This window comes from Rhodanobacter terrae (assembly GCF_042657005.1).
Classification (GTDB): Bacteria; Pseudomonadota; Gammaproteobacteria; order Xanthomonadales; family Rhodanobacteraceae; genus Rhodanobacter; species Rhodanobacter terrae.
In genome coordinates, this window is the sequence record NZ_JBHSNG010000013.1 from 1 (window position 1) to 57,671 (window position 57,671).

Annotated in this window: 44 protein-coding genes and 2 pseudogenes (1 of these 46 running past the window's edge); 22 read left to right on the forward strand and 24 right to left on the reverse strand. The window is 65.7% G+C overall.

Annotation, left to right across the window (positions count from 1 at the left end; genetic code table 11):
* Positions 1-112 (forward strand): annotated as a pseudogene (locus tag ACFPPB_RS12680) (IS1595 family transposase); the annotation flags it as partial.
* Between the two features lie 174 nt (positions 113-286).
* Here the strand turns inward: ACFPPB_RS12680 and ACFPPB_RS12685 are convergent.
* Complete coding sequence (locus ACFPPB_RS12685) at positions 287-1,615, reverse strand: Fic family protein (protein ID WP_377327609.1); 1,329 nt, start codon at positions 1,613-1,615, stop codon at positions 287-289.
* Between the two features lie 99 nt (positions 1,616-1,714).
* On the opposite strand from ACFPPB_RS12685, the gene ACFPPB_RS12690 reads away from it, so the two are divergent.
* Positions 1,715-1,852, forward strand: a complete 138-nt coding sequence (locus tag ACFPPB_RS12690; RefSeq protein ID WP_377327611.1) for a hypothetical protein — start codon at positions 1,715-1,717, stop codon at positions 1,850-1,852.
* A gap of 114 nt (positions 1,853-1,966) precedes the next feature.
* Here ACFPPB_RS12690 and ACFPPB_RS12695 read toward each other — a convergent pair whose 3' ends face one another.
* From ACFPPB_RS12695 to ACFPPB_RS12725, 7 genes are all read right to left on the reverse strand, one after another.
* On the reverse strand, positions 1,967-2,389 hold the full coding sequence (locus tag ACFPPB_RS12695) for a YdeI/OmpD-associated family protein (protein WP_377327613.1): 423 nt from the start codon (positions 2,387-2,389) through the stop codon (positions 1,967-1,969).
* 641 nt (positions 2,390-3,030) lie between these two features.
* A complete protein-coding gene (locus tag ACFPPB_RS12700) occupies positions 3,031-3,873 on the reverse strand; it encodes a sulfotransferase family protein (protein WP_377327615.1) in 843 nt (280 codons plus the stop codon).
* Between the two features lie 82 nt (positions 3,874-3,955).
* The gene (locus ACFPPB_RS12705) at positions 3,956-4,963 is read right to left on the reverse strand and encodes a LacI family DNA-binding transcriptional regulator (protein ID WP_377327617.1); all 1,008 of its coding nucleotides are present in this window, start codon (positions 4,961-4,963) and stop codon (positions 3,956-3,958) included.
* A gap of 16 nt (positions 4,964-4,979) precedes the next feature.
* Positions 4,980-7,709 carry a glycosyl hydrolase 2 galactose-binding domain-containing protein gene (locus tag ACFPPB_RS12710; protein WP_377327619.1) on the reverse strand — a complete coding sequence of 910 codons (2,730 nt, stop codon included), beginning with the start codon at positions 7,707-7,709 and terminating at the stop codon, positions 4,980-4,982.
* A 4-nt stretch (positions 7,710-7,713) separates the two neighbouring features.
* Positions 7,714-9,099: an APC family permease gene (locus ACFPPB_RS12715; protein WP_377327621.1), complete on the reverse strand. Its 1,386-nt coding sequence runs from the start codon at positions 9,097-9,099 to the stop codon at positions 7,714-7,716.
* A 188-nt stretch (positions 9,100-9,287) separates the two neighbouring features.
* On the reverse strand, positions 9,288-12,503 hold the full coding sequence (locus ACFPPB_RS12720; protein WP_377327623.1) for a TonB-dependent receptor: 3,216 nt from the start codon (positions 12,501-12,503) through the stop codon (positions 9,288-9,290).
* Between the two features lie 12 nt (positions 12,504-12,515).
* Positions 12,516-13,511 carry a glucokinase gene (locus ACFPPB_RS12725; protein ID WP_377327625.1) on the reverse strand — a complete coding sequence of 332 codons (996 nt, stop codon included), beginning with the start codon at positions 13,509-13,511 and terminating at the stop codon, positions 12,516-12,518.
* Positions 13,512-14,009: 498 nt separating this feature from the next.
* Between ACFPPB_RS12725 and ACFPPB_RS12730 the strand changes: the two genes are divergently transcribed.
* Positions 14,010-15,035 (forward strand): NAD-dependent epimerase/dehydratase family protein, encoded by a 1,026-nt coding sequence (locus tag ACFPPB_RS12730; protein WP_377327627.1) that lies wholly within the window; start codon positions 14,010-14,012, stop codon positions 15,033-15,035.
* A gap of 56 nt (positions 15,036-15,091) precedes the next feature.
* On the opposite strand, the pseudogene ACFPPB_RS12735 reads toward ACFPPB_RS12730, so the two are convergent.
* Positions 15,092-15,768: pseudogene (locus tag ACFPPB_RS12735) on the reverse strand (hypothetical protein).
* A 60-nt stretch (positions 15,769-15,828) separates the two neighbouring features.
* Positions 15,829-16,416: a DNA-3-methyladenine glycosylase I gene (locus ACFPPB_RS12740; RefSeq protein WP_377327629.1), complete on the reverse strand. Its 588-nt coding sequence runs from the start codon at positions 16,414-16,416 to the stop codon at positions 15,829-15,831.
* A gap of 99 nt (positions 16,417-16,515) precedes the next feature.
* Between ACFPPB_RS12740 and ACFPPB_RS12745 the strand changes: the two genes are divergently transcribed.
* Positions 16,516-17,403, forward strand: a complete 888-nt coding sequence (locus ACFPPB_RS12745) for a DMT family transporter (protein WP_377327631.1) — start codon at positions 16,516-16,518, stop codon at positions 17,401-17,403.
* A gap of 68 nt (positions 17,404-17,471) precedes the next feature.
* Positions 17,472-18,590, forward strand: a complete 1,119-nt coding sequence (locus ACFPPB_RS12750; protein ID WP_377327633.1) for a sterol desaturase family protein — start codon at positions 17,472-17,474, stop codon at positions 18,588-18,590.
* On the opposite strand, the gene ACFPPB_RS12755 is transcribed toward ACFPPB_RS12750, so the two are convergent.
* Both ACFPPB_RS12755 and ACFPPB_RS12760 read right to left on the reverse strand, forming a co-directional pair.
* Complete coding sequence (locus ACFPPB_RS12755) at positions 18,587-19,573, reverse strand: pyridoxal-phosphate dependent enzyme (protein WP_377327635.1); 987 nt, start codon at positions 19,571-19,573, stop codon at positions 18,587-18,589. The two genes, ACFPPB_RS12750 and ACFPPB_RS12755, sit on opposite strands and share 4 nt — an antisense overlap.
* Positions 19,570-20,583 carry an aldose 1-epimerase gene (locus ACFPPB_RS12760; RefSeq protein WP_377327637.1) on the reverse strand — a complete coding sequence of 338 codons (1,014 nt, stop codon included), beginning with the start codon at positions 20,581-20,583 and terminating at the stop codon, positions 19,570-19,572. Before ACFPPB_RS12760 ends, ACFPPB_RS12755 begins: the two co-directional genes overlap by 4 nt.
* Positions 20,584-20,656: 73 nt before the next feature.
* On the opposite strand from ACFPPB_RS12760, the gene pepN reads away from it, so the two are divergent.
* Positions 20,657-23,299 (forward strand): aminopeptidase N, encoded by a 2,643-nt coding sequence (gene pepN, locus ACFPPB_RS12765; protein WP_377327639.1) that lies wholly within the window; start codon positions 20,657-20,659, stop codon positions 23,297-23,299.
* 108 nt (positions 23,300-23,407) lie between these two features.
* On the opposite strand, the gene ACFPPB_RS12770 is transcribed toward pepN, so the two are convergent.
* Positions 23,408-23,608, reverse strand: a complete 201-nt coding sequence (locus tag ACFPPB_RS12770; RefSeq protein ID WP_377327641.1) for a hypothetical protein — start codon at positions 23,606-23,608, stop codon at positions 23,408-23,410.
* Between the two features lie 563 nt (positions 23,609-24,171).
* Here ACFPPB_RS12770 and mnmG point away from each other — a divergent pair.
* From mnmG to ACFPPB_RS12790, 4 genes are all read left to right on the forward strand, one after another.
* Entirely contained in the window at positions 24,172-26,049 is a 1,878-nt protein-coding gene (gene mnmG, locus ACFPPB_RS12775) for a tRNA uridine-5-carboxymethylaminomethyl(34) synthesis enzyme MnmG (RefSeq protein WP_377327643.1), read from the forward strand.
* Positions 26,050-26,118: 69 nt separating this feature from the next.
* Complete coding sequence (locus ACFPPB_RS12780; protein ID WP_377327645.1) at positions 26,119-26,895, forward strand: RDD family protein; 777 nt, start codon at positions 26,119-26,121, stop codon at positions 26,893-26,895.
* 154 nt (positions 26,896-27,049) lie between these two features.
* Positions 27,050-29,380: a Tex family protein gene (locus ACFPPB_RS12785; protein WP_377327647.1), complete on the forward strand. Its 2,331-nt coding sequence runs from the start codon at positions 27,050-27,052 to the stop codon at positions 29,378-29,380.
* 108 nt (positions 29,381-29,488) lie between these two features.
* On the forward strand, positions 29,489-31,507 hold the full coding sequence (locus ACFPPB_RS12790) for an autotransporter outer membrane beta-barrel domain-containing protein (RefSeq protein ID WP_377327649.1): 2,019 nt from the start codon (positions 29,489-29,491) through the stop codon (positions 31,505-31,507).
* A gap of 72 nt (positions 31,508-31,579) precedes the next feature.
* On the opposite strand, the gene ACFPPB_RS12795 is transcribed toward ACFPPB_RS12790, so the two are convergent.
* The 7 genes from ACFPPB_RS12795 to ACFPPB_RS12825 all read right to left on the reverse strand — a co-directional run bounded on the left by ACFPPB_RS12795 (position 31,580) and on the right by ACFPPB_RS12825 (position 41,198).
* Entirely contained in the window at positions 31,580-32,461 is an 882-nt protein-coding gene (locus tag ACFPPB_RS12795; protein WP_377327651.1) for a YbaY family lipoprotein, read from the reverse strand.
* Between the two features lie 192 nt (positions 32,462-32,653).
* Complete coding sequence (gene purD, locus ACFPPB_RS12800) at positions 32,654-33,949, reverse strand: phosphoribosylamine--glycine ligase (protein WP_377327653.1); 1,296 nt, start codon at positions 33,947-33,949, stop codon at positions 32,654-32,656.
* Between the two features lie 79 nt (positions 33,950-34,028).
* Positions 34,029-35,417, reverse strand: coding sequence for an AMP-binding protein (locus ACFPPB_RS12805; protein WP_377327655.1), 1,389 nt, complete (start codon positions 35,415-35,417; stop codon positions 34,029-34,031).
* Positions 35,418-35,584: 167 nt separating this feature from the next.
* Positions 35,585-36,157 carry an L-threonylcarbamoyladenylate synthase type 1 TsaC gene (gene tsaC, locus ACFPPB_RS12810; protein ID WP_377327657.1) on the reverse strand — a complete coding sequence of 191 codons (573 nt, stop codon included), beginning with the start codon at positions 36,155-36,157 and terminating at the stop codon, positions 35,585-35,587.
* Positions 36,158-38,653 carry a DNA topoisomerase I gene (locus ACFPPB_RS12815; RefSeq protein WP_377327659.1) on the reverse strand — a complete coding sequence of 832 codons (2,496 nt, stop codon included), beginning with the start codon at positions 38,651-38,653 and terminating at the stop codon, positions 36,158-36,160. It abuts the gene before it with no gap.
* Between the two features lie 123 nt (positions 38,654-38,776).
* Positions 38,777-39,976 (reverse strand): DNA-processing protein DprA, encoded by a 1,200-nt coding sequence (dprA, locus tag ACFPPB_RS12820; protein ID WP_377327661.1) that lies wholly within the window; start codon positions 39,974-39,976, stop codon positions 38,777-38,779.
* 100 nt (positions 39,977-40,076) lie between these two features.
* Complete coding sequence (locus ACFPPB_RS12825; RefSeq protein ID WP_377327663.1) at positions 40,077-41,198, reverse strand: LysM peptidoglycan-binding domain-containing protein; 1,122 nt, start codon at positions 41,196-41,198, stop codon at positions 40,077-40,079.
* A gap of 188 nt (positions 41,199-41,386) precedes the next feature.
* Between ACFPPB_RS12825 and def the strand changes: the two genes are divergently transcribed.
* The 6 genes from def (at position 41,387) to ACFPPB_RS12855 (ending at position 48,433) form a co-directional block, all read left to right on the forward strand.
* Complete coding sequence (gene def / locus ACFPPB_RS12830; RefSeq protein ID WP_377327665.1) at positions 41,387-41,896, forward strand: peptide deformylase; 510 nt, start codon at positions 41,387-41,389, stop codon at positions 41,894-41,896.
* Positions 41,893-42,834 carry a methionyl-tRNA formyltransferase gene (gene fmt, locus ACFPPB_RS12835; RefSeq protein WP_377327667.1) on the forward strand — a complete coding sequence of 314 codons (942 nt, stop codon included), beginning with the start codon at positions 41,893-41,895 and terminating at the stop codon, positions 42,832-42,834. Before def ends, fmt begins: the two co-directional genes overlap by 4 nt.
* Before the next feature lie 11 nt (positions 42,835-42,845).
* Complete coding sequence (gene rsmB / locus ACFPPB_RS12840; protein WP_377327780.1) at positions 42,846-44,147, forward strand: 16S rRNA (cytosine(967)-C(5))-methyltransferase RsmB; 1,302 nt, start codon at positions 42,846-42,848, stop codon at positions 44,145-44,147.
* A gap of 118 nt (positions 44,148-44,265) precedes the next feature.
* Positions 44,266-45,969, forward strand: coding sequence for an ArnT family glycosyltransferase (locus ACFPPB_RS12845; RefSeq protein WP_377327669.1), 1,704 nt, complete (start codon positions 44,266-44,268; stop codon positions 45,967-45,969).
* Positions 45,970-46,079: 110 nt separating this feature from the next.
* Positions 46,080-47,366, forward strand: a complete 1,287-nt coding sequence (locus ACFPPB_RS12850; protein WP_377327671.1) for an O-antigen ligase family protein — start codon at positions 46,080-46,082, stop codon at positions 47,364-47,366.
* Positions 47,363-48,433 (forward strand): glycosyltransferase family 2 protein, encoded by a 1,071-nt coding sequence (locus ACFPPB_RS12855; protein ID WP_377327673.1) that lies wholly within the window; start codon positions 47,363-47,365, stop codon positions 48,431-48,433. The genes ACFPPB_RS12850 and ACFPPB_RS12855 overlap by 4 nt, the downstream gene beginning before the upstream one ends.
* Here the strand turns inward: ACFPPB_RS12855 and ACFPPB_RS12860 are convergent.
* Genes ACFPPB_RS12860 through ACFPPB_RS12870 form a run of 3 tightly spaced genes read right to left on the reverse strand, consistent with a single transcriptional unit; the run spans position 48,327 to position 51,065 of the window.
* Positions 48,327-49,166 (reverse strand): glycosyltransferase family 2 protein, encoded by an 840-nt coding sequence (locus ACFPPB_RS12860; RefSeq protein WP_377327675.1) that lies wholly within the window; start codon positions 49,164-49,166, stop codon positions 48,327-48,329. The genes ACFPPB_RS12855 and ACFPPB_RS12860 overlap by 107 nt on opposite strands.
* Before the next feature lie 13 nt (positions 49,167-49,179).
* Positions 49,180-50,118, reverse strand: a complete 939-nt coding sequence (locus tag ACFPPB_RS12865) for a glycosyltransferase family 2 protein (protein WP_377327677.1) — start codon at positions 50,116-50,118, stop codon at positions 49,180-49,182.
* The gene (locus tag ACFPPB_RS12870) at positions 50,115-51,065 is read right to left on the reverse strand and encodes a UDP-glucuronic acid decarboxylase family protein (protein WP_377327679.1); all 951 of its coding nucleotides are present in this window, start codon (positions 51,063-51,065) and stop codon (positions 50,115-50,117) included. Before ACFPPB_RS12870 ends, ACFPPB_RS12865 begins: the two co-directional genes overlap by 4 nt.
* A 195-nt stretch (positions 51,066-51,260) precedes the next feature.
* On the opposite strand from ACFPPB_RS12870, the gene ACFPPB_RS12875 reads away from it, so the two are divergent.
* From ACFPPB_RS12875 to ACFPPB_RS12890, 4 genes are all read left to right on the forward strand, one after another.
* On the forward strand, positions 51,261-52,076 hold the full coding sequence (locus ACFPPB_RS12875) for a glycosyltransferase family 2 protein (RefSeq protein ID WP_377327681.1): 816 nt from the start codon (positions 51,261-51,263) through the stop codon (positions 52,074-52,076).
* Between the two features lies 1 nt (position 52,077).
* On the forward strand, positions 52,078-53,118 hold the full coding sequence (locus tag ACFPPB_RS12880; protein ID WP_377327683.1) for a CDP-glycerol glycerophosphotransferase family protein: 1,041 nt from the start codon (positions 52,078-52,080) through the stop codon (positions 53,116-53,118).
* A gap of 84 nt (positions 53,119-53,202) precedes the next feature.
* A complete protein-coding gene (locus tag ACFPPB_RS12885) occupies positions 53,203-54,930 on the forward strand; it encodes a glycosyltransferase family 39 protein (protein WP_377327685.1) in 1,728 nt (575 codons plus the stop codon).
* The gene (locus tag ACFPPB_RS12890; protein ID WP_377327687.1) at positions 54,927-55,253 is read left to right on the forward strand and encodes a tetratricopeptide repeat protein; all 327 of its coding nucleotides are present in this window, start codon (positions 54,927-54,929) and stop codon (positions 55,251-55,253) included. Before ACFPPB_RS12885 ends, ACFPPB_RS12890 begins: the two co-directional genes overlap by 4 nt.
* Before the next feature lie 68 nt (positions 55,254-55,321).
* Here the strand turns inward: ACFPPB_RS12890 and ACFPPB_RS12895 are convergent, their stop codons facing one another.
* A complete protein-coding gene (locus ACFPPB_RS12895) occupies positions 55,322-56,215 on the reverse strand; it encodes an LpxL/LpxP family acyltransferase (RefSeq protein WP_377327689.1) in 894 nt (297 codons plus the stop codon).
* A gap of 114 nt (positions 56,216-56,329) precedes the next feature.
* On the opposite strand from ACFPPB_RS12895, the gene dtd reads away from it, so the two are divergent.
* Positions 56,330-56,770 (forward strand): D-aminoacyl-tRNA deacylase, encoded by a 441-nt coding sequence (dtd, locus tag ACFPPB_RS12900; RefSeq protein WP_377327691.1) that lies wholly within the window; start codon positions 56,330-56,332, stop codon positions 56,768-56,770.
* A 168-nt stretch (positions 56,771-56,938) separates the two neighbouring features.
* Positions 56,939-57,671 carry the 5' portion of an RNA polymerase sigma factor RpoD gene (rpoD, locus tag ACFPPB_RS12905; protein WP_377327693.1) on the forward strand. It continues 1,151 nt past the right edge of the window, so 733 of the gene's 1,884 nt are visible here — the first part of the coding sequence; the start codon lies at positions 56,939-56,941; its stop codon lies beyond the right edge, outside the window.

A 57,671-nucleotide genomic window follows, 5' to 3' on the forward strand; every position in this document is an offset into this window, starting at 1 on the left:
CTGTTACCGCTTCAATCGTCGCTTCGACTTGGCCGCCCTGGTGCCGCGGCTCATCGTCGCTGCCGCGCGGACGCCGCCGCTGAGTTATCGGCTCGCAACGTTGGATGCGTGATGTGGGGAATCAGGAATCGTTTTGACGACGGGTTTCGGCGCCAAGAGCGGACACTGGTAACTCCAGCCTGGCTCCGTTTCTTTCGTCAGCGGCCCGTTAAGGGGCGTTGCGCGTCGTGTCCCGAATGGGGACACACCTGAGGTCCGGCGGAGCGTCACTCGGGCAAGCGCTTTGCTAAACACGCAGTCGCTTTTCGAGATCCGGTGCCGAAGCAAACACGAAAGCCTTTCCCTCACGAAACTGGTGCAGGAATCCCCCCTCACTCAGCGAAAGCAAATCGGCTCTTGCCGTTTGATACGACGTGCCGTGGCTCCTCCGGTGCATTTCGATGGTAAAAACTTTCTTTGGATTTTTGAGGGCGTTCAACAGAAGCGCCCTTTGTCTGTGGTTGATCTGAAGAGCCAGTGGACTGCCAGGTTTCAGCAATGCCGCCGCTGCTGCCTGCTCCTTTTGCTTCCGCATGATGTACCGATGTACACCATCGATTGCTTCGAGAAGGACATCCAGCTGATGAGCCACAAAGTAGGTTGTGTCCGCATCGTCCGTCTCCGTGTACAAGTACGACCGCATATATTGGGCGGGAGCCCGCTTCAAAATGGTTGAGATCGACAAATACTCTGCCATCCAGAAGCCTGACCTCAGAAGAGACCAATAAAAGAGCGTTCTAGCCGTCCTGCCGTTCCCGTCCACAAAAGGATGGTCGTAGCCAATTTGAAAGTGAATCAAGATCGCTCGCACCACGGGATGCACGAAGTGCTCACCATCATCTGACTGATTCGCGAAATCGCACAAGGACCGCATTCGTTGTTGCAGCTCCCTGGCAGGCGGTGGCACATGAAGAACGCGGCCGGTCTCATCCTCGATTACGATGTCTTCCGAGGGCAAGCGGAATCTTCCCGCACACCCTTCGTCGTCAAGTGTTCCATCTGCCAGCGTGCGGTGAATTTCAAAAATGGCCTCGGGCGTCAGGGGCTGCTGCCGCCATTTTTTCAGCTCGCGCATGGCCATATAGTTGTTGAAGATCATGCGTTCGCCGTAATCACGTGGTTCTCTTCCACTTCGAAGCATGTCTTTTGCAACCTGGGTGGTCGTCGCCGCCCCTTCCAGCTGCGAGGAAGTCATTGCCTCCTCCATCAACGACCGAACGAGGTAGTGTTCCCGAGTGACCTCCGACTGGGTGGCATCCTGGCCACGAAGAGCACCAGCGGCATCGCGTCCAATCAAGAACAATTTCCGCTGTATGCTGTCGCTCAGGACCACGGCAAATGGATTGCCTGTCTTGTCTTTCACGGGCATTTCCTGGCGCAACCCGCGGCGGGCCATTTTGATGCCCAGCCACCACTCCTCGGACGTCAGGCCTTCAGGAGGCGTCAGATGGCGTAGCTGATCCCAATGCTCGTACCGTCCCTTTACCTCCGGACCCGGCTTGGCGCGAAGGATTTTGCGGATATCGAACCTGTCAAACAGGTCGCCAAATGCAGGGGGCGCCATCGGGAGTTTCATAGTTCACCTATCACTTTATTACTAAAACATAGTCTTTTTAGTAGTAAATTGACAGCGTCATCGCCGTTGCCCTCGCGAGTCACCTAGCTGATCCGCACCGTGCGCTTAGACGCCACCGCCGCGGTGACTGCCCGCTACCTGCGCGTCACCGCGCAGAACTACGGATTGCTTCCTGTCGGCCATGAGGGCGCGGGCAAGCCGGCCTTCCTGTTTACCGACGAGATTCTGGCGCAGTGAAACTCACGGATGATTTCGCTTGCACGCCCTGTCAGTGGGCGTCAGGGGAATTGGATGACGAGCGAAGCAGGCGCCAAGTCGTTTCGATGCAGCACCTTGTCAGGCCGGCTTGCGCTACGGATGGATTTTTTCGCCGCGACTCGGCATGTCGATGAATTGGAAAATCTTCCTTGCACGCGTTTCAGCGCGTTTCACGTTCTGGATCCTAAAAAGAATGGCGTACCGGTTCTGGCTATCGAGGGTCGCAAAGAACTGCTTGACCTTCGGATTCATGTCGAGAGCCTGCTGCAGATCGTCAGGCACCGTCGATGTGCTTGCAGATGAATAGGCAGCTTCCCAGCGCCCATCGTGCTTGGCACGATCGATTTCGCGAAGCCCGCTGGGCTGCATCCTTCCGGCCGAGATCAACGCCTCGGCCTTTGCCTTGTTGATCTTCGACCAGAGGCTTTTTGCAGTCCTTGGCGTGAACCGCTGAAGCCAGTAGTGCTCGCTTTCAGCTTGCTTCTGGCCATCTATCCAGCCGCGGGGCCATGACAAAGGGCGCCTTCAAGTGCCTGGGCATAAGTACGGGGGGAGTCCGCCGTAGTTGGCCCACTCTTCGCGCACACCGGGTTTCGTCACGTGCGATGGCTCCAGCCGCCGCCCATGTACATCGCTCATGATGTCGCGCAGCTTTTCCACGTCGCGGACGATGGCATCGCCCATGATCGACAGTGTGACGTCGGATATACGAGCAAAAAAAACCCACCAGTTTGACGGAGGTGGGGACCGCTGTTCGAGGAGTTTCTACGCTCCTTGTATTCGGGTCTGCTACTGCCTGGAGGGGTGTCAAGACAGGTTTGTGGCTATCGCCGTCGTCCATGACAAGGTGGAGAACCTCACCCCGTTTTTGATTGCCGTTGCTGTTGCTGTTGCCTTTGATCTTCAACCCCTTGTGAGGCAGTGATTCGTGGACGACAGGCCCGCAGGGGCGTCGGCATGGATGCCGGCGCCTTTTCGTCAGGACAGGAGTCCTGTCGAAAAGCCCGGCCGCGGCTCACGGCCTTGTCGGGCGAAGCCCGGCAAGCGCCGAGGAGGGTGGCCTCTCTTTTGGTGACTTTTCTCTGGCCACGCAGAGAAAAGTTACTCGCCCTCCGCAGGAGGACGAAACGCTCTTGCTCTACAAGCGGTAGTGCCGCCTAAACGATCGGCACCTGACTAACATTGTTCTTCGGATCCATCCAGAACGACTCGTTGACGAAGCGCGCAAAGATTTCGCGCGGCAGGATCGAGGTGCGCTCGACCGGTTCCACCTTCGGGCGCACGGTGTGCAGCCCGGGCATGCCGACGCGAGCGTCGAACTCGTCAGCCTGGAAGGCGATGTTTTCGAAGTCGTGTTCGAACCAGGGTTCGCCGATGAACTGGTAGACCGCGCGCATGGCGGCCGAGGGATTGCGCACCAGGCTTTCGTAGGTCAGCAGCAGCAGGTGGCCGGGGGCGTATTGGCCGTAGAACGCGTCCTTGGTCGCCTGGAAGGCGAAGCCCACCATGCCGCGCGGATCGGTCAGCGCCTCGACGCGGGAGTACACCGTGGTGTTGGTGTCGAAGCGGAACACCTTGCTGACGCCGACCGGTTGCCGGCGCACCAGCCGTTCCATGCTGTCCAGCACCCAGGACAACTGGCGCACGCACGCGATGACCTTCGCTTCGGGGAACAGCGTTTCCAGCAACGGCATCCGGCTGCACCACAGCCGGCTGGTATCGAACACGACGCCGGCATCGGCGTGCACCGCATGGAAGTTTTCGACCAGGCCGCGCAGCATCGCGACGCGCTGCTCGTCGGAGACGTCGAAGGAAAAATCGTTCTTGCTGCTGGCCTCGGCGATCACCATGCCCATGATGTCGGCCAACGGGCTGGTCATGCCGGCCCGGAACCGCGGGTTCTGGTTGAGGATGGCGGCCAGCAGCGTGCTGCCCGAGCGTGGCAGCCCGGAAATGAAGTGGAACTTCCGGGCCGGCGTGGCGGCGTCGTGGGCGGGCATGCGGGCACTCTCCTGTGGATCGGTGACGGGTACGGCCGAAGGACACCCTGCGGGGGCCTTTCCGGATGGTAAAGCGACCGGGCTACGAGATGGGCGCCGTCGAGGCCCGGATGCGCATCTTGTAGTCGACCTCGACCATCCTGGCCTCGCCCTTGTTCAGTACGCGCAGCAGCAGCTCCTGGGTCGCGCGACGGCCCATCTCGCGCACGGGCTGATGGACGGTGGTGAGCGGCGGCCACACCTGCGTCGCGATGGTCGTGTCGTCGAAGCCGCAGATGGAGATGTCGCGCGGGATCGACACCCCCGCCTCCGCGGCCGCCCAGATCGCACCGACGGCCATGTCGTCATCGCCGGCGAACACGGCGGTCGGCCGCAGCGGCAAGGCCAGCAGCTGGCGCATGGCCGCCACGCCGGACTCGAAGGAGAACCGGCCCTGCACCATGTAGGCGGGGTCTTCCTTCAATCCCGCGCGCTCGAGGCCGTCGCGGTAGCCGGCCAGGCGCCAGACGCCGGCGCCGTGTTCGGGGTCGCCGAGAATGTGCGCGATGCGTCGATGGCCCAGTGACACCAGGTGCTCCACCATCGCCGCGGCGGCTTCGCGCTCGCGCAGCATCACGCCGATGCAACCCTCGGGGTGGCGCGGCGCGATCGAGGCGAACGGCACGCCATTCCGGTGCAGGCAATCGAGCAACTGCGGGTGATCGGTGAGCGGCGGCGTGAGGATCAGCCCATCGGGCCGTTGCCGCGATAGGATGTCCTCGACGCGCTCGACGAAGTCCGCCGCGGTGGACACCAGCGGCTGCACCATCATGCTGTAGTGCTGCGCCTCGCACGCCTCCAGCACGCCGGCCTGCACTTCCATGATGTAGCTGGGCGAGCGGTTGTCGTACAGCAGGCCGATCATGAAGGAGCGATTGGTGGCCAGGCTGCGCGCCGAGGTGAGCGGCCGGTAGTTGAGCTCCGAGATCGCGGCCAGCACGCTCTGGCGCATGGAGGCGCTCACGTTCGGATCGTTGTTGAGCACCCGCGAGATGGTCTTCTTCGATGTGCCGACGGCACGGGCGACGTCGGTGATGGTCACGCGCGTCATGCGGGTCTGTCCTGGTTCAATGCTTCGTTCCTTGCGCAGCAGTCACGCCTTCTTCGACGACGATCGGGAAGCTGCGCGTGGGCGCGTTCCACCCACTGACCTCGACGACAGGCGCCGCGCCCCCCTGCCCTGCATGGCGCGCCGTCACGGTCAGCGATTCGCCCGGCCACAGCGTCACGTCGTTGTCGCTCCACAGGATAGGAAGCACCAGTTTGCCACCAGCGGCCTGGCGGATCGACAGGTGCTGGAACAACGCCACGCCCCTGGCCGACGCAGGCATCGTCAGGGTCACGCTGACCGTTTCTTCCGCTCCCACATGCCGCATCGACGCGCGCACCTCGCTGGTCACCGCCGGCAGGGACTGCAACGCGGTGAGGTCCGCGTAGTGCGTCACCGGCGTGAGGTACCAGTTCGAATGCGCCCAGTCGAGCGTGTCCGCTTGCGTGGAGAGCCAGTACACGTTGCGGCTGATCGGGCGGTCATCGGCGGAAGCAAGCTCGAGTTCGACGAAGTACGTCGGCGACAGCCCGGCCGGCGCCGGCAAGGTCGCCACTTGCCGCGTGCCGTTGCCGGCCAGGTCGATGTGCTGCACGCGCCGCTCGTAACGCACGCTGCCGTCCAGGTTGCGCACGCGGATGCGCGCCTGCAGGCCGTGCTCGTCGATGAGCGTCTGGTTGACCAGCACCACCGCGCGGGTGTCGTACGAGTACTGGATATGCTCCGGCTCGTTGGCCTTCCTGGCGCCGAAGTAGGCGCCGGCGGGATTCATGTAGTAGTCGTACAGATGCCAGTGCAGCGACGGCCAGGCGTTGTTGAGCATCCAGTAGATCACGCCGGTCGAGGGGTTGGCCGCGTCCCGGTGCGCGTTGTATGCCTCGAATTGCGCGCGGGTGTTGTCGTAGTTGTCGAGCTGGGCCTTGGCCACGTAGTCGGCGAGGCTCTTCGGCGCGCCATAGCGTTTGGCCAGCGCCGTGGCGAATGGGGCGATGCTGGCGAAGGTCGACCAGTCCGCGGCGGCGTGGTACTGCCGCAGCTCGGGGTGCTTCCACAGCGCTTCCTGTTCCTGCGGCGACAGCATGCGGGTGAGGTCTTCCAGCCGCGGGATGTCGGCGCCCGCACTGGTTTCGGAATTGAAGCCGAACGCACCGCCGAGCTTATCGGCGTACCAGTAGGAGGGCGGCACCCAGGCGTAGGGCCCGGTCATCTTCATGCCGGACGGCCCGGTCTCGGCGGTGGCCTGGGCCACCGCTGCCGCGATGATCGGCGCGGGCCAGTCCTCCGCTTTCAAGGTGTCGACGTACATCTTCGCGAGCGCCGGTGGCGGCGCATTGTCGCTGCCGATCAGGAAGCCGATCACCGACGGATGGTTGCGCAGCAGGCGCGCTTCGCTGGCCACCGAGGCCTGCGCCACTTTCATGTCCGTCGCATCCCACGGCGCGCCGCCGGTCTTCGCCGCCGACTCCCATTTGTCGCAGCATTCCCAGCCGGCCAGGATCATGATGCCGTCGCGGTCGGCGAGCTCGTAGAAGCGAGCGTTTTCCAGCTTGCCTTCGCTGCGGATGGTGTTGAGCCCGAGGTTGCGGACGTAGCTGAACTCGGCCTCCATCCGTGCCGGATCGTCGCGCAGGAACATGTCCGGCGCCCAGCCGCCGCCGCGGATCAGGATCGGCATGCCGTTGACGAGGAACTGGCGATAACCCTGCTTGGTCAGCCGGGAGCTGACGCTGCGGATGCCGAACATGGCGCCAGCTTTGTCGGAGGTCGCGCCATCGACGCTGGCGGCCAGCTGCAGCGAGTACAGCGGGTGGGCGCCCATGCCGATCGGCCACCAGACGTTGGGATGGCTGAGCTCGAGAGCCGGATCGGTGCTGGGCGTAAACGAGACGGTCTGCGTTTCGCCGGCGGCGAGGTGGATCGTCCGCTGCAGCGAAACGCCGGCCACCACGCCCGTGATGGTTGCCTCGTGCGCCACCGCATCGAGGTTGCGCGCTTCCACCTTCACGTTCAGCGCGGCATGCGCGAGATCGGGCAGCGACAGCGCCGGCATCACGTGCGCAAAGCGCAGCTGTACCGGTCCGCTCTGCACGATGTCCACGCCGCGCCACGGGCCCATGTTGTTGTCCGGCGGCGTGGGGTTCCAGTCGACCCAGCCGATCGACAGGCTCCGCCGCGGATCGGCCGGATGCACGCGCAGTGCGAGGATGTTGGAGCCGGCATGCACCCATGGCGTCACGTCGAGCTCGTGCACGGGATAGGCGCCTGCGACGCTGGCCTGGTCCGCGACCAAGTGCCCGTTCACCCACACATCGGCGCTGGCGATCATGCCGTTGGTGCGCAGTAGGGTGTGCCGTCCATGCTTCGCCGCGGGCAGGCTGAACTCGGTGCGATACCACCAGGCGTTCACGAACAGGCTGCCGCTGGCATCGGGCGCCTGCACGGCGCGCAGGTTGTCGCTGTAGAACACGTCCTGGTACTTGCCGTTCTCCAGCAGGCCCGCCATCACCGTGGCGCGGCCGCTGACCGGGTACCAGCCTTGGGTGGAATATCCGGCAGAGGAAATCTCGGCGCCACTTTCCTGCGCCTTGTCGCTGGCCTGGATCTGCCAGCCGGCCACGGCGGTGGTGGTGCCGGCACCACCGTCCACCCGCGTGGGCGCGAAGGCGGTGCCGGCGCGAGCGGGCAGAGCGACCGTCGCAGCCGCCAGCGCTGTCATGGTCACGAACAATGTTTTGGCCAGGATGCGCATGGCGTCAGTCCTTCTCGAGATAGGCTTCACGGATTTCCAGTGGCGCGAACGGCCAGGAGCGGTTGACCTTCGCCCAGATCGCGAATACCACCAGGCCGGCCACGATCCAGATGCCGGACAGAATCAGCGACAAGGTGGACGCCGAAACATAGACGTAGATCCAGCCCACCAGCGCGATCACGCACGGCACCGGATACAGCCATTGCCGGTACGGCCGGTGCAGCCCCGGTTGGCGTTGGCGCAGCACCACCAGCGCGGCGATCTGCGCGATGAACTGCACGATGATGGTGGCGGCCAGCAGCATGTTGATGACTTCGGTCAGGTCGAAGAACGTGCCGACGGCCGTCAGCACGCCCATCGTGAGCAGCGCCACGTGCGGAAAGCCGTGCTTCGCATGCAGCTTGCCGAACACCGACAGGAACACTTTTTCGTGCGCCGCCTGGAACGGCACGCGCGAACCGCCGAGCAGGCCGGCGAACACCGAGGCGAACGCCGTCACGATGATCAGGAGGGTCATCACCGCGGCCGCCGTGTGGCCCCAGCTGTGCTCCACCACCAGCGACGCCACCGAGGTGGAGTGGGCGATCTCCTGCCACGGCGCCACGCCGAGCACGCTGATGTTGAGGATCAGGTAGACGAACATCATCGCGATTACCGAGATGATGATGGAGCCGGGCATGGTGCGGCCCGGGTCGCGCAGCTCGTCGCCCATGTAGGCGGTGGTGAAGTAGCCGAGGTAGTCGTAGATGCCGATGATCAGCCCGGCGCCGAGGCCCACGAAGAACTTTCCACCGAACATGCCTTGCGGATAGGTGAAGGCGTAGGCCGGGTGAAAATCCGAGAAGCCCGCCGCCGATACCCCGATGACGGAAAGCAGCATGATTACCCACAGCGCGATGGTGATCACGCGAATCGACTCGATCCGCCGGTACAGCAACAAGGTGACCAGCGCGGTCGCCGCCAGGCTGATCAGGTGCACCTCCCACCAGCTCAGATGCGGAAAAAAGAACCCAAGGTACTCGACCATGCCGATGATGCCGGTGGACATCAGCAAGGGGATCGTCAGCAGCACCGTCCAGATGAACAGGAACGGCATCAGCTTGCCGGTGCGGTATTGGAAGGCTTCGCGCAGGTAGACGTAGGTACCGCCGGAGCCGGGCATGGCCGCGCCCAGTTCCGCCCAGACCATGCCGTCGGCCACCGCCAGGATGGCGCCCACGATCCAGCCGATCACCGCCTGCGGCCCGCCCATGGTGGCGACCATGATCGGGATGGTGATGAACGGCCCGATGCCGCACATCTGGGTCATGTTGATCGCGGTGCCGGTGAACAGGCCGATCGAGCGATGGAAGCTGCTGCCGCGGGTGGATGCTCGGGTTTGATCCTGCATGTCAGCCTTCGTCGTGGGACGCGGTCGGAACGAATGGGAGAAGTGCGTGAAGGCTAGCCTGCTGGCAGGCCGCCTGGCGCACGCGGCACGCGTCAGCCTCGACCCGTGGTGGACTCGAAGCAACGGCGGAAGCGAAGGCGATCATCCGGAAGCCTGTCGCGCGTGACATGCTTCCGGGCCCCTTTCCGTCACCACTGCCCGCGGATACCGACCATGAACATGCGTTCGGAGAAGTTCGAATGCGCCGGCTGGTCGGGCCACACCAGGTAGTAGCGCTGGTACTCGTTGGTGAGGTTGGTGCCGTCCACGAACAGCTCGGCCGACTTGGCGATCTTGTACGAGACCGATGCGTCCAGATACTTCTGCGGCGCCTCGTACATCTCCATGCCGCTGATGCCGCCCACGTCTTCCGACACGGCGCGTCGCGAGCGGTAGTTGTAGGCGAGGCGGGCCTGGAAGCGGTCGTCCTGGTACCACAGGATGAAGTTGCCGGACTTGGTCGAATTGTCCTGGAATGGGATCTTGTGCCCGGCCAGGTCGGTGGCTCCCGAGTTGCTCGGCGCGTAGGTCGCGTTGATCTCCATGCCGGTCTTGGACAGGATGCCGGGCAGGAAGGTGAAGCCCTGGCGGTAGTCGAACTCCATGCCGTGGATGCTGTTGCCGGTGCCCTGGATCGGCTCGCTAATGGTGACGCAGTGATTGCGCACGACGCCATCCTCGTCCGGCAAGGTGCAATCGATGACGCTGCCGCTCTTGATGAAGCTCTGCACGTTGATGCGGAAGAACGCGAGGCTGAGCATGCTGGTAGGGTTGATGTAGTACTCGAGCGAGGCGTTGTAGTTCTTCGAACGCCACGGGTCGAGCTTGGGGTTGCCGCTGGAGCTGCCGGCCGCCACGCGGAACAGCGGCCCCTGCGGGGTCTCCACCAGCGAATAGTTCAGCTGTAGCCCGCCGCCCCAGGTGCTGAGGTCAAGCGGCATCATGTTCTTGGAGTAGGCGAGGCGGAACTTCAGGCTGTCGGTGAGATCCAGCGCGAAGTTGGCCGCCGGCAGATAGTCCTTGTAGCTGCGTTGCGTAATCTGGGCGCCGATATCGGCCGGCTCGGTGCCGTAGGCGCCCGGGGCGCCGGTGAGACGCTGGGTGATGCCCAGGTTGGTGCGGATCACGCGCATGCCGACGTTGGCGCTGTACGGCATGCTGCCCAGGCTGCCGTCGAAATCGGCCTGCAGGTAGGCCGAGGTTTCCTTGATGCCCACCGCCCAGGTGGTGCCGGGCTCGCCCTGCCGCTGGGTCTGCGGATAGAGCGATTTCCAGTAGGCCTCGGGGTTGTCCATGGCATGCGGATCGATCGCCCAGAAGGTGATCCCCGAGCCGAGCAGGTTGGTGTACTTCTTCCAGTTGTTGGACAGCGGCCCGGGCGCGTTCGGAATCTGCAGCGCCGATATGGGGCCGGCGCGGAAATACCCCTGTGCATTGCCCGCGGTGCACGAGCCGCTGTTCAGCACCACGTCCGCGCCCACGTAACGCACCAGGCAACCGTTCGGGTCGCTGGCGCCCATGCCGGCGTAGACCGGGGTGACCAGCGTGTAGCCGATGTTGTCGGCATGGCGGATGCTGTTGCGCGCGCCGAAATCCAGCTTGATGCCGTCGCCGAAGTCGTAGTGCCCATCGAGCCGAAGCACGTTGAGGGCGACCTTGCGGTCGTAGTCGCCGGAAGACTCCAGCGTCTTCATCGTCCAGCCATTGGGGTCGGCGAACTGGTTGGCCAGCGACGAGGGCAAGCCCACCGTCAGGTAGCGGCCGCGCAGGTCGGCGACGATCGGAACCGTATTCTGGGGCATGCCGTTGGCGTTGAAGACGCGGTTGCCGCCGAGCTGGTCGGGAAAGACGTAGGTGCCGGGCGGCACGGCGGAGTCGGGTACGCCGTCCATCAGCACGTTGGACCACAGGCCGCCATCGGAATTGGAGATATTGACGTCGGTCTCCACGTTCGACTGGCGCGCGGTATCGTGGATGCCGCGAATGCCTGCCGTGAAGGGCCCGCCGTCGTCGAAATCCAGCTGGGCGTTGAAATTCTTCGCGGTGGAGTCCTTCCGCGTGACCTGCGAGAACGATTCCACGTCGCCCGGCCACTTTTGGTAGACCTGGGTGGTGTACAGGTGCGTGCCGTCCCAGCCCGGCTCGGGCGTGCCGTAGGAGCCGGCCACCGGGCTGCCGGTGTCGCGCGACTGCAGCGGCACGTAAGTCGCGCCCTGCCAGTTGGTGGAGTTGATCTGGATGCCGACGTTGCGGTCGAACTGCTTCTGTTGCGCGTAGAAGTAGTCGCTGGTGAAGGTGAATCCGCTGCCCAGGTCCATCTGGAACGAGGCGCTGCCTGACTTGCGCTTGCGCTGGGTGGTGATGTCGTACAGGCCGATGTTCTGGCTGCCCATGAATACCCCGTTGGATTTGCCGTCGCCATTGACGTCGACGCTGCCGTCGGGGTTCTGCACGATCTGCGACGGAATCGGCGCGCCGTTCCACGGCGTCAGGAAGCCGTTGTAGCCGCCCGCGCTGGCCGCGTTTTCACCGTTCAGGACCACGCCGTACTGGTCGAGACCCTCGTTCGAATTCGACCGCGTGGTGTCGGAATAGTCGGCGGAAACCAGCAGACCCCAGTGGCCATCGGCGTTGTAGGAGACCAGGCCATTGGCTTCCGGTCCCCACTTGCTGCTGCTGCGCCCGCGTTCCCCGTCGGCGGAGTAGCTGTAGGTGAAGCCGCTGGGTAGGTCCCACGGGCGATAGGTGTGCAGGTCGAGCGCGCCGCTGATGCCGCCGTCGGTGGTGCTGGCGGTGGGCGACTTGATCACGTCCACGCCGTGGAACAGCGTGGCGGGCAGCATGGTGAAGTCGGGCTGTTGCGAGTCGATCTGATCGGCGGTGATGAACGATTCACCGTTCAGCATCGTGCCCACCTCGGGCAGGCCGCGCACGTCGACCGTGGTGCCCACGCCGGCGTCGCGGTTGATCTGCACGCCGGTGACGCGTTGCAAGGCATCGGTGATGGTCACGTCGGGCAACTGGCCGATGCTCTCGGCCGTGATGCTGTCCTGGATGCCCGGCGCCTGGCGCTTCAGTTCGATCGCGCGCATCTGCGAGGCGCGTACGCCGACGACGGTGACGGCAGACAACGCGACCGCATTCTTCGCGTCCTTGTCTGCCGTACCGCTCTTTTTCTTGGGCTCGACTTTGCTTGCATCGGGCGAGGACGTTGCCGACGCGTCTTGCGGCGCGGCGGTCTGCGGACCAGCGGCATCCACCGGCGTGCCCGTGCGCGGGGATGCCGCCGCCGAGGTCGCCACCGCCGCCAGCAAGGACATCGATACGGCCAATGACAAGGGGTGTCTGCGATGTAGGGTGGACATGTGCCTTACCTCTTAGGTTGATGCCTGCCGCGCCGCCTGGGGCACGCCACGCCTGAGATACCACTGGGCCGCACCGAGCACGCCGTGGCGGCCGTGTTCGGTGACCCACACCGGAACCTGCGAAAGGAATGCGCGCACGCTGCGTCCGTGCAGGAACCGCTCTTCGAACGCGCTGTGCTCGAGCAACGTGAACATGGAATGCAGGAAGCCACCGGCCAGATACACGCCACCGGTGGTCATGAAGGTCATCGCCAGGCTCCCGGCGAAACTTCCGAGCGACGCGCAAAAGATCTGCACGGTTTCCACCGCCTGCGCGTCACTGCAGGCCGCGGCCGCGGCGGTGATTTCCTCGGGCGTGGCCAGCCGCGGCGTTTCGCCTCGCAAGGCGCACAGGGCTCCATACGTAGTCAGCAGGCCGGGACCGGACACGATGCGTTCATACGCCACGTAGCCGCCGTGTGGCGCCAGGCAGGCAAGCACCTCGCGTTCGCGCACCGAACCGGGTGCGAAATCCATCTGGCCGGCTTCGGTCGCCAGCACGTGGCCGCCTGCCGCGGCGGGCAAGCGCACGGCCGCGCCCAGGCCGGTTCCCGGCCCGATCACCAGCACCGGGCCATCGGTTCGCATGGTCGGTCCGCATAGCAGCCGGGAGCCACCGGTCGGCCCGTTGCCGAGCGCGTATCCCAGGGCCTCGAAGTCATTGAGGACGGCAACCTCGTCCAACGCCAGCGCCTGGCGCAGCTGCGCCAGGTGGATCGGCCAGGGCGAGTTGTCGTTCAACACCTCGTCGCCCGCCACGTGCCCGGCACAGGCGAGTACGCAATGGCGCACGCTGGTTCGCACGTCGCTGTCCACGAACGATTGCAACAGCTCGGCCAGTCCGTCGAACTGCGCGCAGGCGAGCTTGCGATAGGCAAGCACGGCGACCTCGCGCCCCTCGTCGGCGGACATCTGCATCAACGCGACGCGGGCAAACGTCCCGCCCACGTCGGCTGCCAGAAATGGCATCGCCGGGACGCGCGCCGGTAGCTCTGAATGAGTGATCGTCAGGTTCAATGTGCCTCCCCGCACCGGAACGGCACCAGATTGGGATTCATTGTCACCGGTGTCAACTTGCAAAGCAGCATGCAATAAATCAAGGGAAGCAAGCATGCAAGTAGCGGATAAAACGCGTCATATGCCTGGTTCGCTCGACCCTGTCGGCAGCGGTCTGGTTGCGTCGCAGCATTTGGGTGTTCGAGGCCTGTGGATCGCGCGAGGATCGGAACAGCCGCCCGCCATCCTTCCGCCGCACGCGGCCCATGACGCTCAAGGCCGGAAGTGGCGGTGGCGGCGGAGGCCTGTTCCGGCCCGGCGCGGCGACCGGCCGGACGACCTGCCCGAGCTCGGCGGCAACTGCCATTTGCCGTTGCGATTGCGCGATGATCCAGCGGGCGCAGGAGGCCGGTGACGGACGACGGCGGCTCACCTTGACAGCGCTACCTTGCCTGGCTACCTGGAGGATCCATGTCTCGAATCATCGTCATCGGAGGCAGCGGACACATCGGTGCCTATCTGATCCCCGCGCTGGTGGAACACGGGCACGACGTGGTCAATATCAGCCGCGACCAATCCGGCAAGTACCGCCCGCATCCGGCCTGGCGATCCGTGGAACAGGTCACGCTGGACCGCATGGCCGAAGAACGATCGGGAAGGTTCGCCTCGTGCGTGGTCGAACTCCGCCCCGACATCGTCGTCGACCTGATCTCGTTCGACCTGCCCAGCACGCAGAGCCTGGTGCATGCGCTGCGCGGGAAGGTCGAACATTTCCTGCATTGCGGAACCATCTGGGTGTACGGCCATAACGCGGCCATCCCGGCGGATGAAGACGACCCGCCGAATCCCTTCGGCGAATACGGCATCAACAAGGCGGCCATCGAGGCGTGGCTGTTGCACGAGTCTCGCCGCACCGGTTTCCCGGCCACGGTGTTTCGGCCGGGCCACATCGTCGGGCCGGGCTGGACGCCCATTGGTCCGTACGGCAACGTCGACGTGGAGGTGTTCTCGCGGATGGCGCGCGGCGAGGAAATCTCGCTGCCGAACTACGGGCTGGAAACGCTCCATCACGTGCACGCGGATGACATCGCGCAATTCGTCATGCGTGCCGTGGCCAACCGGTCCGCGTCCGTCGGGGAGGCCTTCAATGTCGTCGCGGAGAAGGCATTGAATCTGCGTGGTTACGCCGAGGCCATGTTCCGCTGGTTCGGACGGGAGCCGAAGATCCGCTTCCAGCCTTTCGACGAATGGAAGGCCGGGCAGACCCGCGAACAGGCGGAGCAGGCCTGGGAACACATCGCGCGTAGCTCGTGCATGTCGATGGAGAAGGCACGCCGTCGCCTCGGTTACCAGCCACGCTATACGAGCCTGGCCGCCATACAGGAAGCGGTCTTGGCATTGATTGCCGCCGGCGATGTTCAAGTTGGACCGATAACCGACGCGCACCTGTCGTTGACCATGCTTACAGGAAGCAGACCCCTGCCACCGGCCGGTTAGGGTCGAGACGAACGCCTCTCTGACCCCGTCCACCTCGCCGCCCACGTTCTCGAAGTTCACGTGCATGCCATCGGGCGTGGCCGTCCTGAGCTGGTGCGTGAAGTCCGCAGCCTTGTAATCGACGGCAGCATCGAAACGCAGTTCGTCGATCTGGTAACGGCACTTTCGGCGCCGCCGACCAGGCGCGCGCCCATGATCTTGTCGATCTGTCCGACGATGGAACCAACCGGGCCGGCCGCGGCGGAAACCACCAGGGTTTCACCGGCCCGCAACGGGGCGATGTCGGTGAGTCCGTAGTAGGCGGTGACGCCGCTCATGCCGCAGGCGCCGAGCAGGGCGGGCAGCGGAATGCCGGGATCGTCGGGCAGGCGCACATAGTCCTTGGCGCGCTCGTGCAGGACCAGATAGTCCTGCCAGCCAGCGACACCCTGTACCAGGCCGCCTACCTGGTACGGCGTCGAGCGCGACTGCACCACGCGGCCCAGGCCGAGCGCACGCATCACCTCACCGATCGCCAGCGGTGGCGGGTATCGCGGGATGTCACGAATCCACACGCGCTCGGTCGGTCCCTCGACATGTACAGCATGCGCAGCGGTACTTCGCCGTCCTTAGGTTCGGGTACGACCTCTTCCACCAGATCGAAATTCCCGCGCTGCACCAGGCCTTCGGGGCGGGTTTTCAGGCAGAGCTGGCGGTTGATGATGGACATGGGGAATCTCAGGGAACGGCGCATGGAGTAGCAGCAAGCACGCTCAGCAGCTGGGCCGACTCTTCCCACGACGTTGACGGCACCCTATTTGCCCACGCAGACCTTGTGCCGGAAACATCCCACCAGATGATCGTTGATCATTCCGGTCGCCTGCAGCAGCGAATAGCAGATCGTGGTGCCGACGAAACGAAAGCCGCGCTTCTTCAGCTCCTTGCTCATGCGATCGGATAGCGGCGTGCTGGCCGGCACCCTTCCCTTGTCGCGCCAGTGATTGACCAGGGGCTTGCCGTCGACGAACGACCACAGATAGACGTCCAGACTGCCGAACTCCTCGATCGCCTCGAGCGCGGCGATCGCATTGTCGCGCGTGGCGGTCACCTTCAGCCGGTTGCGGATGATGCCGGGATCGAGCAGCAATTTTTCCAGTTCGCGATCCTTCATCGCAGCGACGCTGGCGATCTCGAAGTTGTGGAACGCCTTGCGATAGTTCTCGCGCTTGGCCAGCACAGTGCGCCAGGACAGCCCGGCCTGCGCGCCCTCCAGGCACAGAAACTCGAACAGGGCGTGGTCATCGTGCAGCGGCACGCCCCATTCGGTGTCGTGGTAATCGCACATCAATGCATCGCTGCCGGTGGCCCAGTGGCAGCGTGTCGGGTCGGATGTCTTGGTCATGAGAGGCACAGGATGGGTGGGGCAACGGGATGGATGAGCGCGCCGGCACAACGTAGCCGACACCGCTAAACTTGTCGCCCCTTTACCGCGGGTTCCCGCATGTCGCCTTCCTCATCGCCACGACGCGGCGCGGTGCTCGCGCTGATCGTCACTATCCTGGTCTGGGCCTACAGCTGGGTAGTCATGAAGCAGGTGCTGGCGCATGCGGGGCCGTTCAACTTTGCCGCGCTGCGCTACCTGCTTGGCGCGGCGGTGTTGTTCGCGGCATTGTTGATCTCGCGGCAGTCGATGCGGCCGCCGCCGCTGTTGCCGACGATTCTGATCGGGCTGTGCCAGACCGCCGCGTTCCAGGGGCTGGAACAATGGGCGCTGCTTGACGGCGGTGCCGGCCACGTGGCCTTGCTGGCCTACACCATGCCGTTCTGGGCCGTGCTGCTGGCATGGCTGCTGCTGGGTGAACGGCCCCATCGGCGGCACTGGTTCGGTCTGGCGCTGGCCGCACTGGGCCTGCTGTGCATCATCGAGCCGTGGCATGGCATGGGCAGCGTGCTGAGCACCACCTTGGCGATTGCCGGCGGCCTGGCGTGGGCGGCCGGTACGGTGTTGAGCAAGCGGCTGTTCCGCCAGCAGACGTTCTCGGTGCTCAGCCTCACCGCGTGGCAGATGCTGGCCGGTGGCGCGGCGCTCGCCGCCGTCGCACTGGTCGTGCCGCAACGCCCGATCGACTGGAACTGGGCGTTCATCGGCGCACTGGCCTATAGCGTGGTGCTCGCGTCCAGCCTGGCATGGTGGCTGTGGTCCATCGTGCTGCAGCGCCTGCCCACCACGGTGGCCAGTCTGTGCAGCCTCGGCGTGCCCATGGTCAGCGTGCTGCTGGCGTGGCTGATCCTGCACGAGCAGCCGACCCTGATGGAAGTGCTCGGCATCGCGCTGGTGCTGCTGGGGCTGATCGCGGTGAGCGGAGTGGGCGCGCGGCGCCGCCCCTGACAGCCATTCAGCACGCGGCCTTTCGCGTGGCGATATGATGCACAGCTGCCGAAGCCGAAGAAACGCCGATGTTCGATTTATCCCAAATGTGGGCTCACTGGGTCAGCTGGCTGAGTGCTCACGCGGTCGTGCCGCTGCTCGCCGTGCTGCATCTGGACGGCCTGGCCGGCGACCCGAACGACATCGCCGCCTCGCTGCTGATCGCGACGCTGCAGGTGTGCATCATCGGATTCATCTTCCGTCCACTGGAAACCTGGTTCCCCGCCGAGAAATGGTCGGATCGCCGGCTGACCCTGGTCGATCGCAACTACACGCTGCTGATGCTGCTCGGCATCTTCCCGTTGTTCACCTATCTGGTGCTGACCCCGTTCAGCCATCTGTTCGGCGGTGCCGACAGCGCCACTTCGAGCACCGGCTCGCCGCTGGCGCTGACGCACTGGGTGCCGTGGTTCAACCAGCATCCGTTCGTGCTGTTCGCGGCGTACTACGTGGTCTACGACTTCGTGTACTACTGGATGCACCGCACCCAGCACGCGATCCCGTGGTGGTGGGCACTGCACAGCATGCATCACAGCACGCGCCAGATGAGCTGCTGGACCAACGACCGCGGCAGTCTCGTGGACGGTTTCATCCAGTCGATGATCCTGGCCGTGGTGGGCCTGGTGATCGGCGTGGATCCGGACCAGTTCGCGTGGCTGATGCTGATCGGCGAACTGGTGCAGAACCTCTCGCACACCAACACGCGCATCGGCTTCGGCAAGGTGTTCGAGCGGGTGTTCGTCGATCCTAAGTTCCACCGCCTGCACCACATGCTGGTCGATCCCCAGCGGCCGACCCTGCACATCTGCAATTACGGCCAGGTGCTCTCGATCTGGGACGTGCTGTTCGGCACGGCGCTGTACGGCATGGCGCCGCGGCCGACCGGCGTGGGCGATCCGGTGGTCGATGCCGACAACAACTACGGCCTGGTCGGCCTGCACTGGGCGGCGCTGAAGCGTTTCTGGGGTGCGGTGCGCCGCATCGAGGGCTGGAGGCCGGGCGAGGTGGCGTTCGGCGAAGACTACCGTCCGATCCCGGTCAGCCAGCTGGATCTGCATGCGTTCATACACGAGCCGCCAGCCGAGGTTGCCGTCGAACCGCCATCGGCCGGCAGCAATACCCCGCAAACCGAGGCGGCACTGGGCTAACCGGCGTCGCGCCAGGGCAACGCTTGCAGATCCACGTTGCCGCCGCTCAGCACCACGCCGATGCGGCGCCCGGCGAACCGCTCGCGCTGCCTGAGGATCGCCGCCAGCACGGTGGCGCTGGATACCTCGACTACCTGCTTGAGCTCCGACCACAGCAGCTGCATCGCCGCGACGGTTTCCGCGTCGCTGACGGTGATCACCTCGACCCCATGCATGCGCAGCGCATCGAGATTGCGCTCCCCGATCAGCGCACGCAGGCCATCGCAGATCGTGTCGGGCACCACCGTGGTCACGCGCGCAGCGTGCGCCAGCGATCGAGCCGCATCGTCGGCGCCTTGCGGCTCGGCGCCGAACAAGGCCAGCGCGGGATCGATCGCATGCGCGGCGATCGCCACGCCGCTGGCCAGGCCGCCGCCGCCGACCGGGGTGATCAGCGCATGCAACCCGTCCGCCTGCCGCAGCAGCTCCAGCGCCAGCGTGCCCTGTCCTGCCATCACCCGGGTATCGGCATACGGATGCACCATCACCGCACCGGTAGTGCGCTGCACGTCGGCAGCCATGGCCTCGCGGGCGGCCTGGGTCGGCGCGCAGCGGTGCAGGATCGCGCCGGCGCGTTCGATCGCTTCGACCTTGGCCCGCACCGCGCCTTCGGGCACCACCACATGCGCGGCGATGCCGCGTGTGGCCGCGGCCAAGGCCAGCGCATTGCCGTGGTTGCCGGACGAATGCGTGACCACGCCGCGCGCGGCCTGTTCGTCACTCAGCGACCACACCGCATTGCAGGCGCCACGGAACTTGAACGCGCCGCCGCGCTGCAGGTTCTCGCACTTGAAGTACAGCTCGGCGCCGCTCAGCGCATCCAGCGCCGTGCTGCGCAATACCGGAGTCACTCGCGCATGCGGCGCGATGCGCGCGGCGGCATCGCGGATCTGTTCGACGCCGGGCAGCACGTCCCTCGCCGTATCCACGGGCTGCGCACTCATGACAGCTCGACCTCCACGCCACAGCGGAAACGGCGTTCGGCGCCGGGCTCCAGCCGGATCGCCTCGGCGCATTCGGGCCGGTTGTACGCATCGGCCATGCACTCCATCGGCTCCAGCGCGATCGCCTTGCGCACGTCGCGGCTCACCGTGTCGGCGGTGAACGCGTGCATCACGCCATGCTCCTGCCACACCGCGATGCCGAAGCCCCGGGAAGGATCGCGCAGGCGGGTGCGGATGCGGCCGTCCGCCTCGACGTCCAGATCGGTATAGCCCTGATCGAGGATGCTGTCGCCGAGCCGGCGCGGCTCGCGGAAATCCAGCGCCGGCGCGTCGTCCAGCGCCACGTACGCTGCGGCGCCGGGCAGTGCGATCAGGTTGGCGTCGGTGCGGATCAGGGTCTGTGCGGGAATCTGCAACTGCCAGCCGTCGACCAGGTCGCCGGCCAATCGGAAGTAGGGGTGCCAGCCGAAGAAGCACGGCGCGGCGCTGGCGCCGACGTTGCGCATCCGCGCTTCCAGCGTGATCCCGCCGGCGTCCAGCATGAAGGTCACGCTGAGGTCGATCGCATGCGGATAGCCCGGCTGCGGGCGGATCGCCGCGGTACTCAACGTGACCTTTGCGCCGTGGTCGTCGGCGGCCAGCGTGTCGATGTCGAAATCCACGTTGCGCAGGAAGCCATGCCGGCACCCCCGCGTGGCGCCGACGACGCCGGGCTGCAGATCTTCCGGCCGGCCATCGAAGGTGTAGCGCGCGTCGGCGATGCGGCCGGCAAACGGCGCCATGATCGCGTAGCGGGAACCCTGACCGGCGACGATCTCGGCCGCATCGCGATAACCGTCGGCGAGGTCGTGCATGCCTCCCTCGAACGGCACCTCGAAACTGAGCAGCGCCGCGCCGTGCAGGGCAATGCGCACGCGTCGGTGGTCGGTGCTGTTGGTCAGCACCACGATGGCCTGGTCGCCCAGTTGGGCCCGTTCCGCGCCGTAGCGCGCCGCGCTCGATGCCACCATGGAGTTCTCCTGCTGTTGAAAGCACCCCATGTTAACCTGATCAATCCCCAGCCCCCATCGTTATCGTTTCGCCATGCATGCACTTCCAGAGCAATCCACCGCATTGATACGCCTCAGTGATTACCGCGCGCCCGCCTGGCGCGTGGAGACAGTCGAGCTGGATTTCGATCTCGGCATCGATGCCAGTGAATTGTCGGCACGCCTGCTGCTGCGTCGCGATCCATCGCAGAACGCGCCTCTGCGGCTGGACGGCGAGAACCTGCAGCTGCTGTCGATCGCTCTCGACGGTCGCCAGTTGCCCGCCACCGCGTATCGCTATGCCGGCAATGGGCTGGAAGTGGATGGCGCCCGTGACGGCAGCGTGCTGGAAACCCGCGTGCGGCTGCGTCCGGCGGCGAACACCGCGCTGGAAGGCTTGTATCTGTCCGGCTCGCGCGAAGCCGGCTTCCTGCTGACCCAATGCGAGGCCGAGGGCTTCCGCCACATCACCTTCTTCACCGACCGGCCCGATGTGCAGTCTCGCTACAGCGTCACCTTGCGCGCCGACCGTGCGCGCTTCCCGGTGCTGCTGGCCGGCGGCAATCCCGACGGCAGCGGCGAACTGGAAGGCGGCCGGCACTGGGCGCGCTTCGTCGATCCGCACCCGAAGCCGAGCTATCTGTTCGCGCTGGTTGCCGGCAGGCTGGAAAAGATCGAACGCGACTATGTCACCGCCGAAGGCCGCGCCGTGCAGCTGAAGATCTGGGCGGAAGCCGACGCGATCGACCGCTGCCACTACGCGATGGATGCGCTGGAGCGCTCGATGCGCTGGGATGAGCAGGCGTACGGGCGCAACTACGACCTGGACGTGTTCCACGTCGTCGCCACCCACGACTTCAACATGGGCGCGATGGAGAACAAGGGCCTCAACATCTTCAACGCAAAGTGCCTGCTGGCCGACCCGGACTCGACCACCGACGACGAATACCGGCATGTCGAGGCGGTAGTCGCGCACGAGTATTTCCACAACTGGAGCGGCAACCGGGTCACCTGCCGCGACTGGTTCCAGCTGTCATTGAAGGAAGGTCTCACGGTGTTCCGCGAGCAGAGCTTCTCGGCCGACATGAACTCCGCGCCGCTGAAACGCATCGAGGACGTCTCGCTGCTGCGCCGCGCGCAGTTTCCCGAGGACGCCGGCCCGCTGGCGCATCCGGTGCGTCCGGCCCAGTACAGCGAGATCAACAACTTCTACACCGCCACCGTGTACGAGAAAGGCGCCGAGCTGGTGCGCATGCTGGCCGGTGCGCTGGGCAAGAACGGTTTCCGCCGCGGCATGGATCGCTATTTCGAACGCAACGACGGCCGCGCCGCCACGCTGGAAAATTTCCTCGCCGCACTGGGCGACGCCAATGGCACCGACCTCACTCCCTACCTGGCCTGGTACGGCCAGGCCGGCACGCCGCGGCTGAGCGCCCGCGGCCGCCACGATGCCGCCCGGCATGAGTACACGCTGACGCTGGCCCAGCACGTTGCAGGACCGGAGTCCCGGCCGCCGCTGCCGATCCCGGTCAAGCTGGCGCTGTTCACGCATCATGGCGACATGCTTCCTCTGCATCTGGACGGCCAGACATCCAAGAGCCCTAATGAACTCGTCGTGGCGCTGACCCAGGCCGAACAGGATTTCGTCTTCACCGACGTCGTCACCGCACCGGTGCCGTCCCTGCTGCGTGGTTTTTCCGCCCCGGTGATCCTGGAGTGCGAATACACGCCGGACGAGCTGGCCTTGCTGTTGGCCCATGACGTCGACGGCTTCAATCGCTGGGAGGCCGGCCAGCAGCTGGCCGCGCGCGCCTACGAGAACCTGCGTGACGACACCTCGGCCGACGCCTTGCATGCCTGGTGCGAAGCGCTGGCGTCGCTGTTCGACAACCCTTCTATCGACGATGCGTTGCTGGCCGACCTGCTGACCCCGCCGGGCGAAGTAGAACTGGCCGAACGCGAAACGGCGATCGATCCGCAACGCATCCATCAATTGCGCCAGGACCTGCAGCAGCGACTGGCCGAACGGCTGGGCGCCGATGCCTTGCACCGGCGTTACCAGGCGCTGGCCGCGCATACCAGCATCGAGCTGGATGCGCTCAGCCAGGCGCGCCGCCGCCTCAAACGCCGCGCGCTGGAATTGCTGTATCTGCTCGACAGCCCGGAAGCCTGTCGGCTGGCCGCCGCCCAGTACCGGAGTGCGCCTGGGATGACCGACCGGCTGGCTGCACTGACCGTGCTGGTACGCGGCAATGCCACACAGGCTTCAGCGGCGCTGCTCGATTATCGCGAACGCTACGCCGACAACGCGCTGGCGCTGGACAAATGGTTTGCGGTGCAGGCGCAGCTGCCGGGCGAGCCTGCGCTGGAGCGTGTACTGCTGCTGGAGCGCGACGCCGCGTTCACGCTGAAGAATCCGAACCGGGTGCAGGCCTTGCTGGGCGCGTTCGTGCGCGGCAACCCGAGCGGATTCCATCGGATCGACGGTGCCGGCTACCGGTTGCTGGCCGAACGGCTGACGAAGCTGGACACGTTGAATCCGCAGGTGGCGGCGCGGCTGGCCACGGCATTCAACGGCTGGCAGCGGCTGGAGCCGTTACGCCGCGAGGCGGCGCGTGCGGCGATCGTGGAACTGGCCCGGCACGACGGGCTGTCGCGCAACCTGACCGAAATCATCGGCAGCGTGCTGAATCATTGATAGGCGCCGACGCCGCCGACGCCGCGGAACATCTCGTTGCCTCATCCTGCCGCGCGTGGTGGCATGCCCCCTCGCTGCACGCTACGTGGGCCGAGACGGATGTTTCGCTCAGACGGACAGGTGATCGAGCGCTTCGAGCAGGCTCTGCATGCGCGATTCCAGGTCGGGCTGCAGTGCGCCGCGCTCGTTGTCCTCGCGCTCGCTCAAGCCGTCGATCGCCATCTCGACCTGACCCAGCTCGATCAACAGATCATGGTGCGGATAAACCGGCTGGAAATCGAAGCTCATGTCCATGACATACCCCTTCATCGTGGTTTGCCGTGAACGTTGCAACCGCCGTGCCAATATGTGATGGGCGTCGCGGTCGATTCAGGGTGGCCATCACAGCACTGACGCAATGCGTCATCTGCTGCCCAGGCCCGACACAAATTTCCTTTTCAGTCACTCTTTGTTCACACGTTTGCGGCGAACATCGCCCCGAGTTTGACGCCAGCGATTACCGGTTTCTGGCGTCCGGCAATACGGTCATCCTGGATTCCCCCTGTTCCTGAGACCGCCGGGCGTCAGATCTATCAGCACAAGGCCCCGCAGCTGCAAAGCTGCGGGGCCTTGTCATTTAGGCCTTTGCGAAGTCTGCGGACTCCACAAAAGGCGACGGCACCCCGAGAGGTGCCGTCTTGCTTCCTTTCCTGGTACGCGATCGAACCCCTGTCCGTCCGATCTCGGCGCGCGTAGTCGCGCAGCGTCTGCCCGTGAAAGTGCTGTCGGAGTGAAGCAGGAAACATGCCAGTCCGGCCGGCCCGCTGGCATGAGGTCGACGGCGTTACCATAGCGCCCCGTTTCGTCACTTTTTGCGTGCTCAGGGCAGTTCGATGCGCCACCCCACTCTGTACGACGTCATCGTGATCGGCGGCGGCCATGCCGGTACCGAGGCCGCGCTGGCGGCCGCGCGCGCCGGTGCGCGCACGTTGCTGCTCAGCCACAACATCGAGACGATCGGCCAGATGAGTTGCAACCCGGCGATCGGCGGCATCGGCAAAGGCCACCTGGTCAAGGAGATCGACGCGCTGGGCGGCGCGATGGCGCATGCGGCCGACCGAGCCGGCATCCAGTGGCGCACGTTGAACGCGTCGAAGGGGCCGGCCGTGCGCGCCACCCGCTGTCAGGCCGATCGCGCGCTGTACAAGGCGGCGATCCGCTGTATCGTCGAGACCGAGCCGAACCTGCAGCTGTTCCAGCAGGCGGTGGACGACCTGATCATCGAGCACGGCCGCGTCACCGGCGTGGTCACGCAGATGGGCTTGTCGTTCGGCGCCAATGCGGTGGTGCTCACCGCCGGCACCTTCCTCGCCGGCAAGATCCACATCGGCCAGGCACAATACGCCGGGGGTCGTGCCGGCGATCCGCCGGCCAGCGCGTTGGCGCAGAAGCTGCGCGAGCTGCCGGTTGCCGCCGACCGCCTGAAGACCGGCACGCCGCCACGCATCGACCTGCGCAGCATCGACTTCCGCGGCCTCGAGGAGCAGCCTGGCGACGATCCGGCGCCGGTGTTCTCCTACCTCGGTACGCGCGACGAACATCCGCGCCAGGTCAGTTGCTGGATCACCCACACTTCCGAGCAGACGCATGAACTGATCCGCGGCGCACTGGACCGTTCGCCGCTGTACACCGGGCAGATCGAAGGCGTCGGGCCGCGCTACTGCCCGTCGATCGAGGACAAGGTGGTGCGCTTCGCCGACAAGTCGTCGCACCAGATCTTCATCGAGCCGGAGGGCCTCGACACATTCGAGGTCTACCCGAACGGCATTTCCACCTCGTTGCCGTACGACGTGCAACTGGCCTTGGTGCACTCGATCAAGGGATTCGGGAAGGCACACATAACCCGTCCCGGCTACGCGATCGAATACGACTATTTCGATCCGCGCGGCCTGCAGCCGTGGCTGGAAACCAAGGCGATTCCCGGCTTGTATTTCGCCGGCCAGATCAACGGCACCACCGGCTACGAGGAGGCCGCCGCACAAGGCCTGGTCGCCGGCCTCAACGCCGCGCTCGCGGCGCAGGGCAAGGCGCCGTGGTATCCGCGCCGCGACGAGGCGTACATCGGCGTGCTGATCGACGACCTCACCAGCAACGGCACGATAGAGCCGTACCGCATGTTCACCTCGCGTGCCGAATACCGGTTGCATTTGCGCGAGGACAACGCCGACCTGCGCCTCAGCGAGACCGGCCATGCCTTGGGCGTGGTGCCGCAGGCGCGCTACGACGCGTTGCGCGCCAAGCGCGAGGCGGTCGAACGCGAGCTGCAACGCCTGGGTGGATTGTGGGCTACACCGGGCAACGTGCTGGGTGCCGCGGTCGAGCGCCAACTCGGCATTACCGTCAGCCGCGAGACGAATGCGATGGATCTGCTGCGCCGGCCCGAACTCGATTATGCGCAACTCACCTCGGTGGCCGGACTGGGACCGCCGGTGGCACGCGACGACGTCGCCGCGCAGGTCGAAGTGCAGGTCAAGTACGCCGGCTACCTCGAGCGCCAGCGCGAGGAAATCGAGCGCCAGCGCCGGCATGAGCACACTGCGATTCCCGCCGGCTTCGACTACGACAAAGTGCGTGGATTGTCCGCCGAAGTGCTGCTCAAGCTGAAACGCACGCTGCCGGCCACGCTCGGCCAGGCGGCGCGCGTCAGCGGCGTCACACCCGCGGCGATCTCGCTGCTGCTGGTGCACCTGAAGCGCCGCGACGCCGCGTGACTGCCGCAGATCCGCTCGGCGCCCCACTCATGGCATCATGCCCACTTCGACCAGCATGGGGAGTGTGCAATGGAAATCTGGATCGGTCGCGACGGCGAACGACATGGCCCGTACAAGGAAGACGATGTGCGCCAATGGCTGCGCACGGGCCAGGTCAGCCCGAAGGATCTGGCCTGGTACGAGGGCCTGGCCGACTGGCAGCCGCTGTCGGTGCTGTTCCCCGACGAGATGTCGCGCAACGTGCCGCCGGGCAATCCCTACACCGCACCCGCGGCACCGTTGATGCCGCTGCCGCAAACCACGGCGCCCGCGCTGGAGGACTATGCCGGCTTCTGGAAACGCGTGGCAGCCTACATTCTCGACGCCATCATCTTGTACATCCCGAACACGCTCATCATGAAGGCCATGGGCAGCGACGCAGCCGAAGAGGCGATGCGGAAGACGATGCTGGCCGCACCCGGCGACCCGCACGCCATGATGGCCGCGTACGGACAGTTCTATTCGATGATGGGGACGACGATAGCGATCACCAGCGTCATAGCCTGGTTGTATTTCGCTCTCTGCGAGAGCTCGGCCTGGCAAGGCACCCTGGGCAAACTGGCGCTGGGCATTCGGGTCACCGACCTGCAAGGCGGGCGGATCAGCTTCCTGCGCGCACTGGGCCGTTATCCCGCCAAATTCCTCAGCAGCATGATCCTGTTCATCGGCTTCCTGATGGTCGCCTGGACAGAACGCAAGCAGGCCTTGCACGACATGGTCTGCGGCACCTTGGTGCTGAACGGCCGCGCCAGCGAATTCAGGGCGGACCGGACCTCGTCCGACAACAGCAAATCGTTCAGCGCCTGAGCGAAAGTTTTCCCGCACGGCGTCGCGGCCGGGCCGCGACGCCGTGTTTGTTTTCCGCGCCGCTGCTGCCGGTGCGGCAGGGCTGCTTGGTATCATCGCCGGCTTGATCTCTCTCTCCGGCACATCACGCCATTCCAGGAACCGACCGCAACCCATGCTCAGCATCGAACAACGCATCGCCAACGATATCGCCGCCAGAACCGAACAGGTGCGGGCAGCCGTGGATCTGCTCGATGGCGGCGCCACCGTGCCGTTCATCGCGCGCTACCGCAAGGAAGTCACCGGCGGCCTGGACGACACCCAGCTGCGCCTGCTGGAAGAGCGGCTGCACTATCTGCGCGAACTGGAAGATCGCCGCGCGGCGATCCTCGCCAGCGTGGAGGAACAGGGCAAGCTCGGCGATGCGCTGAAAAGCGAACTGCTCGCCGCCGACACCAAGGCACGGCTGGAAGACTTGTACCTGCCGTTCAAGCCGAAGCGCCGTACCAAGGCGCAGATCGCCCGCGAAGCCGGGCTCGAGCCGCTGGCGTTGGGCCTGCGCGACGATCCCGCGCTGTCGCCGGAAGCATTCGCCGAATCCTTCGTCGACGCGGAGAAAGGCGTGGCCGACGTACGTGCCGCGCTGGATGGCGCTCGCGCGATCCTGATGGAGTCGATCGCCGAGGACGCGCATCTGGTCGGCGAGCTGCGCGACTGGCTGTGGGCGCAGGGACAGATCCGCGCCAAACTGGTCGAAGGCAAGGAGAACGAGGGCGCGAAATTCCGCGACTACTTCGACCACGTCGAACCGATCGGCAGGATTCCCTCGCACCGGCTGCTGGCGCTGATGCGCGCGCGCAACGAGGGCGTGATCGAGCTTGAACTGGCCCCGGCTGCCGACAGCGAGCAAGGCCACACCGAAGGCGAAGGCCGCGTCGCCGCCCATGCCAACATCCACAACCGCGGCCGCGCCGCCGACGCGTGGCTGCGCGAAACCGTGCGGCTGACCTGGCGCGTGAAGCTGCATCTGCATCTCACCCTGGACCTGTTCGGCCGCGTGCGCGAAGGCGCCGAGGACGAGGCGATCCGCGTGTTCGGCGACAACCTGAAGGACTTGATGCTGGCCGCGCCGGCCGGTGCGAAGACGGTGATGGGACTCGATCCGGGCATCCGCACCGGCGTCAAAGTCGCCGTGGTCGATGCTACCGGCAAGCTGCTCGCCACCGACGTGATCTATCCGCACGAGCCACGCCGGCAATGGAATGAATCGCTGGTGCAACTGGGGAAACTGTGCAAGCAGCACGGCGTTGACCTGATCGCGATCGGCAACGGCACCGCCTCGCGCGAAACCGACAAGCTGGCCGGCGAGCTGATCAAGAAGCTTCCCGACGGCCATCTGTCGAAAGTGGTGGTCAGCGAAGCCGGCGCGTCGATCTACTCGGCGTCCGAGCTGGCGGCGAAGGAATTTCCCGAGCTGGATGTGACCTTGCGTGGCGCGATTTCGATCGCGCGCCGACTGCAGGATCCGCTGGCCGAACTGGTGAAGATCGAGCCGAAGGCGATCGGCGTGGGCCAGTACCAGCACGACGTCAACCAGATCAAGCTGGCGCGTGCGCTGGATGCGCGGGTCGAGGACTGTGTCAATGCGGTCGGCGTCGACGTGAACACCGCCTCCGCCGCACTGCTGGCGCGCGTGGCCGGTCTCAGCGCCAGCGTCGCCGAGAACGTGGTGAAGCACCGCGATGCGCACGGCCCGTTCCCCAACCGCAAGACGTTGCTGAAAGTGCCGCGGCTCGGCGACAAGGCATTCGAGCAGTGCGCCGGCTTTCTGCGCGTATCCGGCGGCGACAACCCGCTGGATGCCAGCTCGGTCCACCCGGAAGCGTATCCGGTGGTCGAACGGATCATCGCGCAGTGCGGCCGCGAGGTGCGCAACATCATCGGCGACAGCGGCTTCCTGCGCGGCCTCAAGCCCGAACAGTTCACCGATGAAAAGTTCGGCGTGCCGACCGTGCGCGACATCCTGAAGGAACTTGAGAAACCCGGCCGCGATCCGCGCCCGGAATTCGTGGCGCCGAGTTTTGCCGAGGGCGTCGAGGACGTGAAGGATCTCAGGCCCGGCATGATCCTGGAAGGCCGCGTCACCAACGTCGCCGCCTTCGGCGCGTTCGTCGACATCGGCGTGCATCAGGATGGCCTGGTGCACGTCTCCGCGCTGTCGCATACGTTCGTCAAGGATCCGCGCGACGCGGTGAAGGCCGGCGACATCGTCAAGGTCAAGGTGATGGAGGTCGACCTGCCGCGCCAGCGTATCGGCCTCAGCATGCGGCTCGACGACGAACCCGGGCAGGCGCGCGGTGGGCGGCCGTCGGCCGGTGGCGGCAATCCGGACGGCAAACGCGACGGCCGCAACGGTGGACGACCCGGCAACAGTGCACCGAAGCCCGCGCCGGCACCGGTCAACAGCGCCTTCGCCGATGCGCTGGCGCGCGCCGCCAAACGCTGACGCAATAACCTCGCGGAAGCGCGCTGCAATGCAGCATGCGCTTCCGTATGGGGTGCATTAACGTAACGCTCATATAACAAAGGCCATTCCGGCCCAGGAGTGTTATCCATGCTTCGCACCCGCCAGCTCGCCGGCGCCATCGCCGCCACGTTGATGTTCAGCAGCGCCGCTGCCGCCACCGACTTCAGCAAGGTCATCGTGTTTGGCGACAGCCTCAGCGACAACGGCAATATTTCGCTGGCCACGGCACCCGGCATCCAGCCGCCGCTTCGCTTCACCACCAATCCCGGCCACGTGGCGATCGAAAACGTGGTCAGCAAGCTTGGCCTGGCGCTCAGCCCATCGCTGGCGGGAGGCAGCGACTATGCCTGGGGCGGTGCCGGGGTACTCACCAACTCGCCCGGCACGCCAGCGGCGGTGCCGACCCTGACCGGTCAGGTCAACGCCTATCTCGCCGGCGGCGCGGTCGATGGCAACGCGCTGTACTCGATCTGGGGCGGCGCCAACGACATCTTCTACGCCGCCACCTCGGCTGGTGCCGCCGCCACGGCACAGCAGCTGATCAATCAGAACGTCGCGACGCAGATCGCTCAGTTGCAGGGCGCGGGATATACCGCTGCCCAGATCCAGGCGCTCACTCCGCAGATCACCCAGCAAGTGACGGCGGCGGTGACCCAGCAGGTGCAGGCAGCCGCCGGCGTCTCCTCCCTGATGACAGCCGCTCAGGCGCAGGCGGCCATCGGCGCCGCCGCGCAGCAGGAGGTCAAATTGATCGGCCAGCTGCAGGGCGCCGGAGTGAAGAACATTCTGGTCTTCAACCTGCCCAACATCGGACTGACACCGGAAGCCGCTGCGCAGGGCGCGTCCGCCGCCGCATCGCTGACCGGCCTCAGCCTGGTCTTCAATGGTCAGCTCAATGCCGGCCTGGGACAACTGGGCAAAGGCATCATCCCGATCAACGCCTATGGCCTGCTGTCCGAGGTGATCGCCAATCCCCACGCTTACGGTTTCACCAACGCCACCACGCCAGCTTGCGGCGCCGGCTCCAGCTCGGTGCAGTGCGGACCGCAGGGTTCGGGCCTGCCGTACACCTATGCGCCCGGCACGGATCAGAGCTATGTGTTTGCCGACGGCGTGCATCCCACCACCGCCGCGCACGCGCTGCTCGGCCAGTACGTAGTGTCCGTCCTGCAGGCGCCGGAACAGATTTCGCTGCTCGGCGAATCGGCGTTGTCGGCCGCCACCGCGCAAACCCGCGCCATCCGCAACCAGATGCTGGTGGACAGCGATGGCGGCGAAACCCGCACGTTCGTCAACATCGATTACGCGCGGCAGCGCTTCGACGCCAACAACGGCGCACCGAAGACCAGCAGCGACAACGTCAACTTCACCGTGGGCGTGGACGCCCACGCCGCCGACAATATCTCGGCCGGCATGGCGCTCGGAGTCGGCCAGAGCAATGCGAATGTTGCCGGCGGCGGTGGCTACAAGCTGCAGGACATCAGCGGGCTGGGCTACCTCACTTATCACGCCGGCGGCGCCTATGTCGGCGGTTACGCGGATTTCGGCCAGTCCAATTTCAAGAACATCAACCGCCGCATCGACCTCGGCAGCATGCGCCGCACCGAGAGCGGCAAGGCCGACGGCTCGCATCTGGGCGCCGGCCTCACCGGCGGTTGGTGGTTCGATGTCGGCAACCTGCGCACCGGACCGTTCGCCAATCTCGAATGGCAGACCGCCAAGGTCAACGGCTATAGCGAAAACGGCAACGACAGCAGCGCGATGTGGTTCGACCGGCAACAGCGCGACGCGCTGATCGGCACCCTGGGCTGGCGCCTGCAAGGTCATTGGCAGGTCGCCAACCTGGCCATGTCGCCGTACGCCGAACTGGCCTGGAACCATGACAGCAAGGCCGATCCGCGTGAAGTCGGCGCCGGTCTCAACAGCATGAACGGCACGTTCGCCCTGACCGGTTTCACGCCCGACAAGAGCTGGGGCAACGCCAATCTTGGCCTGTCCGCGCAGCTCACGCCCAGCATGACCAGCTGGATCGGCTACAGCGGCCGCTTCGGCGACAGCAGCCAGAAGTACAACAGCTTCAACATGGGCTTCCGCGTCAACCTCTGAGCGGGATTCGCAGCGACAAAAAAGCCGCCGGTGCAAACCGGCGGCTTTTTCATCTGCGGACGATCGGGCGGACTACTTGTTCTTGCCGCCGGTCGCCAGGCTGAGGATTTCCATGGCCTGCTGCTTCAGTTTCGCCGCCGCATCGTCGTCCAGCGTCTGCACGTCGCTGCCGACCTGATGCTGCTTCAGTACCAGCGTGCCGTCTTCGCTCCAGCCGGCACGGTCGATCGCGCTCGGCTTCCCGTCGCGGCTCGCCCTGGTCTCCTGCACGATCGCCCACGGCTTGCCGTCCTTGTAGGCGTAATCGGTGCTGGTGAAGCCCTTGTCGCCGTAATCGACCAGTTCGCGGATGAACTGCACCTGGCCAGCCTGGCGGAACAGCTGCCAGCCGCGCGAGGCGTTCGCTTCGAGTTTGGTGCCGTGACTGACCTTCATGGCGCCCAACTGCTTCTGCTCGGCAGTGAACGCGTCCATGATCTTCTCGCCGGGGGTCTGTTCCGCCACCAGCTCGATCGCCACGCCGTCATTCTTGCTGCCCTTGGCCAGCACCGGCGCCTGGATCGGCATGGTGTAGTGACGGTCGCCGTCGGTCAGCGTGGCCTGTATTACATACAAGTCGTTCGGCTTGACTTCGGCCGGATTGAAAGTGAGCTTGAACGGCTGCGGAAACGAGCCCGCCGGGGAAGTCTTGCTCGCCAAGGGCGCGGAGCCCACGGCGGTCGACGACACGTCGACCAGATTCAGCACCAGCTTGGCGTTGGGCGACGGCTGCACGGAACCGCTGCGCAACGAGATCGTGCCGCTCACCTCACTGACCGCCGTATTGGCCGCGGCAGCCGTATTTGCGGACGCGGGACCATCCGCAGCCGCCGGCTGTGCCGGAGTGGGGGCATTATTGCAACCAGCCAGAGCCAGCGCTGCAACCGACATGAGCGACAAAACTGTCTTGCGCATGGGAAAACCTCATCAACGTGAAAACAAGCACGAGGCCGTTCAGACGCCAGGGCGCCACGACTCTACGCGGGGGAAGCTCGAAGCATAGCCCAAAAATACCGACGCGGAAAAGTCAAGTCAGCTGATGGCCTACCATGCGCAGGCGTACGCGTTTCGGGCCGGAAATTGCGGCGGCCGCCGCATCGCCACAAATCAGCGGCGCCGCAAAGCCCGATGCGCGATGTCCCGCCGGCAGAACGCGCCCTCGTAGCGGATATGGCCGACTACAGCGTAGGCCTGTTCGCGGGCCGCGGCGATGTCCTTGCCCAGCGCGCACACGGTCAGCACACGCCCGCCGGCAGTGACCGCGCGGCCCTGGCCGTCAAGACGGGTGCCCGCATGGAACACTTTGACATCGGCGGCCGCTCCGTTATCGACCGGCGCATCGAGACCCTCGATCAGGTCGCCGCTACGCACCCGGCCCGGATAACCGCCGGCCGCCATCACCACGCCGATCGCCGGGCGCACGTCCCAGCGTGCCTTGGCATGCTCCAGCCGGCCATCGAGTGCGGCATCGATCAGTTCTACCAGATCGGACTTCAGGCGCAGCATGATCGGCTGGGTTTCCGGATCGCCGAAACGCACGTTGAATTCGATCACCTTCGGTGCGCCGCTCTTGTCGATCATCAGGCCGGCGTACAGAAAGCCGATGAACGGCGCACCCTCGGCCGCCATGCCGCGCAAGGTCGGCTCGATCACTTCGCGCAGGATGCGCTGTTCGACTTCGGGGGTGACCACCGGCGCCGGCGAATACGCGCCCATGCCGCCGGTGTTCGGCCCCAGATCGCCCTCGTCGCGGCGCTTGTGATCCTGGCTCGAAGCCATCGGCAGCGCGTGGCTGCCGTCGCTCATCACGATGTAGCTGGCTTCTTCGCCGTCCAGGAATTCCTCGATCACCACCCGTGCCGAGGCATCGCCGAAGCTGTGTGCGCCGAGCATGTCGTGCAGCGCCTGCTCCGCATCGGCCAGGGTCAGCGCGACCACCACGCCCTTGCCCGCGGCGAGACCGTCGGCCTTGATCACGATCGGTGCACCGTGCTGACGCACATAGGCCAGCGCCGGATTCAGGTCGGAGAACACGGCATAGTACGCGGTGGGAATGTTGTGCCGCTGCAGGAAATCCTTGGCGAACGCCTTGGAGCCTTCCAGCTGCGCCGCGATCGCGCGCGGCCCGAAGATGCGCAGGCCGGCGGCACGAAAGCGGTCGACCACGCCGGCCACCAGCGGCACTTCGGGACCGACCACGGTCAGCCCGATCTTCTCGCGCTTGGCCAGTTGCAGCAGGCCATCGAGATCGTCCATCGCGACATCGGCATTGCGCACACCCGGCTCGTGCGCGGTACCGGCATTGCCGGGTGCCACGATCACCTCGTCGACCTGCGACGACTGCCCGAGCTTCCACGCCAGCGCGTGTTCGCGACCGCCGCTGCCGATAACCAGAACCTTCATGCCTGCACTCCGAGAACCACTCATGCGCGACCGCGCAGTCGTGCATTGTAGCGGCTGCGACGGATCGCCCGCGCGGGGTTCAATCGTGGTGGTGCACCAGCTCCAGCAACGCCGCGCGCGGCAGCTTGCCGGTTTCGTTGCGGGGCAACGCGGAAACCAGCCGCAGCGGACGCGGCAGGAACAGCGGATCGATGGCCCGGCGCAACGCGTCGAGGATTGTGTGTTCGTCCAGTCCCGGCGCCACCGCCAGTGCCGCAATCCGGTGCACGCCAAGTGCATCGGCGGCATCGAGCTGGAACACCACGCCATCCTGTACGCCGGGGATCGCCAGCAGACGCCGGCTGAGATCGCTCAGCGAGGCGCGTTTGCCCGCGATCTCCAGCATGTCGGCATGCCTGCCGCGCAGACGGAAGCGACGGCCGCCGTCGGACAGGCTGACGATATCGGCCAGGGTGACCGGTGTGCCCAGCTGGGGCGCCTCGATGGCGGTACCGTCGGGCTGCGGATGCAGGACGACGTCGGCGTACAACGACCAGTCCTCGTCCACGGTGGGGCGGCGACTGGCGAACACGCAGGTTTCGGTGGAGCCGAATACCTCCAGCACGACGGTGCCGAAGCACCGCTCGGCGGCCGCGGCCAGTTCGAGCTGCAAGGGTGCGGTGGCCGAAACCACCGCGGCAACCGGCGGCAATGCGATGCCCGACTCGACCAGTGCCCGCAGGTGCACCGGTGTGGTCACCAGCAGCCGCGGTGGCGGTACCTCGGCCAGCGCCGCCGCCACATCGGCCGGGAAGAACGGCCGCCCGGCATGCACGCTGATCTCGCCCAGCAGCGGCAGCAGGACCGACATCTCCATGCCGTACATGTGCTGCGGCGGCACCGTGGCGACGATCTCGACATGCCCGCCGACGGCCGCCTGCAGCATGCCCAGGTTGCCGGCGTTGCTGGCGTGAAAGCTGCCCCAGGTTTTTTCGTTGGCGCTGGGCATGCCGGTGGAGCCGGAGGTGTAGCCGATCGCCACCACTTGCTCGGCCGGAATCATCGGCCAGCTCGTGTCGCCCTGGCTCGTACTGGTTTCGGGCGGCAATGCGACATCCAGCGACGGCATCAGCCGGTAACCCGGCGGTGCCGGATCGAGCGCCTGCTCACCTAGCGCGTAGCAGCCGGGATGTGCTGCCATCACTTCATCCACCGCCTGTGGCGCGCGCGACGACGGCAAAAGATTGGTCTGTCCGCGCAGCACGATCGCGCAGAACGCCACCAGGAACGCGTAGCGGTCCTCGCACAGGTTCACCGCGGCCGCCGCGGCGGGTAGGCCTGCAGCTACCGCGTGCACGTGCACCAGGAACTGCGCGGCGGTCACCGCCTCGCCGTGCCGCCGGACCAGCACCCGCGAGGGATCGGCAGCGCTCAGCAACGGCAGCCGTTGCGGCGCTTCGCGCTGGTAGATGTCGTAAACGATGGCCAAGCCGCACTCTCCCGGATGCTTCGATTGGTCGTGCTGCAGGAACAGCATCGCCCCGATCCATTGACGCCGACGTGAATGGCCGGCACTGTCGCGACGCAGCGTTTCACGGAGCCGCTGGTTGGCACCGCACTGTTCCGACATGGTTCCGGCGCGTCCCCTTCGACCGCTCAGGCGCGGATGATAGCGCCCGACAACGCATCACGGATCACGGTGGGATGGTTCCGGCCACCCAGCGGAGCGTCCAGCAGGCCGTCCAGCGCGTCCCCGAAATAATCCGCGACGGTCTGCGCCATGCGCGCCGGCGGTTGGCCATGCGGGTTCGCGCTGGTCGATACCAGCGCACCACCGAACGCGCGACAGAGCGCGGCGGCAGGTTCGTGCGCAGTGACCCGCAGCGCGATGCCGGCATGCGCGCCGGCGATCCATGACGGCACGTCCGCCGAGCGCGGGAAGATCCAGGTATGCGGGCCCGGCCAGCTCGCCCGCACCTGCCGCAGGACGCCGGGCGGCACCACGGCGAGCTCGATATAGCGTTCGACCTGGGCGAACTCGGCCGCGATCAGCAACACGCCTTGTGTGGATGGACGCTGCTTCAGAGCGAACAGGCGCTCGAACGCGACGCGGTCATGCGGATCGCAGCCGAGGCCGAACACGGCCTCGGTCGGATAAGCCAGCACGCCGCCACCGCGCAGCAGCTCGGCGGCAGCACCGGACTCGGCGAGAGTGAAGCGCCGCAGCACTCAGCTCTCGACTTTCTCTGCGGCGACTTTCTTCGTCGCCGCTTTCCTGGCGGCTGTTTTCTTGGTCGCGGTCTTGGTGGCGGATTTTTTCTTCGTCGCGGCCTTCTTGACGGCGGCCTTCTTCACCGCCGGCGCCGCCTTCTTGGCGGCAACCTTCTTGGTGGCGGTCTTCTTGGTAGCCTTGCCGAAGCGGCCCTTGCGCACCGGCGCGGCCGCGAGCAGCTCCAGACACTGCTGCTCGGTCAGCTCCTTCGGCTCCTGCTCCTTCGGAATACGCGCGTTCTTCTCGCCATCGGTGATGTACGCGCCGTAGCGACCGTTGAGTACCTGCACGCCGTTGCCGAAGTCGAGGATCAACCGGTTCGCCAGCATCTCGAGTTTCTCGGCCACGATCTGCAAGGCGCGCGGCAGCTCGATCGTGTACGGATCGTCCTCGGGCTTGAGCGAGGCATAGGTGCTGCCTTGCTTCACGAACGGGCCGAAGCGGCCGACGCCGACCATGACCTCGTCGCCGTTCTCCGCCTGGCCGAGCTGGCGCGGCAGCTTGAAAAGCTCCAGCGCCTCGGCCAGGGTGATCGTGTGCATGCTCTGGCCGGGACGCAGCGAGGCGAAAGTCGGCTTGTCCTCGTCGTCCTTGGTGCCGATCGCGGCATACGGTCCGAAGCGGCCAAGCCGCACCGACACCGGCTTGCCGGTTTTCGGATCGCTGCCGAGTTCGCGCGCGCCGGTGGCTTCGTTGCGATCGACCGACTCGGTCTTCTCATCCACCTGTTGTTTGAACGGCAGCCAGAAACGTTCCATCAGCGGGACCCAGGCTTCCTCGCCGCGGCTTACCGCATCGAGTTCGTCTTCCATCTTCGCGGTGAAGTCGTAATCGACGTAGCGGGTGAAATGCGCGGTGAGAAATTTGCTGACGGCGCGGCCGACGTCGCTGGGCTTGAAGCGGCGGTTGTCGAGCAGGACGTATTCGCGATTCTGCAGCACCTGGATGATGCTGGCGTAGGTCGACGGACGGCCGATGCCATGTTCCTCCAGCGCCTTGACCAGGCTGGCTTCGGAATAGCGCGGCGGTGGCTCGGTGAAATGCTGGTCGGCGGCGATCTCGTGCAGCGGCACCTGCTCGCCCACCGCCAGTCGCGGCAGGCGGCGGCCCTCGTCGTCGTCCTCGGCGCTCTTCTGGTCGCGGCCCTCTTCGTACACGGCAAGAAAGCCCGGATCGATCACGGTGGTGCCGCTGGCGCGGAACGAGGCGTCGCCGCCGGCCACGTCGCGCAGCGCAAATTCCACCGAAACGGTATTGAGTGTGGCGTGGATCATCTGGCAGGCGACGGTGCGCTTCCAGATCAATTCATACAGCTTGCGCTGGTCGTCGTTGAGGAATGCGGCAATCGTCTTTGGGGTGTACATCGCCGAGGTGGGGCGGATCGCCTCATGCGCTTCCTGCGCGTTCTTCGACTTGGTCTTGTAGACCTGCGGCGCATCCGGCAACGCATGGCCACCGAAATCGCGGGCGATCAGCTGGCGCAGCTCGGCCACCGCGTCATCGCCCAGCATGGTGGAGTCGGTACGCATATAGGTGATCAGGCCGACATTGCCCTCGTCGCCGAGCGCCACACCTTCATACAACCCCTGCGCCACCTTCATCGTGCGGCTGGTGGTGAAGCCGAGCTTGCGGGCGGCCTCCTGCTGCAGGGTCGAGGTGGTGAACGGTGCCGCGGGGCGGCGCTTGCGCTCCTTCGAGCCGACGTCGCTGACGGTGAGACGACCGCGGGCGGCCTGCTTCAGTGCGTTGCGGGCGGCCAGCGCATCGGCTTCGTTGGTGAGGTCGAACTGCTCGAACTTCTTGCCGTTGAGCTTGCTCAGACGCGCCGTGAAATCGCCATCGGCATGTTTCAGCTGGGCCTCGATGGTCCAGTATTCGCGGGCCTTGAAGGCCTCGATCTCATCCTCGCGCTCGACGATCATGCGCAGCGCCGGCGACTGCACGCGGCCGGCAGACAGGCCGCGCTGCACCTTGCGCCACAGCACCGGCGACAGGTTGAAGCCGACCAGATAATCCAGCGCGCGACGGGCCTGTTGCGCATCGACCAGATCATGCGACAGCTGGCGCGGCGACGCCACCGCCGCCTTGATCGCCTTCGGCGTGATCTCGGAGAACACCACGCGGTGCAACTGCTTGCCCTTGGTCAGGCCGCGCTCCTTCAGGATCTCGCTGATGTGCCAGCTGATCGCCTCGCCTTCGCGATCCAAGTCGGTCGCCAGATAGATGTCGTCGGCCAGCTTGGCTGCCTTGGCGATCGCGTCGACGTGCTTCTCGTTGCGCTCGATGATCTCGTAGACCATGGCGAAACCATGCTCGGTGTCGACCGCGCCCTCCTTCGGCTTCAGGTCACGCACGTGACCATAGGAGGCGAGGACCTGAAAGTCCTTGCCCAGGTATTTGTTGATCGTCTTGGCCTTGGCCGGTGATTCGACGATGAGCAGGTTTTTTGCCATGAAGCTGGATTTCCGCGAGTGAACCACCGGCGCTTCCGTGCCGGACATATATATATAGTTGAAACCATGTCGCGCCCGCGGCTGTCAAGCCTGAACCCGCCAGACCGGTGCAAGCGTCACCGATCAACCGTCGTCGGGCAATCGCTGGTAGCGGTTGCCCGGCAGACTCTCGATCCTGGCTTCCAGTTCCAGCATCAACAACATCGAGCCCAGTGCGGCCGCTGAATACCCCGTACGCTGGACAAGTTCGTCCAACGTCGCCGGCTCATGACCAAGTTCGGTCAAAAGCCGACGATAAGCGGGATCTTCATCCGAGCTGGAATGATCGCCGGAATCGCTTGCGCCACCCCTCGAGCCACTCCTCGGGCCACTCTTGGCAACCGGCCGCCCAGTCGCCTCGCCGCCGGTTTCCGCCTGCAGTCGGGCCGCCAGTTCGTGCCCAAGCATGCGCGCTGCCGGCGCCAATGTCTCGATAATCTCCACCGCACTCTCTACCAGCCGCGCGCCATCGCGGATCAGGCGATGGCAGCCGCGAGCCAGCGGATTGTGGATGGAGCCGGGCAGCGCGAACACTTCGCGGCCCTGCTCGGCAGCCAGCCGCGCCGTGATCAACGAGCCGGAACGCAAACCGGCCTCGATCACCAGCGTGCCCAGCGACAGGCCGGCAATGATACGGTTCCGCCGCGGAAAATGATCGGCACGCGCGGGGGTGCCAGGTGGGAACTCGCTGACCAGCACGCCGTGCGCGGCGATTCGCCGGGCCAGCGCATGGTGCTTGCGCGGATACACCCGATCCGGTCCGGTGCCGATCACAGCCAGCGTCGCCGCCCCCGCATCCAGGGCCGCCGCATGGGCCGCGCCGTCGATGCCATCGGCCATGCCGCTGGTAATGGCGAAGCCGGCCTGCGCCAGCGCGTGGGCGAACGCACGGGCATGCGCCAGCCCGCCCGCGCTGGCGCTGCGCGCTCCCACGATGGCGACTTGCGAATACAGCAACCGACTGGCGTCGCCGCTCACGAACAAAGCCGCCGGCGGCTGGGGAATGTTTTCCAGCTGCGGCGGAAAATCCGCTTCGGTACAGCGCAGCAACCGATGGCCCGGCTCGGCCAGCCAGGCCAGATCGGTCGCCAGCCGCTCCTCGTCGGGCTGCGCCAGCCACGCCCTCGCGGGCTCATCGAGCGCTGCGGCTCGATTCTGCAGCCGTGCCACGACCCGACCGATATCGCCTTCGCCAGCATCCAGCCGCTCGCGCAGACCGCAGGGGCCGAGGCCCGGCGTGCGCAGGGCGATCAGCCATGCGCGGAGGTCATCCATGTCGTCCATGTCCATGTGGTGCAGTTTACGAAGCCCGCGCAAACAGAAACGGCGCGGTGGTGGCCGCGCCGTGCTGTAGGCAGATGCCGATAACGGCAAGAAGGCGGCGTTATTCCGGCGCGCGCAGGCGGGCACCGATGTGCACCGGCCGCAAGCCGTCCATGATCAAGCCGTAGCTGACCCGGTCGAAGGTGCGGAATACCATGACGTGGCCGACGTATTCGTCCGGCAAAGTGACCCGCTCGCCCACGCCGCGGCGCCAGCTGTTGCTGGCAACGTCGTCATGGATGTTCTCGCCCGGTTCGTACATCGTGAACGTCTGGCCGTTGTCGACTCCATCCCTGGCGCCGATCGACAGCATTACCACCTGGCGCGAACCGGCCGCGTCCATCGCGTCGGCAAACCCGATCACCTTGGCGTTGGCCGCCACCGACTTCGGCGGGTGGGGGTAGTAGGAGACGTCATACGGCTTGTCGTCGATCGGCATGATGCGGTCGCCGCTGCGGATTTCCCGCGTCGCATCGAGCAGCAGCAAGGTCGCCGGGTCGCCCATGCGCAGCGTCTCGGCGGTGCCGATCACGCTGACTTCGACACCGAGATCATCGCCCTTGCCGTAGTGGCCATCATTGCGGGAATCCTCGCGCCACGGCGCATTGACCATCGCCGCATTGCTGTCCAGATCGTGGCTCACCAGATCGGCGCTGCTCGCATCGCCCTGATTGAAGCCCCGGAATACATGGGTCGGCCGCACGATCGCCCAGCGCTGACCGGGCTCGCCCTGCAGGCCGCGCACGTAAATGTTCTGGCCTACCGCGCCGCGCAATCGGGCCTCTTCCAGACCGACCACATACGGGGCGGAGCTGACCGCATTGGAATCCATCACCCGCATGTCCTTGAGGAACATCTTCAGCTCGGACAGCGGAATCGCCGACACCGGCTCGCCTTCGGGATGCACCTGCGGCTGCAGCTGCAGGTGCGGCCCGTTGATGAAGGACAGGTTGAGCACGTCGCCGGGATAGATCAGGTGAGGGTTGCGCACCTGCGGGTTCGCCTGCCAGATCTCCGGCCACAACCAGGGCTTGGACAGGAATTTGGCGGAGATGTCCCACAAGGTATCGCCCCGGCGCACGGTGTAGCTGTCGGGATGATCGGCCCGCAGTTGCACGCCGGCAGCATAGACGGCCACGGTGACCAGCATGCCGGCCAGCAACACGATAAATTTCTTGATCATTGGCGGGAATCCCCCTTCCCCAGATGCTCGGTCGAGTGTAACCGAATGGTTAACACGCGCAACAGGCGCGAGTTGGCAAAAATCGTCTGCACTCGGATGGTTGCCGACGTACAATGAGGCACATTCTAGATCGCACCGGGGGTGGCTTTTTACCAAATCGCCCGCAGTTCCGGCGCCGAGGTGATTCCATGTCCGCACTACCCATACTCGAGTTCCCCGACCCTCGCCTGCGTACCCGCGCCGGGCCGGTACGGGTGTTCGACGCGAAACTGAAGCAGTTCGTCGCCGACTTGTTCGAGACCATGTACGCCGCCAACGGCGTCGGCCTCGCCGCGACCCAGGTCGACGTGCATCAGCGCGTGTTGGTCGCCGACATGAGCGACGACCGCAAGCATCCGCTGGCGCTGATCAATGCACAGATCCTCGAGAAGGAAGGTTCGCAGGTCTATCAGGAAGGCTGCCTGTCGTTTCCCGGCCTGTATGCCGATGTCACCCGCGCCTTGAAGGTCAAGGTGAAGGCGCAGGACGTCGACGGCAACGAGATCGTGGTCGAGGCCGAAGGCCCGCTGGCGGTGTGCATCCAGCATGAGATGGATCACCTGGAGGGCAAGGTGTTCGTCGACTACCTGTCGTCGCTGAAACGCGCGCTGCTGTTGAAGCGGCTGGACAAGCAGCGCAAGCAGGCAGCGAGTGCTTGAATAGTCCACGCCTGCGGCTGGTTTTCGCCGGCACCCCCGAGTTCGCCGTGCCCTGCCTGGAGGCTTGCCGCGCCAGCGGTGCCGAGGTGGTCGCCGTCTACACCCAGCCCGATCGTCCCGCCGGTCGCGGCCGCAAGCTCACGCCCAGTCCGGTCAAGCAGGCAGCGCTGGCTGCCGGGCTGGCGGTCGAGCAGCCGGAGTCGCTGAAATCCACCGAGGCGCAGCAGGCGCTGACGGCGTACCGGCCCGACCTGCTGGTGGTGGTCGCCTACGGGCTGATCCTGCCGCGCAAGGTACTGGCGATCCCGCGGCTAGCCTGCTGGAACGTGCACGCCAGCCTGCTGCCCCGCTGGCGCGGCGCGGCGCCGATCCAGCGCGCGATCCTCGCCGGCGACAGCGAAAGCGGCGTCGACCTGATGCAGATGGAAGCCGGCCTGGATACCGGCCCGGTGCTGCTGCAGCGACGCACCTCGATTGCCCGCGAGGACACCGGCGGCTCGCTGCACGACCGCCTGTCCCAGTTGGGGGCCGAGGTGCTGGCCGATGGCCTGCGCCGCACATTGGCCGGCGAAACGCTCACCGCCACGCCACAGCCGGCCGAGGGCACCACTTACGCGCACAAGCTGGACAAGGCCGAGGCGAGACTCGACTTCGGCAAGTCGGCCATCGAGCTGGAGCGGCAGGTGCACGCATTCGATCCGTGGCCGGTGGCCGAAGGCGAAATTGCCGGCGAGCCGTTGCGGATCTGGGCCGCGCAGGCGATCGAACTCGACCACCACGCCACGCCAGGCAGCGTGCTGGCCGCCGGCCGCGGCGGCATCGACCTCGCCTGCGGCCGCGGCGCCCTGCGGGTTACCGCCCTGCAGCGCGCCGGTGGCAAGCGCATCGGCGCAATCGACTACCTCAACGCCCGCCCCGAACTGCGGCAGCCCCGATGAAAGCCGGGGCCCTGAAAGCCGACACCCGCGCGCTGGCGGCCAGGGGGCTGGCCGAAATCGCCTTGCGCGGCGCCTCGCTGCGCGACGTGATGGAGCGTCACGCACCGCGGCTGGCCGACCCGCGCGACCGCGCCTTGCTGATGGCCTTGCTCAGCGAAGGCGCACGCTGGTGGCTGCGCTTCGATGCCGCCATCGACGGCTTGCTGGAAAAGTCCCTGCGCCACAAGGATCCGGCGATCCATGCACTGCTGGTGCTGGGGCTGGTGCAGTTGGAAATCCTCGAACTGCAGGATTACGCCGCCGTCGCCGCTACCGTCGAAGCGGTGCGTGCGTTGCAGCGACCGCAGCTGGCCGGGCTGGTCAATGCCGTGCTGCGCCGCTGGCAGCGCGAACGCGAAACCCTGATCACCCAGCTCGATGCCAAGCCGCAGACCCGCCACGCGCACCCGGCGTGGCTGGCCACGGCGCTGCAAAACGACTGGCCGGAACAGGCCGACGCGGTCATGGCCGCGGACAATCGCGAGCCGCCGCTGATGCTTCGCGTCAATCGTCGGCGCAGCGAGCGCGAGGCACTGATAGTGCAGTTGCAGGCCACCGGTTATGCGGCGACGGCGCACCCGTGGCTACGTGACGCGCTGGTGCTTCCGCACAGCACCGACATCACCCGCATGCCCGGCTTCGAAGACGGATTGTTCGCGGTGCAGGACGGCGCGGCGCAAGTGGCCGCCGATCTGGCCGAGCTCGAGGATGGCCTGCGTGTACTCGATGCCTGCGCCGCACCCGGGGGCAAGGCCTGCCACCTGCTCGAACGCGCCGACATCGACCTGACCGCACTGGAAGTGGATGCCCCGCGCGCCGAGCGCATCCGGCAGAACCTGATGCGGTTGCGGCTGAACGCCAAGCTGGCGATCGGCGACGCCGGCGCGCCGAAGAACTGGTGGAAGGGACAGCCGTTCGACCGCATCCTGATCGATGCACCGTGCTCCGCCACGGGCGTGTTGCGCCGCCGGCCGGACGTGCGGTTGCACCGACGCGAAAGCGATGTTGCCGCCATGCACGCGCAGCAGCGGCGCATTCTGTCCGCGCTATGGCCGCTGCTGGCGCCGGGCGGGCGCCTGGTCTACATCACCTGCTCGGTGCTGCGGATGGAGAACGAGGCCATCGCCGGCGAACTGCTGGCCGCCCAGCCCGATGCACGGCCGGTGGCATTCACACTGCCGGTCGGTCGCGCCGCGTCGGTGGGTTGGCAGATCCTGCCTGGCGACGGTGACCTCGACGGCATGTATTACGCGGTGCTGCAGAAACAGCCCTGAACCCAACGCGGAAACCGCCGAACTACCCCGCTGCCTCCCTGCAGCAGTTTGCCCGGCTATGCTTGTCATCATCGATCGCCGCTGACGGAACGTCCCGCCTGTGAAGTCTTGTACGCCCTTGTCCCATGCCCACCCGCTATGGTTGCGCGACGCTCGCTGGGAGCTGCTGCTGTTCGGCGTGTTCGCCCTGCTGCTGCTTGGTCTTGGCATCGGCCTGCGCGATCCGTGGCCGTCCGACGAGCCGCGCTTCGCCCTGGTCGCGCGGCTGATGGTCGAGCACGGCCAATGGCTGTTCCCGCACCGTGGCCACGAGCTGTACCCGGACAAGCCCCCGGTCTTCATGTGGTTGCAGGCGCTGGCGTACATGATCACCGGCCAGTGGCGGGTGGCGTTCCTGCTGCCGTCGCTGGCGGCGGCGCTGACGGTACTTGCGCTGGTCTACGATCTGGCGCGGCGGTTGTGGAACCACCGCAGCGCGCTGCTGGCAGCAGCCACGCTGCTGCTCACCATCCACTTCACTTACCAGATGCGCAACGCGCAGATCGACCCGTTGCTGCTGGGCTGGATCACCCTGGCCAACTATGGGCTGCTGCGTCATCTGCTGCTGGGGCCGTCGTGGCGCTGGTTCGCCGCGGGCTGCTTTTTTGCCGGCGTCGGCGTGGCGACCAAGGGCGTAGGCGTGCTGGCGTTGCTGATGCTGATTCCCTACGTGGTCGCACGCCGCAACCACTGGCAGCCGCTGGCATTGCCGAACGGCGGCTGGCGCTGGGCCGGCGGACTGGCGTTGTTCCTGCTGCCGATCCTGGGTTGGCTGCTGCCGATGTTGCTGGTCGCCCATGCCGACGGCGATCCGCAGCATGCCGCCTACGTGCAGAACATCTTGTTCGGGCAGACGGTGCACCGCTACGCGACCCCGCCCGGGCATATCCATTCCCCGTTCTATTTCCTCGGCATCGTCGTGGTCGACTGGTTGCCGTTGTCGCTGCTGCTGCCATGGGCGCTGCCGGCATGGTGGCGGCGGCTGAAGCGGCGCGACGCGCGCTTCCTGTTGCCGCTGGGCTGGATCGTGCTGCTGTTGCTGTTCTTCTCGTTCAGCCCGGGCAAGCGCGACGTCTACATCCTGCCGGCCTTGCCGATGGCGGCGCTGGCGCTGGCGCCGCTGCTGCCCGGCCTGCTGCGCCGGCGTGGCGTGCGCCTCGCCGTGTTTGCGCTGACCTTGCTGCTGGCCGGCACGATGTCTGTTGCGGCGGCGCTGGCCATCCACCGGCATCCGGCCTGGGCCGGCAAGATCGAACAAGGCCTGGATCCGCAAATCTGGTGGGTGCTGCTGAGCACGGGCGCGGCGGGCCTCGTCGTGGTCGCATTCACGCGGGTCCGCCGTGCCCCGCTGGGCTGGCTGTTGTTTGGCGGCGTGCTGTGGGGCCTGTATGGCCTATGGGGCTATCCAATGCTCAACGGCGATCGCTCGGCACGCAACGTGATGCTCCACGCGCGCGCCATCGCCGGGCCGGATGCGACCATCGGCCTGCTCGCATGGAAGGAACAGAATCTGCTGATGGCGCAGGGACCTGTCACCGAATTCGGCTTCCTCAAGCCCTGGCCGCAGCAATACGCCGAGGCCATCGCATGGCAGCGGCAGGATCCGGCACGCCGCTGGATCTTCAGCCTCGACGATGCCATGGGGCAATGCGTGGATCGCCATCGCGCCATCCATGTAGGCCATGCCAACCGCCGCGAATGGTGGCTGTTCAAGGCCGATGCGGTCATTGCCGGCTGCACTCCGAGCCTGGCTGAAAATGCGGCTGATGACACGGATAACTGAGTTATGTGTCACCTCGGAGGCAATGGATAGGGTGTAGACTCGGTGCGCTTTGCGGCGTCCAGGCTGGCCCGGAATGGGCCCGCATCTCAGTCACCGTACATGGAATGCACGTGACACTTCCGCCCATGAGCACTCGACCTCAGCGTCTTCTCCGCGTTCGCAGCGCGGCACTTACCGCAGGGCAATGGTGCGCTGTGGCCAGCCTTTTTGTGGTTCCGCTCAACAAGCCGGCCACCAACGTCGCGCTGATCCTGAGTGTCGTTTTCTCGCTGCTGGGCGCCGAGGCTCGCCAACGCTGGCCGGCAGCCGCGCGCCGTCCCGTCGTCCTGGGCGCCTTGCTGTGGTGGCTGGTGCTGACGCTGAGCGCCTTGCATACCTGGTACGACACGTCGGTGCTGCCCCTGACAGGCTCATATACCTGGGTATGCTGGTATCCGCTGGTCCTGGGCTCATTGCTGACGACCCCGCTATGGCGACGGCGCGCACTGGTTGCCTTTGCGCTGGCGATGGGCGTGGTCCTGCTGATTTCCTGCGGCATGGATCTGGGCCTGATTCCCCAGCGCGCGGTGGAGCACTCGGAGCCGGCCATGCGCAATACGGTATTCAAGGAGTACACCCAGCAAGGCTTGGCGCTGCTTGTCCTTGGATCCATGGCGCTGGCTGTCGCCGTTGACGCGACATCCACGCGCCGGAAGGCAATCTTTTCGGCGGTAGCACTGCTGACGCTGATCAATATCGTGGTGATGCTGGGAAGCCGCACGGCGGATGTGACGCTTGTTCCGCTGCTGGCCTACTGGGCCTGGCGCATCCTCGCCAAGGGACGCTTCAACTTGCGCCACACCGTAGCAGCCTGCTCCCTGATGGTCGCCATCCCGGCCGTCATATGGTTTACGCCAGCTGTACGGGAGCGGCTTGTGGTATCGATCGTGCACGAAGTGCAACTTTATGCCGATCAGCGGGTACCCACCTCCACCGGCATTCGTCTCGAATTGTGGCGGCGCACCCTCCCCATTATCGCGACAGCCCCGGTATTCGGTCACGGACTGCACCAATGGGCACCTTTGTATCGCCGGTCCATCGAGGGCCATCCGGATTTCGATGCTTTCCTGATGGGTCATCCACATCAGGAGATGTTGCTGATCCTGGCCGAGCAAGGTGCCGTCGGCTTGCTGGTTTATCTGCTGTTGTTGGTCGCGCTGGCACGCTACATACGACGTCTCGATCCGATTCCACGGGACATCTACACCTGCATCCTGCTGATCTATCTGACAGCCGGACTCGCCAATGGCCTGTGGGCGGACTTCTCACACCGCCATCTGTTCATCCTGTTGCTGGGCTGCATGCCGCTTGCCAGGCAACGCACATCACCGCTGCAGGTGAGGGCAAGGACCGAGTGATAGACAGCAGCTCCATCGAGCAGGTGACCATCATCTGCGTCACCTACAAGAGCCGGGCGCTCATCGAGTCGCTCGCGGACACGTTGCGTCCCTTCCCGCATGTCCTGATCATCGACAATGGCAGCGACGACGGTACGGTCTCGGCCGTTCGCAGGCTTCTGCCCCGCGCCAGAATCATCGAGCGACCTGACAATGGCGGCTTCGGCAAGGCCAATAACGAGGCCATGGCGGAGGTCCGCACCCCGCTCTCCCTGTTGCTCAACCCGGATTGCGACATAAAGCCCGATGGCCTGCTCACGTTGATGGATACGCTGCGGCGCTATCCCTCCGCAGGCATGGTGGCACCGCAAAGCTGGCGGGAAAATCGCAAGCCTCAGAAATGTTTTCGCCGCGCCTTCTACGATCTCAGCGCGCGCATGCCGTATCGCGTGGCGGATGCCACCTGTAGCGCCGACTGGCTGAACGGCTGTTGCCTGCTGCTGCGCACGGAAGCGTTCCGTCACATCGGCGGCTTCGACGAATGTTTCTTCCTGTTCTACGAGGACGACGACCTTTGCCTGCGCATGCGAAGGGCCGGTTTTGAATGTCTGTTCGAGCCAGCTGCGAATGCATGGCACGTCGGCGGCGCGTCTTCGGCGCCTTCCGTCCGGATCAGCTTCATGAAGGCATTTCATTACGCACGCTCGCGCCACCTCGCCATCCGCCGGTACCAGGGCGATGGCGCAGGATGGCGTTACCTTCTGAAACTGATGCTGGCTGCCCTGCCTCTGGCCCTGATCTATGGCCTGGCGTTGCGGCGCCGGCATTTCATCAAATGGACGGCATGGGGTGCTTCCGCCGTTTCATCGGCGCTCGCGCGGCTTCCGAGGCAACCGCGGACTCTCCCGGCTCGTGCACGGGCATTGCGCCCGGTGATCGCCCCTGACGCGGAACCTATGTCGCCAGCGACCCGGCCGTCGCTCAACCGCCGCTATCAGGAACCGGGCGAAGGTCGGGCGGCGGCATCGAAAATTCGGCGAAGTGCCGATCAAGTCCAAGCTCGCAGCGAGTCAGTCGTCGAACAATAGTGTCCATCACCACCCGATCATTCGGGTTGTCGACGAGGTGCTTGCGAGTGCGGTGGTAAAGATGGGTTGCCAGAGCGCTGAAGCGCACGTCGCGCCGCAGCAGTCCGGCGTGGAACGCACGCACGGCGAGCTCGGTGTCCTCGCGGCCCCAGCCGGTCATCGCCTCGTTGAATCCGTTGACGCGCAGCAAATCGTCGCGCCAGAACGCCATGTTGCAGCTCTTGATGCCACGCCGCTTGGTGCTTGGCCTGGCATACCAGCGCGCCAGCATGGGCAGATGCAATGTGTGGCGGCGGCGCTCGACGCCCCGGCTGAAGAAGCCCGGCATGGTCAGGCGATGTTCCAGCATGCGGCGAGTCAACTCGGCATCGGTCAGCACGCGCGAGCCCTGCACGAAACAGCCGCGACGCGCGAACCTGCGATGGTCGGCGATGAAATGCCGCTCGGCCACCATGTCGCCATCGAGCAGGACGATGTAATCGCCTTGCGCGGCCGCAATGGCGCGGTTGCGCGCGCGGCTCATGCGCGCGCCATCGTCCGGCTGCCACAGATGTACCAGGCGCGCCGGATAGTCGCGGGCCAAGCGTTCCAGCAGTTCGCGCGTGGCCGGCTGCGAACCATCGTCGGTGACGATCACTTCGTGCGGCAATTCGCTCTGGGCGGCCAGCGCCATCAGCACCAGCTCCAGTGCATCGGGCCAGTTGTAGGTGATCACGGCAACGCTGATACGCATCGCGACGCCCCGCTCAACCCATGTCCCGCAGTTCTTTCGGCGCCTGATGGCGGCGTTTGAACGCCGGCCACAGAATGGACGCCGCACGTTCCAGATTGCTCAGCCACGAGCCGCGGCGAAGCCGCGCCAGGCCGGCGTAACGCTTGGCCTCGCGCCAGCTCGGATCCGGCTTGGTGCGCAACTCGTGCTTGGCGCTCTCCACACAGCGCTCGTCCAATCCGATCCGTCTCGCGTAGATCTCGATCAGGCAGCGCGAACGAAACCGGTTGAGGTACTGATTGCTTGGCGTCTGCTTGCCCCACCAGCCATTGTTGCCATGAATGCGATAACGCACCGCACCGGTACGCAGATAGTATTTTCGCGCGCCCAGCACGCTCGCTCCATAGACCAGGCAGTTGTCGGCGGACAACCGCCAATTGCGGCTGATGTCTTCCGGGAGGTCCAGAATGCGTCGCGCCCACGGTGCGCGCAGCGACAGCGCCGAGGTCGGAGCGCCGTACCAGTGCATCAGCATGTAGGTGCTGATCGCGGTGTAGCCAAGATCCAGCGAACGGTCGGCATAACCCATCCAGCGCTCCTCGTCGCCGAACAGCTGCATGTCGGAAAACACGAAATCGATGTCACGGCGGCTGTCGTAAATCTCGCCGATGCGCGCCAGATAGTCCGGCTCCCAGCGGTCATCGGCATCGAGGAAGCAGATCACGTCGGCCTGCACCTCGGCCACGCCGCGCTGGAATGCCACCAGCTGCCCGCCGTTCTCGCCGCACCGCAGGGTTATCCGCGAATCGCTGCCGTAGCGCTCGCGCAGATAGTCGGAAGAACCGTCGGTGGAGCCATCATCCACCACGATGATCTGCGCAGCCGGACGTGTCTGCGCCAGTGCACCATCGATCGCCGCGGCCACGAAGCCGCGATAGTTGTAGCTGGTGATGACGACCGCGAAGCTGGTCATGCTGCCGTATCCTCTTGCAGGAGCCGGCGGAAGTAGCCGATGGTCTCCTTGAGGCCGTCTTCGAGCGCCACCTTGGGCTGCCAGCCCAGCTTGCTTCCGGCCAGCCCGATGTCCGGCTGGCGCTGCCGCGGATCATCATCGGGCAACGGCTTGTAGATCAGTTTCGAGCGGCCGCCCACCAGGGCGATCACTTTCTCGGCCAGTTCCAGCATGGTGTGCTCGACCGGGTTGCCGATGTTCACCGGGCCGGTGAAATCGCGTTCGGACTCCATCATCCGCATCATGGCGTCGATCAGGTCATCGACATAGCAGAAGCTGCGGGTCTGGCTGCCGTCGCCGTAGATGGTGATGTCCTCGCCCCTGAGCGCCTGCACGATGAAGTTGCTCACCACCCGGCCGTCGTTCGGGTGCATGCGCGGGCCATAGGTGTTGAAGATGCGCACCACTTTTATGTCCAGCGCATGCTGGCGGTAGTAATCGAAGAACAGCGTCTCGGCGCAGCGCTTGCCTTCGTCGTAACAGCTGCGGATGCCGATTGGATTGACCTTGCCCCAGTAGCCCTCGACCTGCGGATGCACTTCCGGATCGCCGTAGACCTCGCTGGTGGAAGCCTGCAGGATGCGCGCCTTGACGCGTTTTGCCAGCCCCAGCATGTTGATCGCGCCATGCACGCTGGTCTTGGTAGTCTGCACCGGATCGTGCTGGTAATGCACGGGCGAGGCCGGGCAGGCCAGGTTGAAGATGCGCTCCACTTCCACATACAGCGGGAAAGTGACGTCATGCCGCATCAGTTCGAAATACGGGTGGGTGAGCAGATGCGCCACATTGCGCTTGCTGCCGGTAAAGAAATTGTCCACGCATAGCACGTCGTGCCCATCGTGAAGCAGACGGTCACACAGGTGCGAGCCGAGAAAGCCGGCACCGCCGGTAACAAGGATTCGTTTCATGAGTTGCCATTCGGTGCGCTTGCAGGGAATGTGCGACGCCGGCTCAGCTGCCATATTTCGTCGCCGCAAGTGAATATTGTCATGGATCGGGGGCGAAGATGCGATTCGCCCGACCGAACGCGGGGATCGTTCCCGGCCATGGACGATCGAACCGCGGCGGCGAGGCGAAACGCAGGCTTCGGCTAGAATCCTCGCATGCCCACGTTTCCGCTGACCCTCGCCATCATCACCCACAACGAAGCCGACAACATCGCGCGTTGCCTGGACAGCGTGCCGTTCGCGGCCGAGAAGCTGGTGGTCGACAGCGGCAGCGATGACGATACGGTGGCGATCGCACGGGCGCATGGCGCACGCGTGGTGCGGCAGGACTGGCTCGGCTTCGGCCCGCAACGCAATTTCGCCACCACGCAATGCACGCACGACTGGATCCTGGTGCTGGATGCGGACGAATACCTCAGCCCGGAACTCGCCGCGGAACTCGAGCAACGCCTGCCGCAGCTGATGGCCGGCGACGCGCCGGCGGCGTATCTGCGCCGCAGCTCGATCTATATGGGCGCTCCCATGCGCTGGTACCGTCCGGCCGTAGGCGAACGGATGGCGCGGTTGTACCACCGTCAGCGGGCGCGCTGGAGCGACGCGCGGGTACACGAATCGCTGCGCTTCGACGGCCCCGCGCCGACGCTGCGCGCGGCGTTCAACCACAACAACAACCCGACCCTGCCGCACAAGCAGCTGAAAGTGCTGCGCTACTCCGAATTGAAGTGCCGCGACTGGCTGGACAAGGGCAAACCGGTGCGGATGTGGCAGGCGCCGTTCGTGTTCGCGCTGGCCTTCCTCAAGGACTATGTATTCCGGCTGGCCTTCATGGATGGCTGGCGCGGCTTCATGATCGCGCAGACCGCGGCCAGCTACGCGCTGTACAAGCGCATGCGTTATTACGAGATGGTCAACAATCCGGAATCGGTGGCGCGCGCCGCCGCCGTCCTGACCCGCCACCAGATAGACCGCTGACATGTCCGAGCCGGCTCCAAGCAAGCACTACCTCCTGTACGGCTCCGAGCGTTACGCGCTGGCGATCCTGCGTCCGCTGCAGGACGCGATCCGCGCCCGCGGCGATGAGGCGGCATGGTTCTTCGACGGCCCCGGCGCCGAGGACCTGGTCGAAGGCGAGCGCCTGCTGAGCGTGGCCGAGGTGCGTGCGTGGCGACCGATCGCGGTGATCACCTCCAGCAACGCCGTGCCGCACTTCTTTCCCGGCGTGAAAGTGGAAACGTTCCACGGTTTCGACGCCGGCAAGCCGCGGCACGTCTATGTCCGCGGCTTCTTCGACCTGTACTGCACCACCGGACCGCGCGACACCGCCAAGTTCAAGGAAATCGCCGATCGTGTCGGCCACTTCACGGTGACCGAGACCGGCTTCCCCAAGCTCGATCCCTTCATGAAGGAGATCGGCGGCCCGCTGCCGGCGGTGCGCCAGCCACCGGTGATCCTGTATCACTCCACCTTCTCGCCATCGTGGAGCGCGGCTGCGACGCTGTACGAGGAGGTGAAGCGCCTCTCACGCGACGGCCGCTGGCGCTGGATCGTCACCTTCCATCCGAAGATGGACCCGGCGACGACTGCCAAGTACAAGGCGCTGCAGAACGAGTACCTCTCGTTCGCCGAGAACGACAACATCCTCGAGCTGTTCCCGCAGGTCGACATGATGTGCTCGGACACCTCTTCGGCACTCAACGAATTCCTGCTCACGGGCAAGCCGGTGGTGACGTTCAAGAACCGCCGGCCGGGTCCGCAGCTGATCGACATCGACGAGCCGGCGCAGTTCGAACCGGCGATCGAGCGCGCGCTGGCCCGCCCGCCGGAGCTGCTGCAGGCGATCCGCGATTATGCGGACGCGATCCACCCGTATCGCGATGGCCGCTCCAGCGAGCGCGTGCTCGATGCGGTCGATGCCTTCATCGCCGCCGGCGCCCGCAATCCGCGCCGCAAGCCGCTGAACCTGTGGCGCAAGCTGAAAATCCGCCGCCGCATCGGCTACTGGGGGCCGGCCTGAGCGCTCGGCCAACACGATCTCCAGTCGCCTTGCGAACGCCACCCGCAAGCTAGAATCATTCATCTGCCCGCCAAGAGCACGCCCGTGTCGCTGAGCCCCTATAGCCGTACCGAACAACTTCGCGCCGTGTGGCCCTGGTTGCCGCTGTGGGTGCTGGTGGCTTTGCTGGCGATCTTCTCGCACGGGCCGATGCCGCTGTATTCGACCCGCACGCTGGCGGTGGCCTGGGAGATGTGGAACCAGGGCCACTGGCTGGTGCCGCACATCAACGGCCAGCCGTACAGCGAGAAGGCACCGCTGCTGTTCTGGCTGATCCAGGCCGGCTGGTTCGTGTTCGGCGTCGACGACATCTGGCCGCGCGTGCTCGAGGTGCTGATCGGCGGCGCGCAGCTGGTGTTGATCTCGCTGCTGGCGCGGCGGCTGTTCCCAAACCGGCCGTGGATGGCCAAGGCGGCGCCATGGATGCTGCTGGCGCTGGGCTGCGCGTTCCTGTTCGGCCTGCAGATCATGTACGACGGGTTGCTCGCCATGTGGACGCTGGCCGCCCTGCTGTGCCTGACCCCGAAGATGCAGCGGACCGAACCGCGCTGGCTGCTGTTCGGCCTGTGCATCGGGCTGGGCTTGCTGACCAAAGGGCCGGTGATGTTGCTGCATATCATTTTCCCGTGGCTGCTCGGTCCGCTGTGGAACGACTGGGCACGTCAGCATCGCGCACGTTGGTACGGCCGCGGCACGCTCGCGCTGCTGCTCGGCGCCGCGATGCTGTTGGCATGGGCGTTGCCGGCCGGGTTCTCCGGCGGCGAGGCGTACCGGCAACGACTGTTCTTCACCCAGACCGCCGGCCGTGTGGTCGACAAGCTGTCGGAAGGCAAGAACCTGCAGAACCATGCCGAGCCGTTCTGGTTCTACCTGCTGTGGCTGTTGCCGCTGCTGTTTCCGTTCAGTGGCTGGCCGCGCGCGTGGGTGGCCATCGCCGGCTTGCGCCGACCGCTGGAGCCGGGTCTGCGCTTTGCGCTGTGCTGGCTGATACCAAGCTTCATCGTGTTCTCGCTGATCAGCGGCAAGCAGCCGTATTACCTGTTTCCCGAGGCCGGCGGTATCGTGCTGTTGATGGCTGGCGCGATCGCGGTGTTGCGCGAGCGCCAACCGGCACTGGCCAACAATGGCTGGTTCGGTACCTGGCCGCTGGGTGTGGGCGGTATCGTGTTTGCCATCCTGCTGTTCGCACTGCCGTTGCTGGTGGACGCGAATTATCTGCATGGCGAATGGCCCGTTGCGGCTGCACCGTACAGCCGCTATTTCAGCGTGGTGTTCCTGCTGATCGGCGGTCTGTTGCTGCTGCGTGGTCGTGGTGAACTGCGCCGTCTGGCGGTGGCCGGACTGATCGGCGTGCTTGCCCTCAACACCTTGTTCACCCTGACCCTGTGGACACGCTGGGACTTGCGCCCCGCCGCCCACCTGCTCGGTGCCGCCGAACGGGCGAACCAGCCCATCGCCTATCTGGGCAATTACGAAGGCCAGTTCCACTTCGAGGGCCGGTTGACGCGGCCCATCGCCGAGCTGTTCGGCGATCAGGCCGTGCAGGATTTTGCCCGCAGCCACCCGGACGGCGTGATCGTGACGCACCCGGAGAAACTCGACGCCGACGCTTTGCGCTACGCGCTGCTGGTGCAGCCGTTCCGCTCGTCGTGGCTGGTGGTCTGGCAGGCCACCTCGCTGGCCGACCTCTCCGCCGGCCACACCCCGCCGGAACCGGCCCTGCCCACCCAGGTCTATCCGATCGGCGATCGGCGTTATCGCCCGCAACCGTGAATGCCGGACTGATCGCCAACCTGCGCAAGCAATGCGACGGCCCGCGCGACGGCGCGCTGCTGCGTTTCTCGCTGGGCAACGCGCTGCTAGCCGAGGGCGAAGCCGGCATGGCGATCGACGAACTGCGCCGCGCCGTCGCCTTCGACCCGACCTATTCGGCCGCCTGGAAACTGCTGGGCAAAGCCTGCCTCGACGCCGGCCAGACGCAGGCCGCCGCTGACGCCTGGCGCAGCGGCATCGCCGCCGCCGCGCAGCGCGGGGACAAGCAGGCGGAAAAGGAAATGGGCGTATTCCTGCGTCGGCTGGAAAAAGAAAAACCGTAGGAGCGCAACCTGCGCGCGATGCCCTGATCTTTGATCGGAGCGAAAAGCCTCGCGCACAGGGTGCGCTCCTACCGATCCTCGCGATCGTACGGGCTGATCAGGCCATCGGCCGAATAGCGCTTGTACTGCCACTGGTACTGCGCGAAAGCCAGCTCGACACTGTTCTGCACACCCTGGTTGAGCGCACGGCAGGCGCTGCCGAGATCGGCATCCGCCAACCCCGGCGGGGCCGGCAACAAATGAATGCGATATCCGGTCCCGCGCGGCAGGCGCTCGGCGAACGCAAACAGCACGGTCGCACCAGTGCGCGCGGCCAGCCGGGGCAGCAGCACCATGGTCAGCGCTTCGCGGCCGAAGAACGGCGCGATCTGACCCTCGCCCGCGCGCGGCTTCTGGTCCGGCAGGATGCCCACCGTGCCGCCGGCGGCCAGCCGCTTGTACAAGGTGCGCACACCGGCACCGTCGGCACGCACCTGCTCCGGCGCCAACGCACCGCGCACCTTGCGCAGCAAGCCCTCGATCGCGGCGATCCGCGGCGGCCGATACAGGATCGCCATCGGCGTCCTGCGGCACAGCCAGTAATTCAGCAGCTCCCAGCAGCCCAGGTGCGGCGCCGCGATAATCACGCCGTTGCCCGCGGCCAGCGCCGCATCCAGCAACGCCGCACCGCGCACCTCGCGCACCAGCTCCAGTGCGCGTTCGGCCCCGGCGCCCCATACCTTGACGATCTCGCTGACCGACCTGCCGCTCTCTATCATCACCTCGCGCAACAGCGCTTCCTGCCCGGCCTCGTCCAGCTGCGGCCGCGCGATGCGCAGGTTCGCCGCCGTGTTGCGCACCATGCGGCCGCGTCGCCACAGCAGCAGCCGGCCCAGCCCGCTGCCGATGCCGTGCAGCATGCGCAGCGGCAGCAGCGCCAACAGGCGCAGCAGGAGATAGAGCAGATACATGTCGATTCGCATCCCTGCAGTTTACGGGAGCCGGCTGCGCACACCGAGATCGCCTTGCCGGCCAGCCATCTTTCGCCGCCGCCGACAGCACGATTAAGCTAGTCGCCTCGCCTCCGCCTTGCCGCCATGATTGCCCTGATTCAACGCGTACTGTCCGCCAGCGTCAGTGTCAGCGACGAAACCGTCGGTGCGATAGGCCCCGGCCTGCTGGCGCTGGTCGCGGTGCAGCCGGACGACGGCGAGACGCAGACCCGGCGCATGCTCGAGCGCCTGCTCGGCTATCGCGTGTTCGCCGACGACCACGGCAAGATGAATCGCTCGCTGGCCGACACCGACGGCGGCCTGCTGCTGGTCAGCCAGTTCACCCTGGCCGCCGACACGCGCTCCGGCATGCGCCCCAGCTTCACCAGTGCGGCGACACCTGAGCACGGCCGACGCTGGTTCGACCGCCTGCTGGAACTCGCACGCGTCGCTCATCCGGGGGTGGAAACCGGGCGCTTCGGCGCCCATATGGTGATCCAGCTGGTGAACGACGGCCCGGTGACTTTCTGGCTCGACACCGGTTGAACAGGCACAGACGGACCGTGCGCAGCCTGCAGTCGGCAAGAACACTGCAAGGTCGCGATCTGGCGCGATTTTTGCGTGCTTCGCCTAAATTTTTCTCACTTGAAAACTGGTCAAAAAAGCAGCACATCGCTATAATGTCCGGTTCTTGAACCCCGCGGCGGTCGGTTAATGAATAGCAAAGCTCCCCACGAGCAACAGTCTGAAATCAAGGCGCTCATCTCCAAAGGTCTGGAGCAGGGCTACCTGACGTACGCCGAAATCAACGACCACCTGCCCGACGACATCGTCGACCCGGAGCAGATCGAAGACATCATGGCGGTGCTCAAGGGCGTCGGCATCGAAGTGCACGACGCTGCGCCCGACACCGACACCATCGCCGACGGCGCGGCTCCGGGCAGCACCTCCGGCGACGACGATGCCGCCGCCGAAGAGGCCGTGGCGCTGCTGTCCGCCGTCGACGCCGAAGTCGGCCGCACCACCGACCCGGTGCGCATGTACATGCGCGAGATGGGCACGGTCGAGCTGCTCACCCGCGAGGGCGAAATCGCCATCGCCAAGCGCATCGAGGAAGGCCTCGGCCAGGTGCAGACCGCGCTGGCCAGCTTTCCGCTGACGATCGAACTGCTGCTGGAGGAATACGACCAGCACCTGGACGGCAAGCGCCGCCTCAGCGAAATCCTGGCCGGCTTCCTCGATCTGGAAGAAGCCGCCGACCTCGCCCGCAAGGAAAAGGAAGCCGCCGCACTGCTGTTGCCGGAGCCGGATCCCAGCGACGAGACCGAAGCCGACGACGACGAGACCGCGACCGAGGATGAGGAAGAAGCCGGCCCGACCGGTCCCGACCCGGAAGAGGTCAAGCGCCGCATGGAGCTGCTGCGCGACTACTACGGCAAGTTCCAGA

Bases quoted from the DNA above. Each gene is read 5' to 3' on its own strand.
- ACFPPB_RS12745 (WP_377327631.1), top strand. From the start codon at position 16,516: ATGTCGCCTTCCTCATCGCCACGACGCGGCGCGGTGCTCGCGCTGATC.
- pepN (WP_377327639.1), top strand. From the start codon at position 20,657: ATGCATGCACTTCCAGAGCAATCCACCGCATTGATACGCCTCAGTGAT.
- mnmG (WP_377327643.1), top strand. From the start codon at position 24,172: ATGCGCCACCCCACTCTGTACGACGTCATCGTGATCGGCGGCGGCCAT.
- ACFPPB_RS12750 (WP_377327633.1), top strand. From the start codon at position 17,472: ATGTTCGATTTATCCCAAATGTGGGCTCACTGGGTCAGCTGGCTGAGT.
- ACFPPB_RS12875 (WP_377327681.1), top strand. From the start codon at position 51,261: ATGCCCACGTTTCCGCTGACCCTCGCCATCATCACCCACAACGAAGCC.
- ACFPPB_RS12740 (WP_377327629.1), bottom strand. From the start codon at position 16,416: ATGACCAAGACATCCGACCCGACACGCTGCCACTGGGCCACCGGCAGC.
- ACFPPB_RS12720 (WP_377327623.1), bottom strand. From the start codon at position 12,503: ATGTCCACCCTACATCGCAGACACCCCTTGTCATTGGCCGTATCGATG.
- ACFPPB_RS12785 (WP_377327647.1), top strand. From the start codon at position 27,050: ATGCTCAGCATCGAACAACGCATCGCCAACGATATCGCCGCCAGAACC.
- ACFPPB_RS12760 (WP_377327637.1), bottom strand. From the start codon at position 20,583: ATGGTGGCATCGAGCGCGGCGCGCTACGGCGCGGAACGGGCCCAACTG.
- ACFPPB_RS12870 (WP_377327679.1), bottom strand. From the start codon at position 51,065: ATGAAACGAATCCTTGTTACCGGCGGTGCCGGCTTTCTCGGCTCGCAC.
- ACFPPB_RS12825 (WP_377327663.1), bottom strand. From the start codon at position 41,198: ATGATCAAGAAATTTATCGTGTTGCTGGCCGGCATGCTGGTCACCGTG.
- ACFPPB_RS12700 (WP_377327615.1), bottom strand. From the start codon at position 3,873: ATGCCCGCCCACGACGCCGCCACGCCGGCCCGGAAGTTCCACTTCATT.
- ACFPPB_RS12685 (WP_377327609.1), bottom strand. From the start codon at position 1,615: ATGAAACTCCCGATGGCGCCCCCTGCATTTGGCGACCTGTTTGACAGG.
- ACFPPB_RS12755 (WP_377327635.1), bottom strand. From the start codon at position 19,573: ATGAGTGCGCAGCCCGTGGATACGGCGAGGGACGTGCTGCCCGGCGTC.
- ACFPPB_RS12860 (WP_377327675.1), bottom strand. From the start codon at position 49,166: ATGCGTATCAGCGTTGCCGTGATCACCTACAACTGGCCCGATGCACTG.
- ACFPPB_RS12880 (WP_377327683.1), top strand. From the start codon at position 52,078: ATGTCCGAGCCGGCTCCAAGCAAGCACTACCTCCTGTACGGCTCCGAG.
- ACFPPB_RS12790 (WP_377327649.1), top strand. From the start codon at position 29,489: ATGCTTCGCACCCGCCAGCTCGCCGGCGCCATCGCCGCCACGTTGATG.
- ACFPPB_RS12865 (WP_377327677.1), bottom strand. From the start codon at position 50,118: ATGACCAGCTTCGCGGTCGTCATCACCAGCTACAACTATCGCGGCTTC.
- ACFPPB_RS12770 (WP_377327641.1), bottom strand. From the start codon at position 23,608: ATGAAGGGGTATGTCATGGACATGAGCTTCGATTTCCAGCCGGTTTAT.
- ACFPPB_RS12710 (WP_377327619.1), bottom strand. From the start codon at position 7,709: ATGCGCATCCTGGCCAAAACATTGTTCGTGACCATGACAGCGCTGGCG.
- ACFPPB_RS12715 (WP_377327621.1), bottom strand. From the start codon at position 9,099: ATGCAGGATCAAACCCGAGCATCCACCCGCGGCAGCAGCTTCCATCGC.
- dtd (WP_377327691.1), top strand. From the start codon at position 56,330: ATGATTGCCCTGATTCAACGCGTACTGTCCGCCAGCGTCAGTGTCAGC.
- purD (WP_377327653.1), bottom strand. From the start codon at position 33,949: ATGAAGGTTCTGGTTATCGGCAGCGGCGGTCGCGAACACGCGCTGGCG.
- ACFPPB_RS12705 (WP_377327617.1), bottom strand. From the start codon at position 4,963: ATGACGCGCGTGACCATCACCGACGTCGCCCGTGCCGTCGGCACATCG.
- ACFPPB_RS12795 (WP_377327651.1), bottom strand. From the start codon at position 32,461: ATGCGCAAGACAGTTTTGTCGCTCATGTCGGTTGCAGCGCTGGCTCTG.
- ACFPPB_RS12725 (WP_377327625.1), bottom strand. From the start codon at position 13,511: ATGCCATTTCTGGCAGCCGACGTGGGCGGGACGTTTGCCCGCGTCGCG.
- ACFPPB_RS12815 (WP_377327659.1), bottom strand. From the start codon at position 38,653: ATGGCAAAAAACCTGCTCATCGTCGAATCACCGGCCAAGGCCAAGACG.
- ACFPPB_RS12895 (WP_377327689.1), bottom strand. From the start codon at position 56,215: ATGCGAATCGACATGTATCTGCTCTATCTCCTGCTGCGCCTGTTGGCG.
- ACFPPB_RS12780 (WP_377327645.1), top strand. From the start codon at position 26,119: ATGGAAATCTGGATCGGTCGCGACGGCGAACGACATGGCCCGTACAAG.
- dprA (WP_377327661.1), bottom strand. From the start codon at position 39,976: ATGGACGACATGGATGACCTCCGCGCATGGCTGATCGCCCTGCGCACG.
- ACFPPB_RS12730 (WP_377327627.1), top strand. From the start codon at position 14,010: ATGTCTCGAATCATCGTCATCGGAGGCAGCGGACACATCGGTGCCTAT.
- def (WP_377327665.1), top strand. From the start codon at position 41,387: ATGTCCGCACTACCCATACTCGAGTTCCCCGACCCTCGCCTGCGTACC.